We start from the raw sequence: 43,370 nt of genomic DNA, 5'->3' as shown, positions 1-43,370 counted from the left end.
GGCCGCAAGGTGCGCGTGGTCTCCATGCCGTCTACCGATGCGTTCGACAAGCAGGATGCGGCGTACCGTGAATCCGTGCTGCCGGCGGCAGTGAGTGCACGCGTGGCGGTAGAAGCAGGTATCGCGGACTACTGGTACAAGTATGTTGGCCTGAACGGCGCCATCGTGGGCATGACCAGCTTCGGTGAGTCTGCCCCGGCAGAGCAGCTGTTCAAAGAGTTTGGCTTCACCGTGGACAACGTGGTGGCCAAGGCGCAGGCACTGCTGAAATAAGCGGTCCTTCGCAAGCTGATAAAAAAACCGGTCATTGACCGGTTTTTTTTATTTTAGGCCATCGTCCCGGCGCGGCGCGGTGCGCGCAACCGATCGTAAACCGCCGCCAGCAACAGCACTAACAGCGTCGGCTGCAACCAAACCAATCCCTGATCCGCCAACGGCAGTTGATCGAACCAGGCCGGCAGCAGGCCGCTGAAGCTGGAGGCCTTTATTCCGTCGGCGAGGCCAAGCAGCAGACTGGTGGCGATCACCGGTGTGAACACGCGGTTGGCGCTGCGCCAACGGCTCTGGCTAAAGCTGAGCAATACCAGGGCGATGCACGGAGGATAGATGGCCGTCAGCACCGGAATCGATACGCGGATCAGATTGGCCAGCCCGAGATTGGACACCAGCATGGCGAACGCAGCGAGGAGGACCACCAGTGAACGGTAAGACAGCGGCAGATAGCGGGAGAAGAAATCGGCGCAGGCGCAGGTCATGCCCACCGCAGTCACCAGACAGGCGATGAACATCAGGATGGCCATAAAGACGCTGCCCAAATTGCCGAAGGTGTGCTGTACATAGGCATGCAGGATTGCCGCGCCGTCTTGCCCGTCGGCAACCAGGCCGCCGCTGCCGGCGCCCAGCTTGAACATGCAGATATAAACCAGTGTCAGGCCGATGCCGGCAATCAGGCTGGCCCACAGAGTGTAGCGCATCAATAACCCCCGATCGTTGACGCCGCGCGACCGTGCGGCGGTAACGATAATCGAGCCGAACATCAGCGCCGACAGCGTGTCCATAGTCAGATATCCCTGCACAAAACCGGTGGAAAACGCCGCGTCCTGATAGCTGCCGCTGGCGAGGATGGGCGCGCCGGCGGGCCAAATCAACGCGGCGACGCCCAGTGCGGCCAGCGCGAGGATCTTCAGCGGTGCCAGAATATGGCCGACGTTATCCAGCAGTCGCCCGGGGTACAGCGAGATAATCATTGCCAGCGTGAAGAACAGCAGGCTGTAGATAAACTGCTGCAGGGCGCCGTCGCCGGTAAAAGGCGCGATGCCCAAAGCGAAAGAAACGTTGGCGGTGCGCGGTGTGGCGAACAGCGGGCCGAGCGCCAGATAGCAGAGGGTAGCCAGCAGCAGGCCGGCCCTGCGGCCGATTGGTGCGGTCAACAGGCTGATGCTGCCGCCGACACGCGCCAGCGCAATCACCGCGATCACCGGCAGGACGACGGCGGTGACGATAAAGCCTGCGGCGGCCAGCCACAGATGTTCACCGGACTGCAGGCCCACCATTGGCGGGAAAATGATATTGCCGGCGCCGACAAACAGGGCGAAGGTCATAAAGCCCAGGGCGATAATGTCTTTGGGAGATAAGCGTGTTGTCATAACGGTATTGCTTTGCCTGTGTACGATAAAAACAACCTGGCGCCGGTAAACTCAAGGGCAGGCGCGATGGGCAAACGGGCACCCATAAAAATTTTGGCATGCAGGATATGATATTTTGCCGAGAAAAGCCTGAGTTACGCTGCGATGAATCAGCTCAAAGCTGGAAATAAACCGGTTGCCGGGCAGCAGGGAATAAACGGCAACCGGTTGAAATAACAAAGGGCGTTAGCCGGCTTTGGCAAGCATGTCTATGGAGAGCGGTATTTCGGTGTGCGGGTTGAAGGAGTCATATTTAAACGAGACATGACCATCCTCAACCGGTTTTCGGGTGAAGAAAATCAGCATGTCCCTGGTCGAGTCTTTGGCTTTATCCTGCGCGACCACCGGTGACAGGCTGTGCTTCCTTTCATGATCGACGACCAGCAAGGTATCAAGGAACGTCTTATGCTGTATTTCACCGAGAATCAGCGTCTTGTTCGCCTGATGATATTTGATCCCGCTGGTTTCCTGCATGTCATGGATAAACGTTTTGGCGCTGTCAGCGGTCATGTTCTCGCTGCCCAGGAAGGTGGTCATGGTGTGATCGACGCCATCGCTGTGCACACCTTCCAGAGCCGGCTCACCGAGTATCTGCGGGGTTGTGAGGGTGCGCAGGTTGAAAACGGTACAGACAAATTTATTGATGTCCTGATTCAGCCTGGCGCGCGGGGCTACGCTGACGCCATCGATAATGTAGGCCTTAAAGCGCATTATCGCCTGGAATACCGTGTTTAACTGCAGGTCGTCGTTGATGCCGCGGAAGTGGCGAATTTGCCCCGAATCATGACGGATAAAGTCTTCCTCGACCGACAGCACAAAAGGCTGGAATTCCAGTCTCTCTATACGATCATTATCAAAGTTAAAGCAGAAGCGGCCGTTTCTCGATTTGCGAAAGGGCAGCGTGGGATCGTCCGCCAGGTTATTGCTGACCTGTGTCAGTTTGGTAAAGTCTTCGGGCTGAGCGCCAAGAGTCAATAAAATGTCCTTCATGGTATCACCGGGAATAAACACAGAGCGCTTTTCCTGGTATTCCTTCTTTATAGCGTCAAGCTGAGATAGCTGTTGCATTGCTCTATTGCCTCTTGGATTAGGATAAACTGACAGTTATAAAACCTTGCTGCCGATCTCAACGTCGAAATCGGGTTTCAGCAAGACGGTTCCTTTATCCCTGGTGACTGCAGCAAGTACCAATACTTCGGATTTAAATCCGGCGACCCGTTTGGCGGGAAAATTAACTACGGAAATAACTTTCTGGCCAAGCAGTTCATCTTCTTTATAGTTTTCACATAACTGTGCTGAGCTGTTTTTCACGCCGATCTCTTCGCCAAAATCGATCTGCAACTTATACGCCGGCTTTAATGCCTTATCGTTATATTCGACAGAGATGATTTCGCCGATGCGCATATCCAGCTTCATAAAATCGGTTAATTCGGCCATGGTCATTCGCCTGATAAATGAGAGACCACCAGAAGGCTAGCAAAGGGAGGAAAAGTCGACAACTTGCGAACGGTGGTGGAGAATAGAAATTAACCACCCGTGGAGTAACAATAAATTTACATTGGTGTAATGAGTTAAAATGAATTATAAGCCATGTTAATTATATTTTTTCCTATTTTTATTATGATTATCTTGGCTATGCTTTTCGCCAAAACTTTCTGCAATAAGCCCTGTTAAGGCAATGTTAAATTAGTTAGTATGCTTCGTAGTGAACCACCAACAGCATTATTCAGGTATTTTTATGGTAATTACCGGCAAGGAAAGCTTCTATCGGCGCAAATCCATTATTGCGCCGTTTTTCCTGATACTGATCTGGTCGACCGGGTTTATAGCCGCCCGCGCGGTGGCGGATCATGCCGATCCCAATCTTTTTCTGACCTTTCGTTTCCTGATCGCCGCCGCGGTTTTTGCCCTGCTGGCCGCCAACTGCGCCTGGCCTAAAGGGCGGCAGTTCATCATGCACCTGCTTACCGGCATGCTGATGAACGGCGTTTATCTCGCCGCCAGTTGGTGGGCGGTGGCGAACGGCCTTGCGGCCGGCGTCATGTCATTGATCGGCGGCCTGCAACCGCTGTTCACGGCGCTGATTTTTGCTTTGGTGCTGCGCAAGCCGATAGGCCTGCGTTCCTGGACGGGGCTGGCGCTCGGTTTTATCGGCGTGGCGTTGGTGCTGTCACCGCGGCTGACCGGCATCGACGTCGGTAACATGGCGCTGCTGCCCATTCTGCTGGGTTTTGGCAGCATCGTTGCGCTGACGATTGGCATCATGGTGCAGAAGTCTTCGCTGGCGGCGGCGGATCTCCGGGCCGCGGGGGCTATCCAGCATCTTGGCGCGGCATTGGTCACCGGCGTTTTGGCGGCGGTGATGGGATCAGGAGAATGGGATAATTCGCCAACGCTGTGGTTCTCGCTGCTGTGGTCGGCCGGGATATTGTCGCTGGGTGGTACCGCGTTGTTTATCTGGATGGTGCGGCATGGCGATCTGACGCGCATTACCGCGCTGATGCTGCTGGTGCCGCCGGCTGCCGCGTTGCAGGCTTATTTCCTGTTTGGCGAAGCGCTGTCGTTGGTGCAACTGGCGGGGTTTTGCCTGACATTGCTCGGCGTGGCTATCGTACAGAAGATCCGCCTGCTGCGGCGTTCCAAACTGATGCAATAACACCGGTTATTTCGTCCTTGGTTTAAAAACCGGGATGACCGTGGATTTTTTTTTGACTGAAAAACGTCCAACCTCACAAAACCAAAAGATAAAAAATCAACGGCGTTGCTTAAGAACACTTATTAACTATATGTTAATTTTTAGTTTCTTAAATGTAACCAGGAGTTGATTATGTTGACAAGAATCGGCGCGTCGGTAGTGGCGATGGCTGTACTGGGTGCAGTGCCTGCTTACGCTGAATTCCCGGCAGGCTATCCAGCCGACTATCAAAAAATTGTGGATGGCGCGAAGAAAGAGGGCAAGGTGGTGGTGTACTCCACCACGGATACCAAGGCCGCCGGGCCGCTGATCCAGGGGTTCGAAGCGTTGTATCCTGGCGTTAAGGTCGAATACAACGACATGAACAGCACCGAGCTGTACAACCGCTATATCAGCGAACAGGCGGCGGGAGGCACCAGCGGCGACGTGGTGTGGAGCTCGTCGATGGATACCGCGCTGAAACTGGCGACCGACTATGCACAGGAATACGCTTCGCCGGAACAGGGCCAACTGCCCAAGTGGGCGGTCTGGAAAGATAAAGCCTACGGCACCACCTACGAACCGGTGGTCTTCATCTATAACAAACGGTTGATCCCGCAGAGTGATGTACCGGACTCTCATGCCGCGCTGGCCAAGTTGATCGCCAGCCAGACCGACAAGTTCAAAAAGAAAGTTACCACCTATGACATTGAAAAGTCAGGGTTGGGCTTCATGCTGTCGGTGCAGGACTTCAAGGCCGACCCGAACTATTTCGCCACCCTGGCTGACGTCGCCAAAGGGGGGCTGGCGGTGCAATCTTCTACCGGCACCATGATGGAAAGGGTGTCATCCGGGGAGAACCTGATTGGTTTCAACATCCTGGGTTCTTACGCCGAAGCTCGCGCCAAAACCGACCCTTCGCTGGGCATCTCTTATCCGAAGGATTACACCCTGGTGCTGTCGCGCGTGTCCTTTATCAGCAAAGAGGCTGCCAACGGCAATGCGGCAAAACTGTGGCTTAACTACGTGCTGTCGGAAAAGGGTCAGAGCATTCTCGCCAACCAGGCCGATATTCCGTCTATTCGTAACGATATTGAAGGCAAAAACGACATCGACGGCATGACCAAAATGCTCGGCAAAGCGCTCAAACCGATCCCGGTGGATGAAAGCCTGCTGGAGTACCTGCAGCCGGCCAAACGCCTGGATTACATCAAACAGTGGCGTACCGCCGCCGCGAAATAACACAGGATCCGGACGCGCGTCTGCCATTGTGGCGCGCGCCCTTTGGTCGTCGTCGTTTACAACCATCGGGATATATTTATGGAAGCATGGCGCAGAAAGTGGCAAAGCCTGCCGCGCGGCTTGGTGGTGTTGATAACCGCACTGGTTATCTACGTGCCGCTGTCGTTTATCGTGATTCAAAGTTTCCTCTCCGCTCCCTTTTTCTCCCCCTCCAAGGTGTTCAGCCTGGAGGCGTTCCAGTTTATCTTTACCGATCCGGACTTCTACAAGGCGCTGAAAAGCGGATTTATTCTGGCTTTCGGCCTGGTGGTGATCGCCATTCCGCTGGGGGGCATTCTGGCCTTTTTGATGGTCAGAACCGACTTGCCCGGTCGGCGCTTTATTGAACCGCTGATCCTGGTGCCAATCTTTGTCTCGCCGATGGTCTTGGGTTTTGGCTACGTGGTGGCCGCCGGGCCGGTGGGCTTCTTCTCGCTGTGGGCGGAGTCGCTGCTGGGGTTCGTACCCTGGAATATCTATTCGATGGCCAGCATCGTGGTGATTGCCGGGCTGACGCACGTGCCTCACGCCTATCTTTATATTTCCTCGGCCTTGCGCAGCGTCGGTTCCGACGTGGAGGAAGCCGCACGCACGGCGGGTGCCTCGCCTTTGCAGGTGATGACTGCCGTTAGCTTGCCGATGGTGCGACCGTCCATTTTGTACGCTGGGGTACTGCTGTTTTTCCTTGGGCTGGAAGTGTTCGGCCTGATGTTGGTGCTGGGCGATCCGGAAGGCAACCTGGTGCTGGCGACTTACCTGTATCAACTGACCAATAAGCTGGGCACGCCGTCTTACCATCTGATGGCGGCGGTGGCGGTGGTGCTGATCTGCATCACCATTCCGTTGGTGATGTTGCAACGCCGTCTGATGCGCACCGCTAACCGCTTCGTTACCGTCAAGGGCAAGGCGTCGCAGGCGCGGGCGCTGCCGCTGGGGAAATGGCGTTGGGTCGCCGGTGCGGTGGTGGTGTTCTGGCTGACGGTGACCATCGGCGTACCGCTGGTGGGGGTGGTGCTGCGCGCCTTTATTTCCAACTGGGGCGTGGGTGTTTCCATTTGGGACGAACTGTCGCTCAATACTTTCCGCACCATCTGGCAGCAACCCAACCTGCTGCGGGCGATCGTCAACTCGATGGCGATTGGGGTATTCGGCGGCGCGCTGGCGGTGGTTTGCTATCTGTTTATCGGCATTGCCATGCACCGCAAACCCGACGGGGCTACCCGTTTCCTCGATTACAGCGTGCTGGTGCCACGAGCGGTGCCGGGTCTGCTGGCGGGGCTGGCGTTCCTGTGGGTGTTTCTGTTCCTGCCGATGTGGCTGGACAAGTCATTGAAAGAAGGCTGGCTGTCGGCGCTGCCGGTGGCCGAGTGGCTGCGGGAGAACCTGATCGTCTGGCTGCGTTCCTTGCGCAGCACCATCTTCAGCGTCTGGCTGGCGTACACCGTGGTGTGGATGGCCTATGGCCTGCGGCTGATCTCTTCGACGCTGCTGCAGGTCGGCCCAGAGCTGGAGGAGGCGGCGCGCAGTGCCGGCGCGACCCGGGGGCAGATCACCCGTCACGTCACCATTCCGCTGTCGCGCTACGGCCTGATTGGTTCGTGGCTGCTGATGTTCCTGATTTTCGAACGTGAGTATTCCACCGGGGTGTATCTGTTGTCTCCGGGCACCGAAACCATAGGTTCGATGCTGGTTTCCCTGTGGGCGGCGGGCGCCATCGATATCGTTGCGGCACTCTCGTTCATTAACATCCTGCTGGTGGTGTTGGGGCTGGGTATTGCCCTGCGCTTTGGAGTGAAATTACATGATTGAACTTTCGGTAGAAAACCTGCATTTAACCTACGGCGACAACCCGGTGTTGAAGGGCGTCTCGATGGATTTAAAGCGTGGCGAGGTGGTTTCGCTGTTGGGGCCGTCGGGCAGCGGTAAAACCACGCTGCTACGGGCGGTTGCCGGGCTGGAGAAACCGACTCAGGGCCGCATTATCATTGGCAGCAATACCGTGTACAACGGCAGCGCGCGCAGCGAAATTCCGGCGGAGGAACGCAACCTGGGGTTGGTGTTTCAGTCCTATGCCCTGTGGCCACATAAAACGGTGTTTGAAAACGTCGCCTACCCGCTGAAATTACGCAAAGTCGCCGCGGCGGAAATCAACCAGCGGGTGCAGGGCGTGCTTGACCAGCTTGGGCTGGGGCATTTGGGCCAGCGTCATCCGCATCAGTTGTCCGGTGGCCAGCAACAGCGCGTGGCGATTGGGCGGGCGCTGGTGTACAACCCGCCGGTTATCCTGCTCGATGAGCCGTTATCTAACCTCGACGCCAAGCTGCGCGAAGAGGCGCGGGTGTTCCTGCGTGAGCTGATCATCAAACTGGGGCTTTCGGCGCTAATGGTGACTCACGATCAGAACGAGGCAATGGCTATCTCCGATCGCATCCTGTTGCTCAACAACGGAAAAATCGAGCAGCAGGGTACGCCGCAGGAAATGTACGGTTCGCCGTCGACCCTGTTTACCGCCGAGTTTATGGGCAGCAATAATCGCCTGCACGGCAAGATTACCGAAGTGAGTGAGGGCAAAGCACGCATTGAAGGCAAAGACTGGGCGCTATGGGGCATGGCGGGGGCAGGGGTAAAAGCCGGCGAAGAGGCCACGGCGGTGATCCGCGTGGAGCGCGTGCGCCTGGGAGATGATCCGCAGGGCAATCAGCTTGAGCTGCCGTTGCTGACCAGCATGTACCTCGGCGACCGTTGGGAATACCTGTTCCGCACCGTTGCCGAGGATTTCGTGGTGCGGGCTTATGGCACCGAAGTGCGTGGTCAGACACTATGCCGGCTCTCCCTGCCGCCCGAGCACCTGTGGATTTTTCCTAAAGTTTAAGGCGGAAAACGTCGTTTTTGTTAAAAAATCTGGCGCAAGGCCAAGGATTGGCCAGGAAAAAGTGTGCGCTAGATCATCTTATTCCCGCAAAGTGTCGTTCGGTTGTCAGGCAGACTGTTGCATCTGTTCCTTTTGGTAAAACTTTGGTTTATGCTCAGCTGAAGCGTTTCAGTTGTGGTTGTTTTCAACTGAAATGCCGGAGTGAAGCCGGTGAAACCACTGCCGGGTCGAAGGAATAATGCAATGCGACGATTCACAGCGGGTGGTGCGCTAAAGTACTCTATGCGGGTTATCCAGATAACCCAGTCAGCGCCCTCTCGACAACGGTGAGTACGCCCGGTGAGGGAAGGCCCTTTTTCAGGAGCAGCATGACAATCCGCATAGCGATAAACGGCTTTGGCCGCATTGGCCGCAGCGTTTTACGCGCACTGTATGAATCGGGACGAAGAGCGGAGATTTCCGTGGTGGCGATCAACGAATTGGCAAACGCCGAGGGGATGGCCCACCTGCTGAAATACGACTCCAGCCATGGCCGCTTTGCCTGGGATGTTCGCCAGGAATGCGACATGCTGACCGTCGGGGACGACACCATTCGCTTGCTGCATCAGCCGGCGGTGGAACAGCTTCCCTGGGGAGAGTTGGGTGTCGACGTGGTACTGGACTGCAGCGGTGTGTACGGCAGCCGGGCAGATGGCGAAGCCCATCTGGCGGCGGGGGCGAAAAAAGTGTTGTTCGCCCACCCAGGCGGTAACGATCTGGACGCCACCATCGTGTTCGGCGTCAACCATCAGACGCTGCTGGCAGAACACCGCATTGTTTCCAATGCGTCATGCACCACCAACTGCATTATTCCGGTGATCAAGCTGCTGGACGATGCCTACAGCATCGAATCGGGCACCCTGACTACCATTCACTCTTCGATGAACGATCAGCCGGTGATAGATGCCTATCATCAGGATTTGCGGCGTACCCGTGCGGCGAGCCAGTCGATTATTCCGGTCGACACCAAGCTGGCCGCGGGCATCACCCGTATTTTTCCGCAGTTTTGCGATCGTTTCGAAGCGATTTCGGTGCGCGTGCCGACCATCAACGTGACGGCCATCGATCTCAGCGTCAGCGTCAGTTCGGCGGTGAAGGTGACAGAGGTCAACCAGCTGCTGCAAATGGCCGCACGGGGATCATTTCGTGGTATAGTTGACTATACGGAACTACCATTAGTCTCGATCGATTTTAACCATGACCCGCATAGCGCTATCGTCGACGGTACGCAGACCCGGGTCAGCGGTCAGCACCTGATCAAGACCTTGGTCTGGTGTGATAATGAATGGGGCTTTGCCAACCGGATGTTGGATACAACACGGGCAATGGCCGCAAGCGGTTTCTAGTACGGCGGCATCGGCATGACCGATGCGCCGCTCAGGCAACTTTATAGTTTCTAGAGAATCAACCAAGAGGGTTCACCATGTCTGTAATTAACATGTCCGATCTGGATCTGGCCGGTAAACGCGTTCTGATCCGCTCCGATCTGAACGTTCCAGTGAAAGACGGTAAAGTGACTTCCGATGCACGTATCCGTGCCTCCCTGCCGACTATTGAAGCTGCGCTGAAACAAGGCGCCCGCGTGATGGTAACTTCCCACCTGGGTCGTCCTACCGAAGGCGAGTACAACGAAGAATTCTCCCTGCTGCCTGTGGTCAACTATCTGAAAGAACACCTGAAAAACCCGGTTCGTCTGGCTAAAGACTACCTGGAAGGTGTTGACGTTGCAGAAGGTGAACTGGTAGTGCTGGAAAACGTCCGTTTTAACAAGGGCGAGAAAAAAGACGACGAAACCCTGTCCAAAAAATATGCGGCGCTGTGCGACGTGTATGTGATGGACGCCTTCGGTACGGCACACCGTGCGCAGGCTTCCACCCACGGCGTGGGCAAGTTTGCACCTGTCGCCTGTGCTGGCCCGCTGCTGTCTGCAGAACTGGAAGCCCTGGGCAAAGCGTTGAAAAGCCCGGCTCGCCCGATGGTTGCCGTGGTTGGCGGTTCTAAGGTTTCGACTAAATTTGATGTGCTGAACTCGCTGGTGAAAATCGCCGATACGGTGATCGTGGGCGGCGGTATCGCCAACACCTTCGTGGCTATCGATAACAACGTCGGTAAATCTCTGTACGAACCTGACTTCGTCGATGCAGCGAGAAAACTGCGTGACGAGTTTAAAATTCCGGTTCCTACCGATTCTCGCGTAGGTACGGAGTTCTCTGAAACTGCACCTGCCACCTTGAAAAAAGTCAGTGAAGTCAACGATGATGAAGAGATCATGGACTTCGGTGACGAAACCGCGCTGGCTATGGCCAAGTTGCTCAAAGAAGCCAAAACCATTCTGTGGAATGGTCCGGTTGGCGTATTCGAGTTCCCTAACTTCCGTAAGGGTACCGAAATTGTCGCGCGCGCTATCGCAGACAGCGAGGCATTCTCTATCGCTGGTGGTGGTGATACGCTGGCGGCTATCGATCTGTTCGGTATCGAGGATAAGATTTCCTACATCTCTACCGGCGGCGGCGCCTTCCTGGAATTCGTGGAAGGCAAAGCGTTACCGGCAGTTGTGATGCTGGAAGAGCGCGCTAAGCAGTAATTCAGACAACGGGAGGCGAAAGTCGCCCGTTTATTTTATACCGCGCGGCATAGGCGGCGCGGCATGAAAAATCGATTTACATCCATCTACGGCCGACGAAACAGGACAAAGTAACATGTCTAAAATTTTTGATTTCGTAAAACCGGGTGTCATCACTGGTGATGACGTTCAGAAAGTATTCGCAGTAGCTAAAGAGAACAACTTTGCTCTGCCAGCAGTTAACTGTGTGGGTACCGACTCTATCAACGCCGTGCTGGAAACAGCCGCGAAGGTACGCGCTCCGGTTATCGTTCAGTTCTCCAACGGCGGTGCCGCGTTTATCGCCGGCAAAGGCGTGAAGACTGACGTTCCACAGGGTGCAGCAATTCTGGGCGCGATTTCTGGTGCACACCACGTTCATCAGATGGCTGAGCATTACGGCGTGCCGGTTATTCTGCACACCGACCACTGCGCGAAGAAATTGCTGCCATGGCTGGACGGCCTGTTGGACGCTGGCGAGAAGCATTTCGCCGCTACCGGCAAACCATTGTTCTCTTCCCACATGATCGACCTGTCTGAAGAGTCCCTGGAAGAAAACATCGAAATTTGCAGCAAATACCTGACTCGCATGGCGAAAATCGGTATGACCCTGGAAATCGAACTGGGCTGCACCGGCGGTGAAGAAGATGGCGTGGACAACAGCCATATGGACGCATCCTCCCTGTACACTCAGCCAGAAGACGTGGCTTACGCATACGAAAAACTTAATGCGATCAGCCCGCGCTTCACTATCGCGGCGTCCTTCGGTAACGTGCACGGCGTTTATAAGCCAGGCAACGTGAAACTGACCCCGACCATCCTGCGCGATTCTCAGGACTATGTTTCCAAGAAATATAACCTGCCGCACAACAGCCTGAACTTCGTGTTCCACGGCGGTTCCGGTTCTAGCGATGCAGAGATCAAAGAGTCCGTAGGTTACGGCGTGATCAAAATGAACATCGATACCGATACCCAATGGGCAACCTGGGACGGCATCCTGCAGTACTACAAAAAGAACGAAGGCTATCTGCAAGGCCAACTGGGTAACCCAGAAGGTGCTGACAAGCCGAACAAGAAATACTACGACCCACGCGTATGGCTGCGTTCAGCCCAGACTTCGATGATTACTCGTCTGGAACAGGCTTTCAAAGATCTGAACGCAGTAGACGTTCTGTAATCTCGGTTAGCTGTTAGCTCTACATGAAGGCTCCCCTCGGGGAGCCTTTTCTATTTCTAGCTCAGCAGGCTGGCGCCGACGTTGATCGACAACCCGAGGATGATCAGGTTGAAGACAAAGGAAATCACCGATTGCAGCAGGGCGATTTTGCGCACCTCGGCCGCGCCGACCGCCACGTCGGCGGTTTGCGAAGCGACGGCAATGGTGAAAGAGAAATAGGCGAAGTCCCAATAGGTCGGTTCTTTGAGGTCACCGGGAAACAGCAGTGGCAGAGGATCTTGCTGCGCGCCCTGACGATAAAATTGATGGGCATAGTGCATGGTGAACGCGGTGGGCAGCAGCAGCCAGGACACCACCAGCGTGGCACCGGTCAGCGCCAGATGCAGTGTTTTCAGCGAGTCGCTGACCTGCCTGGTGGTACTGAGCTCAAACAGAATCGACAGAATGCTCACCATGCAGCCAATGCTGACCAGCGCCAGCACTTTACTGGCGCTTTCATCCTGCGTGCGCGCGAGTTGGCGGATATGCTTCGGCGTGCTGACCAGCATCAACCGCCACAGAAACAGCAGGTAGCACCAGGCCAGCAGGTTCCAGCCGAGCATCAGGCGTTGCAATTGACCGAGCCTGTCCGGCAGCAGCAGGTAGCACAGGATGCCCGCAGCCACGGAAAGCAGCAGCCTGGGGCGAACCCGCCAATAGTGTTGAATCGACGATGGCATCTGCATGACGAGCGAAGTTCCTTATCGTTAAAAAGGCGATAGCGCTATGTTCAGCATAGAGGAAGTTCGGCGATTTTTACCGCTTACGGTTGGCATGCTGCGGGAATGTTAGTTAACCTAGGGCGGTGGTTTCCGACTGACGCCAGATGTCAGTTTTTTTGCGAGTTTATCCCCTTAGGGAAAAGTTAGGACGACACGAATGAAAGATCTGAATGTAGTAGACGGCATTAATGGTGCCGGTAACTGGCTGGTGCAGAACCAGGATTTATTGATTCAGTATGCGGTGAACATCGTCGCGGCGATTGTTATTTTCATCATTGGTTCGATCATTGCACGGGTAGTCAGCAATGCGGTAAACCGTGTGATGAAGCTGCGCGGCATCGATGCCACGGTAGCCGATTTCCTGTCGGCCATGGCGCGTTACGGCATTTTGGCCTTCACCTTTATTGCAGTACTGGGGCGCGTTGGCGTACAGACTACCTCGGTGATCGCCGTGCTGGGTGCAGCAGGTTTGGCCGTCGGCCTGGCGCTGCAGGGCTCGCTGTCCAACTTCGCCGCAGGCGTGCTGCTGGTGGCCTTCCGTCCACTGCGTGCCGGTGAGTATGTCGACTTGGGCGGCGTAGCCGGTACCGTCGACCAGGTGCAGATTTTCTCCACCACGTTGCGCACCGCAGACAACAAAACCATCGTGGTACCGAACGGTAAAATCATCGCCGGCAACATCATCAACTATTCCCGCGAGCCGAACCGCCGTGTGGATATCGTGGTTGGCGTGGCTTATAACGCCGACATCGATGTGGTGAAAAAGGTACTGGGCGATGTGATCGCCGCTGACAAGCGCATCATGCACGCCAAAGGCGTGACCGTGCGTCTGAACGAGATGGCACCTTCTTCACTGAACTTCGTGACCCGCTCCTGGACCACCAATGCCGAGTATTGGAACGTGTACTTCGATCTGATGGAGAACTTCAAGCGCGCGCTGGATGCCAACAACATCGGTATTCCGTTCCCGCAGATGGATGTTCATCTGTATCGCAACGATGCGACCACCGCGAAAGCGGAATAACGGAAAGGGGCCTTGGCCCCTTTTTTATTGGGTCAGTTGGGTAATGCAGAGTCAGTCGCAGATGCCCGGTGATTCAAACTGAGCCGGTAGAGCAGGAAGATGGCGGCAGAACCCACCAACACCGGTAGCGCCAGCCAGATAAAGAACGTCTCCGGGGAACCGGCAGCGGCAATCATCCAGGCACCGAGCATGGAGCCGACAATGGAGCCGAAGCGGCCACTTGCCATCGCCCAGCTTACCCCGGTGACGCGAGCCGCAGTGGGGTAGATAGTGGCGGAAACCAGATTCAAACCGTTCTGTGCGCCTGCCACACCGAAGCCGACAAGGAATACTGTGGCGGCCAGCGTGTAGACATCCCCCATCAGATAGCCGGTAGCGCCGACAACCAGCGCGGCACCCAGGTAGGACAGGGCCAGCACCCGGTAAGGCCCGGCGCGGTCCATCAGCAGCGCCATCAGGATAGCCCCGAGAGTCCCGCCCAGTGGCACCATCGCGCCAATGCGTGATGCGTGAACGATATCGTAACCGGCGTCCTTGAGAATGCTCGGCAGCCAACTGGTGAGCTGGTAAAACACGAACAGCGAGCAGAAGAACGCGGCCCACAGCAGCAGGGTCCGCACTGCGCGGCCTTCGGTGAACAGATGGGACACTGGCGACCGCGCCTGCGTTGGGCGCTCGTCATCGAGGATCGTTACGCCAGCCCAGCTTTTGCCAGTGATACGCTCAACCACCTGGCGCAGGCCAGCGGCATGTTTCGGGCTGGAGGCCATAAAGCGCACTGACTCGGGCATCTGCCAGGCCAGCAACGGCAGCAGCATTAACGGCGCTATGCCGCCCAACATCAGCACGCCACGCCAGCCGAACACCGGAATAATCTGCCCGGCCAGCAGGCCGCCCAGGGCCAGACCGGCGGTGAAACCGCTCCAGCTCAGGGTGACCATGATCATCCGCCGACGTGCCGGGGAGTACTCTGAACTGAGGGTGATGCAGGTGGGCATCGCGCCCCCCAAACCAATGCCGGTAATTAACCGCAACAGGGTCAGCGACTCAATGGAATGGGTATAGGCCGAGGCTAAAGTCCCCCCGCCAAAAATCAGTATCGAAACCAGCAGCACCCATTTGCGGCCAATGGCATCGGCGACCGGACCGAAGATCAGACTGCCGAGCAGCAGACCGAACAACCCGGCACCAAAGGCGGGGGATAACTGCGCAGGCAGCAGATCCCACTCTTCGCGCAGGGCGGGGGCGATATAGCCAATGATGGCGGTATCAAAACCGTCCAGCAGGACGATCAGAAAACACAGGCTGAGGATCAGGATCTGGTAAGGCGAGACCTTGGCGTTGTCGATAATCTCACTGATACGAGCGGTGTTTTGGCTCATGGTAGTTCCACTAAATTGGGCTGGTGTGGAGCTGGCTGGAGGGCAGAATAGGCGTCAGGTTCCGGCTGAAACGGGCCTGAGCCAAAGCCGCTTTGGCTGGCATGGCGTAGAAACCCGAGTATACACCAGAGCCAAGGGCTTGCAGCGATGTTACGGGGGAAGCCGATGATCTTTTGCGGGTTTCACGCAGGGGAAGCAGGGGGCGCTAATTATAGATACTTTCGCTTTCAGAACGGGCTGGCGTGATGGGCTTTGATCGGCTCTTGGCTGATAGGATGAAAAAAATGCAGCTCACTGGCGTGCAGCATCAGCCGCGGGGTCCGTTCGGTGCCGGGCAGCAGGAGACCGCCATACAGGTCACAGCCCAAAATAGGGTGGCCCAATTGCTGACAGTGGATGCGCAGTTGATGAGTACGCCCGGTTTCCGGGGTTAGCTGCACCCGCGTCAATGGCAGTGACGTTCCGTCTGCCAACTCATGATAAAAGCGCTCAATGACCTGATAGCCGGAGCGAGCGGGCTTGCCGTGGATGGCGCAAATCGACATCAGCGGGAACAACGCCGGATCTTTGGCAATCGCTGCGTCTATCACCCCTTCGTTATCGGCCAGATGCCCGCACAGCAGTGCGCTGTACACTTTGGTCACGGTACGCTGGCTGAACTGCTGGCAGAGGGCGGCATTGATAGCCTTATTGCGGGCAATCACCATCAGCCCGGAAGTGCCGAAATCCAGGCGGTGGATCAACGTGCAGCCGGGGAATTGCTGTACCAGCCGATGATGCACTGAATCGAGATTTTGCGGATTTTTCCCCGACAGGCTGAGCAACCCGCTGGGCTTATTGATCAGCACCAGACTTTCGTCCTGATAGAGGATCTCGATCTGCTCATGGCACGGCGGGGCAATAAAGGTATCGATAATCTTGGACATCAGGCTACCCGGAGGGAGAGTGGGTGCGGATGATAACGAATTTTAAACCGGCTGACGAATTACGATCGCCTGGCAACAGGGCGGGGAAAAAACCGAGAAGGCTGATTTCCATGCCAGCTAACTTTGTTTTCACCAGATGCCTCAAAGCATCCGGTGAAAACTTTTGATACTGGAACTGAGGCCCGCCAACCCTATTTATTGCCCGTAATAAGCATTCTTGCCGTGTTTGCGCAGGTAGTGTTTATCCAGCAGCGCGGGCTGCATGCTGCTGATGCCCGGCGTCAACTGGCGCGAGAAAATCCCCATATAGGCAATTTCTTCCAGCACTACCGCGTTGTGTACCGCGCTGTGCGCGTCCTTGCCCCAGGCGAAGGGGCCGTGTGAATTGACCAGCACCGCCGGAATGGCGTTCGGGCTGATACCGCGTCGGTGGAAGGTGTCGATAATCACCTTGCCGGTCTCCAGTTCGTAATCTTGCGCAATTTCGTCCTCGGTCATCAGCCGGGTGCAGGGAATGGCACCGTAGAAATAATCGGCGTGGGTAGTGCCCCAGGCGGGGATGTCCAGCCCGGCCTGCGCCCAGATGGTGGCGTGGCGCGAATGGGTGTGTACGATGCCGCCGATATCGGCAAATTCACGGTACAGCGCCAGATGGGTGGCGGTGTCCGAGGAGGGCTTTTTGCTGCCCTCGACGGTTTGGCCACTGGCGAGGCTGACCACCACCATGTCCTCGGCCACCATGTGTTCATATTCCACGCCGGAAGGCTTGATCACCACCAGCCCGCGTTCGCGATCCACCGCGCTGACGTTGCCCCAGGTGAAGGTCACCAGGTTATGGCGCGGCAGGTCGAGGTTGGCTTCCAGTACCTGTTGTTTCAGCTGCGACAGCGTTAGCATGTCATACCCCCTTGTTGCATTTTTTGTTCGATCCAGCGGCGTGCCTGTACGATTTCTGCCACCGGCTCTTCGGCTTTCTCGGTCCACATCTCGATCAGGAAAGCGCCGCGATAGTTAAGCTGTTTCAGCGTGCGGAATAGCGCGACGAAGTCGACGCAGCCTTCGCCAAAGGGCACGTCGCGGAACTGCCCTGGCGAGCTTTCGGTGACCGGATAGGTGTCTTTCAGATGGATGGCGGCGATGCGGTCAATGCCCAGCGCCAGCTCCTGCGCCACGTCATTGCCCCAGGCGCTGAGGTTGCCGACGTCCGGATAGACCGTGAACCACGGCGATGCCAGGCAGGTATCCCATGCCTTCCACTTGCTGATTGAGTTCATAAAAGCGGTGTCCATGATTTCCACCGCCAGCATCACCTGGGCGGCGGCGGCGCGTTCGACCGCCCATTGCATGCCCTCGGTGAAGCGGGCGAGGGTGCTTTCGTCCTGCTGTTCGTAATAGACGTCATAACCGGCGAGCTGGATGGTACGGATACCTACGTCCTTCGCCAGTTGGATCGCCTGTTCCATCACCTCGAAGGCGCGTTGGCGCAGCGCATCGTCATGGCTGCCGAACGGAAAGCGGCGGTGGCCGGACAGGCACATTGATGGGATGCTGATGCCGGTTTCCAGCATGGCGCTGACTAGCGACAGCCGCTGTTCTTTGCTCCAGCTCAGGCGTGCCAGCCGTTCGTCACTTTCATCCACCGACATTTCGACAAAATCAAAACCGCAGGCCTTGGCCAGCGCCAGACGCTCGGGCCAGGTCAGGTGTTTCGGCAGGGCTTTTTCATAAATTCCCAATGGGTGCTGGCGCATATCAACTTCTCCAGATGTCATCAATGGCGGTGCGGAACTGACCGGCGGCGGTCAGCGGATCGGCAGCTTCTGCCAACGCCCGGCCGACGATAAAAGCGGTAACGGCGATGTCCTTAAACAGCGGTAAATCGGTCGGGGTGATGCCGCCAGTGACCGACAGCTCAATGCCCAGATCCGACAACGCTTTCATCAGATCCAAATCCTGTCGGCCCCAGGTTTGTCCGCTGGCCTGGGCGTCGCGGCCACGGTGGTAGATCGCCTGGCGGATGCCAAGCTCGCGCCACTGCCGGGCATCGTCCAGCGTCCAGCGGCCGAACAGCTCAATCTGGATCTCGCCCTGGTGCTGTTGCGCCACCTCCAGCGCGCTGGCCATGGTGGCTAACGGCGCGGCGCAGATCACCGTCATCCAGTTGGCACCGTGGCTGAAGGCCTGCTGCGCCAGCGTGCCACCGGCATCGGCCACTTTCAGGTCGGCCACCAGCGTATGTTGTGGGCAGCGTTCACGCAGCGCGCTCACCGCCTGGATACCGGCGCTGATGCATAAAATGGTGCCGGCCTCGATAATGTCGACGTGCGGCTGCAGGCGTTCTGCCGTTTGCAGGGCGGCGTCCAGCCGGGTGTGATCGAGCGCCAGTTGCAGACGCGGTTTGTTGCTCATAGGGCCTCCTTCTGGATGGATTGCAGCGTGGCTACCAGCGCCTGATAACATTGATATTTTTTACCGTAAGCCTCTGCTGCTGCTGCGTCCGGCAGCACCCGTTCGATGCGCGGTGCCAGCGTTCGCTGGGTGGCAGTGAAATCGCTGAATACGCCGCTGCCGACCATTGCCGCCATGGCTGCACCCAGGCAGCCGGTTTCTTCCACCTGCGGCAGTTCCACCGGCAGGCCGCTGACGTCGGCGAACATTTGCATCCAGGGGGCGGATTTGGCCGGACCGCCGGTGACGCGCAGCGCGGTAGCCGCAGGGAAGCGTTGCCGCATGCGGTTGAGGTGGGTCATATGACAGAACACCACGCCTTCATAAATCGCCTGTACCAAATGCTCACGCTGGTGGAAGGCCTGCATGCCATGGAAGCTGGCGCTCAGGCCCAGCCCGGCGTTGGAGCCGTACAGGAAGGGAACGAACAGCAGGCTGCTGTCGGCTTTCGGCAGCGTTGCCACCCAGTCGTTGAGCTGGGCGTAGTCCTGCAGCCCCCATTGTCGGCAGAACCACTCCAGGTTGGCGGCAGAGGTTGGGCTGGCTTCGTGCACAATGTATTTGCCGGCTTCGGCGTGGCGACCATAAACAAACGGGTGGTCGAAACCGTCGGTGATTTTGTCGGTAATGCCGCTGGTAACCGACCAGGTGCCCATCACTGCGTTGAGCCGTGTTTCGTCGTGTAACCCGGCGCACAGCGCGGTGGACACCACATCGAACAGCCCGCCGACCACTGGCGTACCTGCCAATAGCCCGGTTGCCTTTGCAGCGGCGGCGTTGATCCGTCCGGCGATTTCGGCCGAACTGACAATCGGCGGCAGGGTGGGCATGATGTCGCCAATGCCCAGCAGCTGTGCCAGCGCCGGGTCATAGCGACCCTCGGCCATTTGGTAAAGATTGGATTCGGAGATATTGGTTTCTTCACAGGCCAACTCGCCGGTCAGGCAGTAGCGCAGATAATCGTGGGCCATCAGCACGCTGCCGATCTGGCGATAACGTTCCGGCTGATGCTGCCGAACCCAGCGCAGCAGCGACACCGGGTGGCCGGTCCACAGCGTTTGCCGGGTCTGCGGATACAGCGTCTGCGGCACGCCCTGTTTTTGCCATTCCTGCACCAGCGCCAGTGCGCGCTGGTCAGAAGACAGCATGGCATTGCCCAGTGGCTGCCCTTGCTGGTCCAGCAGAAACGCCCCTTTGCCCTGCGCCGAGATGCCGACGGCCTGAATATCACCGACAGCAATCTTGTTGCGGGCCAGCAACTCGCGAATCACCTCGGCAGCGGTGTGCCATAGCGCAGGCATATCCCGCTCCGCCCAACCCGGTTGGGGCGAGATAATTTCCAGGTTGCGGCGAGCGATGCCCAGCTCAGTTCCCTGACGGTCATACAGCCCGGCTTTGATAAAGGTGCCGCCGCAGTCCAACCCCAACCAATAGTCCATTATTCGGCCCTCGCGCTTTGGTCGCATTTGTTCGGCAGCATCAGCGCCAGCACCGAGGCAATGGCCAGTGATACCGCCAGGCTATAAACGCCGACGTCCTTGCTGAACAGGCTGATCAATACGCCGACCATATAAGGGCCGCAGAAACCGCCCAGGTTGCCCAGCGCGTTGATCACGCCGCGTGCCCCACCGGCCACTTCGGCATTGAACAGTTTGGGAGGAATGGTCCAGAACACCCCGGCGGCGGCCTGGATGAATACCCCGCAGCCGACCAGCGCCGCGTAAGACCACCAGATGTGATCTTTCAACAGCACCGACAGCGCCATGCAGATGGCGAAGCAGGCCAGCGGCAGCGCGACGAAGATTTTGCGTTTTCCGGTACGATCGGAGAGTGAGGAAATCACCAGCATGCCGAAGATGGCGCCGATGTAGGGCAGAATAGCCAGTATGCCGACCTGTTCCATGTTGCCGTTGGTCAGCCCCTTGAGGATGGTCGGCAGCCACAGGGTGTAGCCGTAAATCCCGGTCTGGTAGAAGAAGTTTACCAGGATCAGCTGCCACATGATCTTGTCGCCCAACACCCGGCGCAGCGAGGCGTTGCGCACCGTTTTGCCTTTGATCAGCAGTTGTTCGTCATGCAGCGTTTTGATCAGGTAGTCTTTTTCCGCTGCTGAAATCCACTTGGCCTCCTGCGGACGGTTGCTGATGGTGAAGTACCACAGCACCATCACCACCAGCGACAGCGCGCCTTCCACCAGAAACAGCATACGCCAGTCCCAGACGGTGATGATCCAGCCGGACAGCGGGGCGGTGAGAATACCGGCTATCGGCACGAACATAATGACGATGGCGTTGGCACGGCCGCGTTCCTTGTCCGGGAACCAGTTGCTGATCATGGTCAGCACCACCGGCAGCATGCCGCCCTCGGAGACGCCCAGGGCAAAGCGCAGGAACAACAGTTGATACTGGTTACTGACTAGCCCGGTCAGCACCGAAATAATCGCCCAGGCCAGCAGCGACCAACCGATGAATTTCTTGCCGTTGCCGTACACCGCCAACTTGCCGCCGGGCACCTGCAGGAACAGATAACCGATAAAGAAGATGCCGCCGGCCAAACCGGCCATCGAGGCGGTAATACCCAGCTCGGCATCCATACCACCGGGCATGGCGAAGGCGATATTCACCCGGTCCATATAGGAAATGATGCAGGTAATCAGGATCGGCGGTACGATCCGCAGCCAGCGTAATTTGGGGATCGCCTGGTTTTGAGTGACAGAAACAGAGGCAATATTCATATATACACCTGTAGGGTCAGATTTTATTGTTTTGGTGGTTTAAGGCGCAGGGGCGCCCACACCCGCCCGTAGGCTGATGATTTTTATCTTTGATTCCTTTGCTGTCGGTCAGGCGCTAAATAATGCCAGCGGTATTTTCACCACTACTTTGCGAATATCGCAGGGTTGTTGATGAATACAGGCCGGGCGATGAACATCCGGCGGGAAAAATACCGCAAAATTACCGGGCTGCATGGTTAACCAGGATTCATCCGCGACGTCCTGATAAAAAATAATGTCGCGCTGCGCCAGTAATTCCTGATGGATCGGGTTATCGCCACGATCCGCCGCCACGCCGATCAATTCGCTGCCGCTGACCAGAAACTGCACATCAACATTTTGACGGTGCACTTCGGGCCGCAGATCGCTCGGTTGCTGGGTGTGCAGATCCAGCACCTGTACTACATAGCCGGTAGCGGGATCCTGATAACGTCCGGCGGGCAGGGCGCTGAAATCCGTGCCTTGCAAATAGGCGATGGCGTGAGCCACCGGTGCCGGGTAGTGCTCCGGTGAGGTATTGGCGATATGGCCAAAGATCATGGTGTTTCTCCTGTTACAGCGCCTGAATGCGCGCCCAGATGCGCTCATCCACCGGAATGCCGTCACGCATGTTTTCTGCATGAATGCGTGGGAATTTATGGCCCGGCAGGCGGATAGCCACCTCCGGGTTATCGCGTTCGGCGTTGGTGATGTAGTCCATGATGCGCTGCAGTTTTGCATCGCGAGTGGCACCGTTGATCAAGCGTTCGATCTCAATGGCGATAAACACCTGCGACACGCCGTACTCGTCACTGTTGTCCTCGGTGACTTCCGCGACTGAAGATCCGCCGGAAAGCAGGGTGGCGATCATATCCAGCACTACCGACAGCGCCGATCCTTTCCAGTAGCCCATCGGAAGAATGCGACGGTTCTCTTCAATGGTGGCCGGATCGCGCGTCAATTGCCCGTCGTTGTCAAAGCCGCCGTCCACTGGCAGGGTTTTGCCCGCCAGCCGGTTCAGCTCCAGCGCGCCATAGGAGAACATCGACATCGACATATCTACCATGGTGATTGGGTTACCCGGCACCGCGACGATCAATGGATTGGTGCCGATGCGGCACTCTTTGGCTCCCCAGGGCGGCATCACTGCTGCTGAGTTGGTCCAGCAAATGCCGATATAGCCTTTCTCTGCCGCTTGCCAGCCGTAGCCGCCGCCGCGCATCCAGTGGTTGGCATTACGCAGGGCCACCAGCCCGATACCGTGGCCGTCGGCTAACTGCATGGCGCGATCCATCATCTTGCGGGCGGTGAGGTTACCTATGCCCTGATGGGCGTCCCATTGCTCAATTGCACCCAGCGACAGCAGCTTGCTGGGCTCGGCGTCCGGCACAATATCGCCAGCGTCCAACTGCTGAATAAAACGTGGGAAACGGTTAACGCCGTGGGAGTAAACGCCGCTGGCGGAGGTATCGGCGAACATACCGGCACAGTCATCGGCGGTGCCTTCCGCCACGCCCCGCGCCAATAGCACGCGTTTGAATTGCTGCTTTAGATCGGTGTAACTCACTCTCATCCTGATTCTCCGCTACGGCGTATTTGTTTGTTTTATGATCTTTGTATTTCAATATACGGAATTGCATTTCAAATAAATGCTATACCTGCGGTTAAACGAAGTCAAAGCGACGGAGGAGAAAGTTATTTATATAAAACAGTGTGTTAAATTAATCTGATGAATTTGTGATCGACAACACATTTTGGGGTGTTGACGTGCTTCAGACGTGGCAAAGCAGAGCGGAACAGGCCCGCTCTGCCAACATCATTTTTCCCCGTTATCCGCGAGTATTCAGCACCATGCGGTATAACGAGGTGGTGGCGGTAATGTACAACTCATTGCCATCCGGTCCGCCGAAGGTGCAGTTAGAGACGCGTTCCGGCACCTCAATCTTACCTAGCTGTTTTCCCTGGCTGTTGAAGATCAGTACCCCATCGGCACAGCTGCAAAACAGGTTACCGATCTCATCAACACAAAAGCCGTCCGGGAAGCCGGGTGCCACGCTGACGAAACGCCGACCGGCATCCAGTTCACGCCCATTGACCTGATACACCCGCAGTTCACTGCGGCCGAGGGTCGGGAAATCGACGATCGACATGTCCGCCACATATAACAGTGACTCATCCGGTGAAAACGCCAGGCCGTTTGGCCGCTGCAGGTCACTGGCGGCAATGTTCAGCGAGCCGTCGCGCGGATCAAAACAGTAGAGGTAGCAGCCGATGATCTGGCTTTCCGATTTGTAACCTTCTTCATCCCCGGTGATGCCATAGGGCGGGTCGGTAAACCAAAGGGTGCCATCGGAGCGAACCACCAGGTCATTAGGGGAGTTGAAGCGCTTGCCGTCTACCCGATCGACCAGCATTTGCATCTCACCGTTGCTTTCGGTGCGGCTGATGCCGCGCCGCCCGTGTTCGCAGCTGATCACCCGGCCTTCGGCATCGCGCGCATTGCCGTTGGCATAGTGCGACGGGGAGCGCCACAGGCTGAGTTCTCCCTGTCGCGACCAGTGGAACATGCGGTTGCCTTTCACGTCGCTGAACACCACCGCATCCTGCAGCGGCAGCCACACCGGCCCCTCGGCCCAAATGGCCGATGAGCACAGGCGTTCAAGCGGGTGACCTGTCATCAGTGGGTTCATGCTGCCTCCGCTTACTTCACGCCCCAAATGGCTTTGTAGTGGCCCTGATAATCATTTTGCGGGTCATACCGATTGCTGCTGCCACCGTCGGCAGTGATATTGTCGCGGGTCACCAGGTGCGCCGGGGTGACGTAGCCGGAAGGCGGCTGTTTGGCGAAGGCGCGGTTAAACTCATCCAACAGTTGCCAGCCGTGCAGTTTAAGCGGTTCCGGTACCGTAGCCGATTGGCTGCCCCCAGAGCGGATGCGTTGATAGGCGGAAATAGAGCCGTCACCGGCCGAGATGCTGTAGGGCGCATTGTTGCCGCCTTTGCCGGCGGTTTTCAGCGCCGGGGCCATAAAATCAAAATACAGATCGTTAATGGCCAGCGCGTACTGGAACTGGTCACCGTATTTTTGCAGTAGGCTGAAAGTCATGGCCGGCATGCGGTTGGCGGTGTCTGCCAGCGGGGTGTCGATAAACTCGACCACCTTGCAGCCGCTGCATTTGCCGATTTCCTCTTTCATTACGTTGGCCTTGTCCAGCGCGATTTGGTACAGCGAATCGGTAAAGATCAACACGTTGGCCTTGCCGCCGGACTGTACCACCGCATACTGTGCGGCGATGCGTGCCACGTCATTGGAGTCGGAGGTGACATTGTAAAACACGTTGTATTTGGCGATTGGCCCTGGCTCAGGCACCGCATGCCAGGCGGTCAGCACAATGCCTTGCTGGATGGCTTTTTTCAGCGGGATCTTGGCCACGTTCGGGTTCCAGCCGCCGATCACGATACCGTCCGGCTTCTGGGCAATCGCCTGGTTCAGTGACGCCAATTGATCTTTCACCGAGCCGCCGCCATCCAGGGTTTCCAATTTCCAGCCGGCCGCTTTCGCCGCTTCACTCAGCCCTTCCTGCACGCCCTGCACGCCGCCGTTTTTCATGTCCGAAGCGATAAAGATGATTTTCTTGTTGGCCTGTAACTTTGGCCCGCTGGTGGGGCCATCCCACTGGGTCACGCTGGCGGTGGCCTTGGTGACCGCCGCCGTGGCCTGGTCGAGATAGGCATCGGCCCAGGCGGATGATGAGGCGCCGGCCAGCAGCAGGGTGGTGGGCAATATCCAAAGATGTTTCATTCGGTGAACTCCTGGTTAAGGATTGATCGCTTTATGGTTATTTTTATCAGCCGGAATGGCTGGGCTGCGTTGAACCGCTTTTTGATTGAGTAGCCGACGGCGTTGGGCGTAGCCTGCCAGCGTGATTGACAGCAACAGCGTCGCACCGTTAAACAGGGGTTCGACCCAGAACTCGCCGCCGAACTGCTGGATACCGGCGATGCCGATAGCCAGAATGGCGATGCCGACCACGGTGCCCCAGACGTTAACCCGACCGGGACGAATGGTGGTACTGCCGAGGAAGGCGCCCACCAGCGCGGGCAATAGATAGTCCATGCCGACGCTGGCCTGGCCAACACCCTGCTCGGCGGCGATCAGCACCCCGCTAAAGCCGGTCAGCACGCTAGAGGCGATAAAGGCACCGATGGTAAAGCGATTGACCGAAATGCCGTTCAGCCGCGCCGCCGCCGGGTTACCGCCAACGGCATACATACAACGGCCCAGTGGAGTGTGTTCGGTGATCAACCACAGCACCACCGCGACGATCAACACGTAGAACGCCACGATCGGGATCCCGCCGATCTCGGTGTGGTGCAGGGCGATAAAGGCGTCCGGCAGATCGCCGACGATCTGTCGTCCGCCGGAGTGCCACAGCGCAATGGCATACAGCACGGTGCCTGAACCGAGGGTGGCGACGAAACTGTCGATATCCGCCAGCGCCACCAAAATACCGTTCAACAGACCGTACAGCGCGGAGAGTGCCAGCACCGTCAGCACCGCCATCTGCCACGAAAAGCCGTATTCCACCTGTAAGGTAATGGCCAGGATATGCCACAGCACGATGCCGAAGCCGACGTTAAGGTCAATTTTGCCGACGATCATCGGGATGGTCGCCGCCAGCGCCAACAGGGCGATTTTTGCTTTGCTGGAGAGGATCGCCTGCAGCGTCAGCATTGAGGCGAACGTGGGGGAGATCAGTGAAAACAGGATCACCAGCGCAATGCACAGCAACAGCAGGCCGTAGCGGGTAAGGACCTGCATCAGCCACGGGCCGGCGCCGTCCTGCGACAGGCTGACTCTTTGTTCCAGTGCCGTTGATTTAACAGATGTTTTAGACATGACCCACCTCAGATTCTAATCTTGTCTCGAGAGTTTCCCCGGCGCTGGCGGAGGCCAGTTCCAATAAATTGGCGAATGACACCTGCTGATTTTTCAGCTCGCCGACCACTTTTCCCCGGTTAAATACCAGTGCGCGGTTGCAGATATGGGCGATCTCCTCAAAGTCATTGGAGATAACCAATACCGCCACGCCTTCCTCCAGGGATTTATTTAACAGATGGTAGATTTCCGCCCGTGCGCCGACGTCGACGCCGGCGGTGGGATCTTCCAGGATCAGCAGTGGGGCGCCCAGATGCATCCAGCGTGCCATGACCACCTTTTGCTGGTTGCCGCCGGACAGGGCGCTGATATCGATATTGACGTCCTTGGGCCGCACGTCGAACAACTGGACTTTCCACCAACTGGCCCCGATCTCGGCCCGGCGGCTGTAGCGTGACAGCAGTTTGTGGCCGCTGGCCACAGGGTTGATAAACAGGTTTTCACGCACGCTCATCGACATCACCAGGCTTTCGCCGGTGCGATCCCCTGCGACCAATGAGACGCCGCAGGCCATGGCTTGCTGTGGGCTGCTGGCGGTGTAGCCTTGCTCGCGAAAGCGGATTTCGCCTTCATCAGCGTGACGCAGGCCAAACAGCAACCGACCAATTTCTTCCTGTCCGGCACCGCGCAGACCGGCCAGCGCCAGCATTTCCCCAGGCTGCAGATTGAAGCTGACCGGGCCGATATCACCGACCACCACGTTATTGAGCTGCAGCACGGGCGGCCGATTTTCAGGCAGAGGTTCACGCTGATCGTCAGCCATTGCTTCGCCGACGATCATCTGCACCAGATCGCGCAGCGAATAATCGGCGGTATTGCCACCGGCCACATAACGGCCGTCGCGCATAACGCACACCCGGTCGGCAATTTCGATTACTTCATCCAGCCGATGGGTGACGTAAATCATGCCGACCTTTTTGGCACGTAGCCGGTTAATCACCGCGAACAGGTGGCGCACATCGTTGGCGGGCAGCGAGGCGGTGGGTTCATCCAGCACCAGCAGTTCGGCATTGACCGCGACCGCCCGGGCTATCGCCAACAGCGATTTCTCGGTACGCGACAGTTCGAAGACTCTGGCGTCGGGATCCAACTCTATACCGACATCCTGCAGTGCCTGAACGGCACGGCGGCGAATGGCACGCCAGTCGATCAGGCCGAAACGACGTGGGAAACCCATCACCAGCGCCATGTTTTCCGCTACCGTCATCCATTCGATCAGCCCGAGATCCTGATGAATAAAGGCAATAGGCTGGCGGCTGTCACTTTTTATCGCCGCGGCGGAGGCTATGCTGGACCCTTGAAACTGAATATCGCCAGCGTCGCGTGGGTAAACCCCGGCCAGTACTTTGATCAGCGTCGATTTGCCTGCGCCATTTTCGCCCAGCAAGGCCAGGACTTCGCCCGGCATCACCTGCAGGCTGACGTCATTCACCGCGACGTTACCGCCAAAACGTTTGACGATATGGCTGAGGGTGAGAATGGGTTGTTCCGCATTTTCTGGTGTCATGTGATGCGCCCCTGGTCCCTGCATCCGCGATCAGCGTGATGCTAATTGGTGGTTATATCGCCTTTAAATTTCAATATGCGAAATTCAATTTCAAAAATAATATGCCGATTGCCGATCTAAAGCAAAGCAGGAGAGGTTTTAATTGTCTTTTTAAAACAAGTGGTTATTTATATCTTTGCGAAATTGTGACGCACAACTCACTTCGGAAGTTAGCGGAATGTTGCGAGTTTTTAACCCGCTGACGACAATGAAACGGCGTTCCGTCTTCACCTGATGCGGGCCTTGGGGTAACATTCCCGGCAAAGGATCCGTTTGCCACGCCGTGGCGTTGGCTGGCGGCCCGACACTGGAGAAATTGCGCTATGAGCCTGAAAGCTGTCGACGAGAAAGATGACAAGAAAGACAAACCCCTGGGCAGCCAAAGCCTGTTCCGTGGTTTGCAACTGATTGAGATCCTGAGCAACTTCCCTAACGGCTGCCCACTGGCGCACCTGTCTGAGTTGGCCGGTATGAACAAGAGTACCGTCCATCGCCTGCTGCAGGGGCTACATACCAGCGGCTATGTCACTCAGGCGCCTTCGCCCGGTAGCTACCGTCTGACCACCAAGTTTATTTCTGTCGGTCAGAAGGCGCTTTCTTCGCTGAATATTATCCATGTCGCTGCGCCGCATCTGGAACAGCTCAATCTGGAAGTGGGGGAGACGGTCAACTTCTCCAGCCGCGAAGACGACCATGTCATTTTGATCTACAAGCTGGAGCCAACCACCGGCATGATGCGCACTCGCGCCTATATCGGCCAGCATATGCCGCTGTATTGCTCGGCGATGGGCAAGATTTTTATGGCCTACGGCAACAGCGATTATCCCGATCGTTACTGGCAAACCCATCAGCATGAAATTCAGACGTTGACGCGCAATACCATCACCGAGTTGCCGAAGATGTATGAGGAACTGGCCGATATTCGCAAGCAGGGCATGGCGATGGATCGCGAAGAGAATGAGCTGGGGGTGTCCTGCGTGGCGGCACCGGTATTTGATATTCAACAGCGGGTGCCTTATGCGGTGTCGGTCTCTTTGCCGACCGCCAAACTGCAACAGATTGGTGTCAAAGCCCTGATTAAGCCGGTGCTGGCGACCGCACAGCGTATTTCTCAGGAGCTGGGATTTGTTATTCCCGCCTGATTATTAGCATTGCTGATAGTTGATTAGAAATATCAATTTCACCTAATAATTTTTTCCTCCTATGATGCGCGTATTGACCGATACGCGCCGCTGAACGGCGCTCTTTTCTCTGTGAGGAATACCATGCTAGCTGTCTTTTTGCAGGGCTTTGCCCTGAGCGCCGCGATGATCCTGCCGCTTGGCCCACAAAACGTTTTTGTTATGAATCAGGGTATTCGTCGCCAGTATCATCTGATGGTCGCGTCGTTGTGTGCGCTGAGCGACATCGTGCTGATCTGCGGCGGGATTTTCGGTGGCAGCGCCTTACTGAGCCGCTCGCCGCTGCTGCTGGCGCTGGTGACCTGGGGTGGGGTAGCTTTTCTGCTGTGGTACGGCTGGGGGGCCTTTCGTACCGCATTTAGCCGGCAACTGGCGCTGGCGACGGCCGAAGAGCTGAAGCAAAGTCGCTGGCGGCTGGTGGTTACCATGCTGGCGGTGACCTGGTTGAATCCGCATGTCTATCTCGACACCTTTGTGGTTCTGGGAAGTTTGGGAGGGCAACTGACGCCGGATGTACGTTCCTGGTTTGCGCTGGGGGCGGTGAGCGCTTCCGTCGTGTGGTTCTTCGCCCTGGCACTGTTGGCCTCCTGGCTGGCGCCGTGGCTGAAAACCCAAATGGCGCAGCGCATCATTAATACATTGGTCGGGGTGGTGATGTGGGGCATCGCCTTGCAGTTGGCCTGGCAAGGGGCAAGTTTATAAGAATTTGTCACTAATCCGAATTCAAAAACCCGTGCGATATGCTAGCTTTGATGCCAAGGAACTGGCCTTTCAGGCCGGTAATCAGTTAGAGCCTGTCATCAAGGAGACACCGTGAAGCTTAAAGCATTGGCTATGGCCGCAATGATTGGATTAGGGACGTTACCTCTGGCGCTGCAGGCGGCAGAAGTGCCGGAAGGGCCGCACGTAGTGACCTCGGGTACCTCCAGCGTTGACGCGACGCCAGACATCGCCACCCTGGCGATCGAGGTCAGCGTTTCATCCAAAGACGCCGCCCAGGCGAAGAAGCAGGTTGATGAGCGCGTAGCGCAATATTTTGATTTCCTGCAGAAAAACAATATTGAGAAGAAAGACATCAGCGCCGCCAACCTGCGCACCCAGCCGGAATATGATTACCTGAAAACCGGTGAGTCGGTGCTGAAAGGCTACCGTGCCGTTCGTCAGGTACAGGTGACGTTGCGCCAGTTGGACAAGTTGAACGAGCTGCTGGACGGGGCGTTGAAATCCGGTCTCAATGAGATCCGTTCCGTTGAGCTGGGCGTGGCAAAACCAGACGTCTACCGTGAGCAGGCGCGTCAGAAGGCTATCGAGAACGCGACTCAGCAGGCCGCGTCTCTGGCGAAAGGCTTTAACGCCAAGCTGGGGCCGGTATACAGCATTCGTTACCATGTCGCCAACTACCAGCCGATGCCGGTAGCGCGTATGTATAAATCGGCGGGGGCGGCAGCGGAAAGTGATGCGGCGCAAACCTACGAACAGCAAAGCATTCACTTTGACGATCAGGTGGATGTAGTGTTTGAGTTGCAGCGTAACGCGGCACAATAATATACCCGTCATACTTGAAGCTGCATCTGTGTTGGCTGCAGGCAGTCACCCCAGTCACTTACTTGAGTAAGCTCCTGGGGACTCCTGCCCTGGCCGTCTTGATGCAGCTCCAATTATTTAGGGTATAACACTGGTTTTGCAGACTACTTACAAAGCTCGTTATTAGGGAGAGCGTGCCGAAGGGGTCGTAACGGCCTTGGCCGTCGGAGTGCCCCTCGGTGCGCTAGGCCCGTGTATCTCGGGCTTAAAAACAACTTTGTCAGTAACCTCAAAAGGTTCGCCGCGGCGAACCTTTTCTATTTAATCCTGACGCAGAACCTGGCGGCCGTGCTCCAGCAGGGCATCGGTCACTTTACGCATCATGCGGCTCTCCGGCGCGAAGCGGTGCCAGAACAGCATGCGGCGCTGGAACAGACCCGGCGTCAGATCGATCAGTTCGCCCGAAGCCAACTCTTTCTCAATCTGCAGATGCGGGATCATACAGCAGGTGGTGCCCTGGCGTGCCAACTGCACGAAGGCTTCCGACGAGTTCACGATATGGCAGGGCACGCTACCCGGCGACAGATCAAAGTTCTGCTGCAGGAAAGCCTGGTGCATGTCGTCGAGATGATCGAACGCCACCGCCGGCGCTTTTAGCAGCGCGGAGCGCGTAACCCCGTTCGGGAAGTAACGCTCGGCAAAACCCTTCGAGGCGACAAACAAATAGTCCAGCGCGCCCAGTTGATCCACCAGGCAGCTTGGCAGCGGCTGTGGCTGGATACTCACAGCGCCAACCACTTCACCCCGGCGCAGACGTTCCTGAGTGCGGGTTTCGTCTTCTACCTGCAGGTTCAGGCGGATAGGGGAATCTGTCAGCACCGGTTTCAATGCCGGTAGCAGCCAGGTCGCCAGGCTGTCGGCGTTAACCGCCAGCGACAGCAGCAGCGGCGTATCAATGCCGGTATCGTTGCCCAGCCACTCTTCTTCCAGTAATTCCACCTGGTGCAACAGCGCCAGCAGTTTTTGGCCCTGCTCGGTCGGGCGTGGCGGCACGGTACGCACCAACAGCGGTTGGCCAAACAGATTTTCCAACTGCTTGATGCGCTGGGATACTGCCGATTGTGTGATGCAAAGTTTTTGCGCGGCGCGCTCAAAGCCACGCTCACGGATCACCGCGTCCAGCGCTTGCAGCGTTCGATAGTCTGGGCGTTTCATCGGAAAGATATCCCTTAAAGTAAATTGATACAGGCACTATGCCACATCTCTGGTGTATTACAGGTGGAAAATCACCGGGCCATCTTGCCGCACCGCGCCTAAAAATGCGGCCTGGCGTGAAGAAGTGTGATCCTGCCTAAGTGAAAAATAGCGATTTACCCTATAATACGCACACGTTTTCGTACAGAGGCAATGGACATATTATGACGCAGGATGAACTGAAAAAAGCGGTTGGCTGGGCAGCACTGGATTACGTTACCCCGGGCACCATCGTTGGGGTCGGCACTGGCTCGACCGCCGCCCACTTTATTGACGCGCTCGGCTCGATCAAGCACCAGATTGAAGGGGCGGTGTCCAGCTCTGACGCCTCTACCGCCAAGCTGAAAAGCCTCGGTATCCACGTTTTCGACAGCAATGAAGTGGATTCACTGGATATTTATGTCGACGGCGCGGATGAAATCAACCGCCATATGCAGATGATCAAAGGCGGCGGCGCTGCGCTGACGCGTGAAAAAATCATTGCCGCTATCGCGCGCAAATTTATCTGTATTGTCGATTCCAGCAAACAGGTCGATGTGTTGGGTAAATTCCCTCTGCCGGTAGAAGTCATCCCGATGGCACGTTCTTACGTAGCGCGTGAGCTGGTCAAGCTGGGCGGGCTGCCGGAGTATCGTCAGAATGTCCTGACCGATAACGGCAACGTGATCCTCGATGTGCATAACCTGAGTATCATGGACGCCATTGCGCTGGAAAACAAAATCAACGGCATCGCCGGTGTGGTGACCGTGGGTCTGTTCGCCAACCGGGGTGCCGATGTGGCGCTGGTAGGTACGCCTGACGGCGTGAAGGTTGTCGAGTAATGTAGTGCCGCTACAGGTATGCGGTCTTGGATCCCACCAGGCCGCATAATTCACTGGTTAAAATATCTTTTATTAAAAGCGTCAAATTTGGTGACATATGTCACATTGCGAGCGATAGCTCCACGAAGCTTCTGTCTATTTCTTTCCCTATGGCATTTTCTGCCAGAAACCACCAACAACGCTGAGCCTTGTACTGACGGGCGGGCAATCGTTTGTATTGCCGCCCGCGATATTTTTGTTATGTTGGATGCGTGCTGTTTCACAACAGCCGCTTCTGAAGTCTGAACATAGGGTCGGGTAAATGGCAAAAGTATCATTGGAGAAAGACAGGATTAAATTCCTGTTGGTGGAAGGGGTTCATCAGAGCACGGTAGATAATCTGCTGGCAGCCGGATATACCAACATTGAATATCACAAAGGTGCGTTAGACACCGAATCGCTTAAGGCATCGATTCGCGATGCTCACTTCGTCGGTATCCGATCGCGCACAAATCTGACTGAAGAGGTTTTCGCTGCCGCAGAGAAGCTGGTGGCGGTTGGCTGTTTCTGTATCGGCACTAACCAGGTTGATTTGAAGGCGGCGACCAAACGCGGCGTCCCGGTGTTTAACGCACCTTTCTCTAATACCCGATCCGTGGCTGAAATGGTGCTGGGCGAACTGCTGCTGATGTTGCGCGGCATTCCGTCCGCCAACGCCAAAGCGCACCGTGGCGAATGGCAGAAACTGGCCGTCGGCTCGTTTGAAGCGCGCGGCAAGAAGCTGGGGATTATTGGCTACGGCCATATCGGCACCCAACTGGGTATCCTGGCCGAAGGCCTGGGCATGAAAGTGTTCTTCTACGATATCGAGAACAAGCTGCCGTTGGGTAATGCCCAGCAGGTGCGCCACCTGTCCGATCTGCTCAATATGAGCGACGTAGTGACGCTGCACGTGCCGGAAACCCTGTCGACCAAGAATATGATGGGCGCAGAAGAGCTGGCGTTGATGAAGCCAGGCTCGATTCTGATCAACGCCTCGCGCGGTACCGTGGTGGATATTCCAGAATTGTGCAAAGTCCTGGCCAGCAAGCATTTGGCCGGTGCGGCGATCGACGTCTTCCCGGAAGAACCTGCGACCAACAGTGAGCCGTTCATCTCACCGTTGTGCGAGTTCGACAACGTGATCCTGACTCCGCACATTGGCGGTTCTACGCAGGAAGCGCAGGAGAACATCGGTGACGAAGTGGCCGGTAAGCTGGCGAAATACTCCGACAACGGTTCGACCCTGTCGGCGGTTAACTTCCCGGAAGTATCACTGCCGGCGCATGGCCCTAATGCCAGCCGTCTGCTGCACATCCATGAAAACCGTCCTGGTGTACTGACGCAGATTAACCAGATCTTCGCTGAAGAAGGGGTGAACATCGCCGCGCAGTACCTGCAAACCGGTCCGGAAATCGGCTACGTGGTTATCGATATCGAAGCGGAAACCGAACGTGCTGATGCTGCACTGCAACGCATGAAGGCTATTGACGGCACTATCCGTGCTCGCCTGCTGCTCTGATTGAATACGCGGTGACAAAAAGGCCGGATTTTTCCGGCCTTTTCTATTTGGCTATCTGCCATGTCCAATTTTGAGATGGGGTAATGATTTCCGGCAGCGGGATATCCCAATGCTCCACCGGCAACTGTTCCACCTGCTGGCAGTCATGCGCCAACCCGATAGGGTAGGGGCCGAGATGCTGCCAGTTTTGCAGAGTGCGATCGTAAAAACCGCCGCCCATCCCCAAACGCTGGCCCGAGCTGTCAAACGCCACCAATGGCGTCAGCACCACGTCGAGTGATCCGACCGGCAAGACGTTGCGCACATCGAGCTGTGGCTCAAGGATATTGAAACGGTTGTTAACCAGCGGCGTTTCCGGAGTGTAACGCAGGAACAGCAGGTTGCCGGGGCTAAACGGGTGCAACACCGGCAGGTAGACTTGCTTAGCCTGTTGCCATAACCGTTCAATCAGCGGACGGGTATCCAACTCACCGTCAAACGACAAAAATACTGCAATGCTGTGTGCCGCCTGGATGCGCGGATGCGTAGCGATACGTTCGGCAGTTTGCAGAGCAAAGTTATTTTGTTGTTCAGAGGTTAGGGCGCGTCGACGCTGACGGATTTGGTTACGGATGTTCTGCCGCTGCTGGGCATACTGGGCTTGAAAAGACATAGTCAGCACACTTACCGCTGAGGAAGGGGGAATCTCCGAGATGCCGTCGCAGGCTGTAACCCTTGAACCCATGGTTCAAGGTGAACGTGCTGTCGCAATCTTAAGGCTTCTCGGCGGGCCGAGCATGCACACCGATCGCGGATCATCACATTCTGTTGGTACTAAATATCGGCTCAGGGGACTGGCCCGCTGGCGAACATCTCAGAGAAATTTTTTACTCATTGCCGAAACCTTGAATTTCAGCAACTTAAGTTATTCGAATTGTGCATCCTGACGTTCAGAGATGCGACCCTGTTCAAGCAAAGCCTGTTCAATGGTCTGTTGTAGCATGCGAATGCGTTGTTCCATATTGGACGCATAATCACGGGTTTTCAACCGTTCTTGAGCAAGTTCGTGACAAACATTTAATGCCGCGATGAAAACGAGCTGCTCAGTATTTGTGACTCTAGTGCGAACTTTAAGATCTTGCAACCGTTCGTTAAGATCGACCGCTGCCATGTTCAACGCATCTTGTTGTTCTGGCGGGCAATTGACTCTTAAAGAGCGACCAAAAATTTGAATATCTACTGGTTGTGCAGACATGCCACCTTCCTGCCTAAATTTCGCGCCAGCCTCAACCTGCCCTTACCGGGCTGTCCAAAGCGGGCGCCACTATATATACCTCGGTACCAAGATACAACCCCTTTTTCAGTACCTGGTTGTAATCTACTGCGACAGACATTACCAGTCAAAAAAGGGTTTCAAAATGCGTATTTAGCTTCATTTTGTTCCCTGCCGGCAGTGTGTGAGATCTGGCACATCACGATTATAACTAGCCACTGAGGTGTCGTGCTTATCTGGTACAGCGACGGACCTTGGTGGTAGCATAACACGAACTTATCCTGCCAACGATGACGAATACGCATGTCTATACAGAATACATTTCCAAGTTACCAATCTTTGACCCTTGCCCTCAACCAGCAAGCGGTGGCGTTGACCGCTGCAGAAATGCACGGCCTGATCAGTGGCCTGTTGTGCGGTGGCAGCCGCGACGCCGGCTGGCAATCGCTGGTCTATGATCTGACTAACGAAGGCGTGGCCTTCCCGCAGGCGCTAAGCTTGCCACTTCAGCAACTTCATGAAATTACGCGTGAAACGCTGGAAGACGACGATTTCATGTTCCAACTGATGATGCCGGAAGGCGAGACGGTCAGCGTGTTTGATCGCGCCGACGCGCTGAGCGGTTGGGTGAACCATTTCCTGCTCGGGCTCGGCATGATGCAGCCGAAACTGGCTCAGGTGAAAGACGAGGTGGGTGAGGCGATCGACGATCTGCGCAATATCGCCCAACTCGGTTATGAAGAAGACGAAGACCAGGAAGAGCTTGAGCACTCTCTGGAGGAAGTGGTGGAGTATGTGCGGATGGCGGCCATTTTGTGCCACACCGAATTTACCCGCCGCAAGCCGACGGCACCGGAAAATGCCAAACCGACCTTGCACTAAATACCCGATTTCACGTCCTTAAGGCCGTGAGCACAGGCAGATTGATTTCAGGAGAAGGTGATGACTCAGCAGGAATTCAACAGCCGCCGTCAGGCGCTGTTGGCTAAAATGGCTCCGGCCAGCGCGGCGATTATTTTCTCTGCGCCGGAAGCGACGCGCAGTGCCGATACTGAATATCCTTACCGTCAGAACAGCGATTTCTGGTACCTGACCGGTTTTAACGAGCCGGAAGCGGTGCTGATTCTGGTGAAAAGTGACGAGACGCATAACCACAGCGTGCTGTTCAACCGGGTGCGCGATCTGGCGGCGGAAACCTGGTTTGGCCGCCGTCTGGGCCAGGATGCCGCTCCGGCGAAGCTGAGTGTGGACCGCGCTCTGCCGTTCAATGAAATCAATGATCAATTGCCTCTGTTGCTTAATGGCCTGGACGTGGTTTACCACGCACAGGGCCAGTACACCTATGCCGATAAAATAGTGTTCGACGCGCTGGACAAGCTACGTAAAGGCTTCCGTCAGAACCTTCAGGCACCGGCGACCCTGACCGATTGGCGTCCGTGGCTGCATGAAATGCGCCTGTTCAAGTCGTCCGAAGAGATGGTTATCATGCGCCGCGCAGGTGAAATTAGTGCGCTGGCCCATACCCGCGCGATGGAGAAATGCCGTCCCGGGATGTTCGAATATCAGCTCGAGGCGGAAATTCATCATGAGTTTACCCGCCTGGGTGCCCGCTCCCCGTCCTACAACACCATCGTCGGTGGTGGAGACAACGCCTGCATCCTGCATTACACCGAAAACGAAAGCGAATTGCGCGATGGCGATCTGGTGTTGATCGACGCCGGCTGTGAGTTTAAAGGCTATGCCGGTGACATCACCCGTACCTTCCCGGTCAACGGCAAATTCAGCCGACCGCAGCGCGCGGTGTATGACATCGTGCTGGCGTCACTGACGCGGGCGCTGGAGATGTTCAAGCCGGGCATCAGCATCCGTGTGGTGAATGATGAGGTGGTGCGCATTATGATTACCGGGATGGTAGAGCTGGGGATCCTGAAAGGCGAAGTAGAGCAGTTGATTGCCGAGCAGGCCCACCGTCCGTTCTATATGCATGGCCTTGGCCACTGGTTGGGGCTGGATGTACATGATGTCGGCCATTACGGCACGCCGGATCGCGACCGTACGCTGGAGCCGGGTATGGTGCTGACGGTTGAACCGGGGCTGTACATTGCGCCGGATGCCGACGTGCCGGAAGAATATCGCGGCATGGGCATTCGTATTGAAGACGACATCCTGATCACCGCGACCGGTATTGAGAACCTGACTGCCGGCGTAGTGAAAGACGCTGACGCCATCGAAGCACTGATGGCGGCGGCAAGGTAATAGCATGAGTGTAATCATCGTTGGCGGCGGTATGGCGGGCGCGACTTTGGCGTTGGCCATTTCATCGCTTACTCAGGGACGATTGGCGGTTGATCTGGTCGAAGCGACCCGACCGGACGACCGCAGCCATCCGGGATTTGACGCCCGCGCCATTGCCCTGGCGCAGGGCACCTGTCAGCAGTTGACGCGCATCGGCGTTTGGCCGGCGCTGCGTGACTGTGCGACGGCCATCACCCAGGTGCACGTTAGCGATCGCGGCCACGCCGGGTTCGTTAATTTGCACGCGCAGGATTATCAGGTTGACGCGTTGGGGCAGGTGATTGAGCTGCACGACGCAGGGCAACGGCTGTTTGCGCTGCTGGCCAAGGCCCCCGGCGTTACGCTGCACTGTCCGGCCCGAGTGGTCGATGTGGTGCGCACCGCGGAGCAGGCCGAAGTGCTGCTGGATAACGGTCAACGCATCAGCGGGAAACTGCTGGTGGCGGCAGACGGCTCGCGTTCGGCGCTGGCACAGGCTTGCAATGTGCAGTGGCAGCAAAGCGACTATCCGCAGTTTGCTACCATCGCCAACGTCACCACCGCCGAGCATCCGCAGGGGCGCGCTTTTGAACGCTTCACCCGGTACGGGCCGCTGGCATTATTGCCGATGTCTCAGGGACGCAGCTCACTGGTGTGGTGCCATGCGCGTGAAGATCGCGAGCAGGTTGACGTCTGGGACGACGAACGTTTTATCAGTGAGTTGCAGCAGGCATTTGGCTGGCGTCTGGGGCGCATCCTTCGCGCCGGGAAACGTCACAGCTATCCGCTCAGCCTATTGACCGCCAATCAGCATGTCAGCCATCGCCTGGCACTGGTGGGCAATGCCGCGCAAACGCTGCACCCGATCGCCGGGCAGGGGTTCAATCTCGGCCTGCGTGACGTGATGTCGCTGGCGGAAACCCTGGCCGAGGCGCAGCAGGCCGGAGAAGATCCCGGTGGCTATGCGCTGTTGGGGCGTTACCAACAACGGCGGCAGCAAGATCAGCAGGCGACCATCGGCGTGACCGACGGCCTGATCCGGCTGTTCGCCAATCGCTATGGCCCCCTGGTGGTCGGTCGCAATCTGGGCCTGATGGCGATGGCCCGGTTACCGGCGGTGCGAGACGCCTTTGCCAAGCGCACTTTGGGCTGGGTCGATCGCTAAGCGGTGTATGAGCAGGGGCGTAGCGTGCTGCGCCCAAAACGCTGGGCAATGGCACAGCGAGTCATTTAAGGAAATTAAGCAGCATGCAATCATTTGACGTGGTTATCGCCGGCGGCGGTATGGTGGGGCTGGCTCTGGCCTGTGGTTTGCAGGGCAGCGGTCTGCGCGTTGCGGTGCTGGAACATCAGCAACCGGATATGACGCCGCCGCAACCACAACCGGAACTGCGCGTTTCCGCTATCAATGCCGCCAGCGAGCGCCTGCTGCAGCATATTGGCGTGTGGGACGAGATCCTCAACCTGCGCGCCAGCGCCTATAACGCGATGGAAGTTTGGGATCGCGACAGCTTCGGTAAAATAGCCTTTCGTGGTGACGAGTGCGGCTTCAGTCATCTCGGTCATATCATCGAGAACTCGGTGATCCAGCAGGCATTGTGGAAACGGGCGGAAAGCCTGAGCGACGTCACGCTGATGACTCCGGCGGCGCTCAAGCAGGTGGCCTGGGGCGAAAACGACGCTTTTATCACCCTGGAAGATGGCCGCATGCTGACCGCCCGGTTGGTCATTGGTGCCGATGGCGCCCATTCCTGGCTGCGTCAGCATGCCGATATTCCGCTAACCTTCTGGGATTATCGCCACCATGCACTGGTGGCCACCATTCGCACCGAAGAACCGCATTTGGCGACGGCGCGGCAGGTGTTCCACGGCGATGGCATTCTGGCGTTTCTGCCGTTCAGCGATCCGCATTTAAGCTCGATCGTTTGGTCGGTGGCGCCGGAGGAGGCAGAACGGCTGAAGCAACTGGAGCCGGAACAGTTTAACCGTGAGCTGGCGATGGCTTTTGACCTGCGCCTCGGTGCCTGCACGGTGGAAAGTGAACGTCAGACCTTCCCCCTGACCGGGCGTTACGCCCGCAGCTTTGCCGCGCACCGGCTGGCGCTGGTAGGTGATGCAGCGCATACCGTGCATCCGCTGGCAGGGCAAGGGGTGAACCTGGGCTTTATGGACGCCGCCGAGTTGATTGCCGAACTGCGTCGTCTGCAACGTCAGGGCAAGGATATTGGCCAACATCTGTATCTACGTCGTTACGAGCGCCGCCGCAAACACGGCGCGGCGGTCATGCTGGCCAGCATGCAGGGGTTCCGAGAACTGTTTGACGGCAACCATCCGGCGAAGAAGCTGCTGCGTGATGTCGGGCTACGCCTGGCCGATAGCCTGCCGGGCGTGAAGCCCAGGTTGGTGCGTCAGGCGATGGGCCTCAATGATCTGCCAGAATGGCTGGCCTGACCGCTGTCTGAGGGAGGTCGCCAGACCTCTCTGCCTTATTTTCCTCGCATTATCATCGCTCCCGAAGGCGCAGCCCTGCGCCTTATACCCATAGATTTTTCTTATATAACCCTTCATTTGAAATAATCTAATTCCAGGCTGGTTTTGCCATTAGTTTTTCTAATTCCATGTTCGGTTATCAAAAGTCGAAATTCCGTATACGGCCGTGGGTTTGTTATATAACTTCGGATTTTTGGTGCTTTAATTGTTGGTTTTGTGCCTTAAAGCGCATTTTTCCAGTCAAAAACTCTGCACACTAGCCCGGCATTTTACTGGCCCTGAACGACGCCAAGCCTATTTTATCTTATGGTTAATGGGGTCGTTCGGTGATAACGTCAGGACAAAGGTATCGTTTGCGTCGCGGCGGTTAGCCGCAGTTTTTGCACGTTTCGGCGCAGCGTTTCTGTTGGGCAGTCAGTGCGCCACGCAATCCGGCCGCGAGCCATTATCTGATGTATTGCGTAGCAGCACCCTATCTTCAGCTTCTGAGTGAAATGAGGGAAAAGATGGCAAAGCAAACCCCACTGTACGACCAGCACGTGGCGTGCGGTGCGCGCATGGTAGATTTTCATGGCTGGATGATGCCGCTGCATTACGGCTCCCAGATCGATGAGCACCACGCCGTGCGTCAGGATGCCGGTATGTTCGACGTCTCCCACATGACCATTGTGGATCTGCGCGGTGCCCGCACCCGCGAGTTCCTGCGTTACCTGCTGGCGAACGACGTCGCCAAGCTCACTCAACCTGGCAAAGCGTTATACACCGGTATGCTGAATGCGTCCGGCGGTGTGATCGACGACCTGATTGTTTACTTCCTTACTGAAGACTATTTCCGCCTGGTGGTGAACTCCGCCACACGCGAAAAAGACCTGGCCTGGATCGAAGAGCACGCAGCCCCTTACGGCGTAGCCCTGACGGTGCGTGACGATCTGGCGCTGGTTGCGGTGCAGGGCCCACAGGCCAAAGAGCGCGCCGCCACCTTATTTACCCCGGAACAAAAAAGCGCGGTTGAAGGCATGAAGCCATTCTTCGGCGTACAGGCCGGGGATCTGTTTATTGCCACCACCGGTTATACCGGCGAAGCGGGCTATGAAATCGCCCTGCCGAAAGAGCAGGTGGTCGATTTCTGGCAAAAACTGCTGGCAGCAGGTGTGAAGCCTGCCGGCCTGGGCGCACGCGACACGCTGCGTCTGGAGGCCGGCATGAACCTGTACGGGCAAGAAATGGACGAAGGCGTTTCGCCGCTGGCCGCCAACATGGGCTGGACCATTGCCTGGCTGCCGGAAGACCGTCAGTTTATTGGCCGTGAGGCGCTGGAAAAACAGCGTGAAATGGGTACCGAGCAACTGGTCGGCTTGATCATGACGGAAAAAGGCGTATTACGTAATGAGCTGCCGGTGCGATTCACCGATGAAGCAGGTCAGACGCATGAAGGGATTATCACCAGCGGTTCATTCTCACCGACCCTGGGCTTCAGTATTGCCCTGGCCCGCGTGCCCGCCGGTATCGGTGAGCAGGCCATCGTGCAGATCCGCAACCGTGAAATGCCGGTCAAGGTCACCAAACCTGGATTCGTGCGTGCCGGTAAGCCACTGACTAATTAATTTTTTGTTTATTGATTCTTTATTTCTTCGAAGGAGTAGCTGGCGATGAGCAATGTGCCAACAGAATTGAAGTATGCATCTTCCCATGAGTGGGTTCGTTCAGAAGGTAACGGCGTTTACACCGTGGGCATCACCGAACACGCGCAGGAACTGCTGGGCGATATGGTATTTGTCGATCTGCCGGAAGTAGGCCGTACCGTTGCCGCCGGTGAAGACTGCGCCGTGGCGGAGTCCGTCAAGGCGGCCTCTGACATTTACGCGCCAATCAGCGGCGAAATCGTTGCGGTAAACGGCGAACTGGAAAGTTCTCCGGAGCTGGTCAACAGCGGACCATACGCTGAAGGCTTCCTGTTCCAGATTAAAGCCTCAGACGAAGGCGAACTGGCGAAGCTGCTGGACGCCGCGGCTTATCAGGCTTCTATCGACGAGTAACCGTTGCAACGCCCCAGGCCTATTGGTCGGGGCGTTTTAGTTACAGAACAGGCTATGTCCCGTACCCCGTAAGCATTCAGGAATTTGTAGCAATGACTCAGACACTCAGCCAACTTGAACACAGCGAAGCGTTCATCGAACGTCATATCGGCTCTTCTGCGCAGCAACAGCAGCAGTTGCTGGAAGCGGTGGGCGCACGTTCGCTCAACGCGCTGATCCAACAGATTGTGCCGGCAGATATTCAACTGCCTGCGCCGCCGCCGGTGGGTGATGCGGCCACTGAACATCAGGCGCTGGCCGAACTGAAGGCGATTGCCTCGCAGAATCAGCGCTACAAATCCTATATCGGTATGGGCTACAGCGCAGTGCTGACGCCGCCGGTGATCCTGCGTAACATGCTGGAAAACCCGGGCTGGTATACCGCTTATACTCCTTATCAGCCGGAAGTGTCACAGGGCCGTCTTGAGGCGCTGTTGAACTTCCAGACCGTAACTCTTGATCTGACCGGTCTGGATCTGGCATCCGCTTCATTGCTGGACGAAGCAACCGCAGCAGCCGAAGCGATGGCGTTGGCCAAACGCGCCAGCAAGCTGAAAGACGCTAACCGCTTCTTCGTGGCTGACGACGTACATCCGCAGACGCTGGACGTAGTACGTACCCGCGCCGCCACCTTCGGTTTTGAAGTCATTGTAGATAAAGCCGAGAAGGTGCTGGAACTGCAGGGCGTGTTTGGCGTGCTGCTGCAACAGGTTGGCACGACCGGTGAATTGCACGATTACAGCGCACTGCTGGCGGAACTGAAAAACCGTAAAATCGGCACCAGCGTGGCTGCCGACATTATGGCGCTGGTGCTGTTGACCGCACCGGGCAAACAGGGCGCCGACGTGGTG

The 43,370-nt window shown here is 56.8% G+C and carries 41 protein-coding genes and 1 other RNA gene (1 of these 42 cut by a window edge); 21 read left to right on the top strand and 21 right to left on the bottom strand.

What is annotated here, in order from left to right; translation table 11 throughout:
• Positions 1-273, top strand: a 273-nt coding sequence (locus M2406_RS23895; RefSeq protein WP_310473642.1) for a transketolase-like TK C-terminal-containing protein, incomplete at its 5' end; no start/stop codon positions are given.
• A 53-nt stretch (positions 274-326) separates the two neighbouring features.
• On the opposite strand, the gene brnQ is transcribed toward M2406_RS23895, so the two are convergent.
• From brnQ to M2406_RS23880, 3 genes are all read right to left on the bottom strand, one after another.
• Positions 327-1,646 (bottom strand): branched-chain amino acid transport system II carrier protein, encoded by a 1,320-nt coding sequence (brnQ, locus tag M2406_RS23890; protein WP_129937815.1) that lies wholly within the window; start codon positions 1,644-1,646, stop codon positions 327-329.
• A gap of 225 nt (positions 1,647-1,871) precedes the next feature.
• Positions 1,872-2,753 (bottom strand): 2OG-Fe dioxygenase family protein, encoded by an 882-nt coding sequence (locus tag M2406_RS23885; RefSeq protein ID WP_012146654.1) that lies wholly within the window; start codon positions 2,751-2,753, stop codon positions 1,872-1,874.
• Positions 2,754-2,789: 36 nt separating this feature from the next.
• Positions 2,790-3,122 carry a tRNA-binding protein gene (locus M2406_RS23880; protein WP_129937816.1) on the bottom strand — a complete coding sequence of 111 codons (333 nt, stop codon included), beginning with the start codon at positions 3,120-3,122 and terminating at the stop codon, positions 2,790-2,792.
• A 301-nt stretch (positions 3,123-3,423) separates the two neighbouring features.
• On the opposite strand from M2406_RS23880, the gene M2406_RS23875 reads away from it, so the two are divergent.
• The 7 genes from M2406_RS23875 to fbaA all read left to right on the top strand — a co-directional run bounded on the left by M2406_RS23875 (position 3,424) and on the right by fbaA (position 12,330).
• The gene (locus M2406_RS23875; RefSeq protein ID WP_129937817.1) at positions 3,424-4,341 is read left to right on the top strand and encodes a DMT family transporter; all 918 of its coding nucleotides are present in this window, start codon (positions 3,424-3,426) and stop codon (positions 4,339-4,341) included.
• Positions 4,342-4,545: 204 nt separating this feature from the next.
• The gene (locus M2406_RS23870; protein WP_405050632.1) at positions 4,546-5,601 is read left to right on the top strand and encodes an ABC transporter substrate-binding protein; all 1,056 of its coding nucleotides are present in this window, start codon (positions 4,546-4,548) and stop codon (positions 5,599-5,601) included.
• A 78-nt stretch (positions 5,602-5,679) separates the two neighbouring features.
• Positions 5,680-7,449 (top strand): iron ABC transporter permease, encoded by a 1,770-nt coding sequence (locus M2406_RS23865; RefSeq protein ID WP_017893897.1) that lies wholly within the window; start codon positions 5,680-5,682, stop codon positions 7,447-7,449.
• Complete coding sequence (locus M2406_RS23860) at positions 7,442-8,512, top strand: ABC transporter ATP-binding protein (RefSeq protein WP_115183866.1); 1,071 nt, start codon at positions 7,442-7,444, stop codon at positions 8,510-8,512. Before M2406_RS23865 ends, M2406_RS23860 begins: the two co-directional genes overlap by 8 nt.
• 368 nt (positions 8,513-8,880) lie before the next feature.
• Entirely contained in the window at positions 8,881-9,897 is a 1,017-nt protein-coding gene (epd, locus tag M2406_RS23855) for an erythrose-4-phosphate dehydrogenase (protein ID WP_012146648.1), read from the top strand.
• 77 nt (positions 9,898-9,974) lie between these two features.
• The gene (gene pgk / locus M2406_RS23850) at positions 9,975-11,135 is read left to right on the top strand and encodes a phosphoglycerate kinase (protein WP_012146647.1); all 1,161 of its coding nucleotides are present in this window, start codon (positions 9,975-9,977) and stop codon (positions 11,133-11,135) included.
• 115 nt (positions 11,136-11,250) lie between these two features.
• A complete protein-coding gene (fbaA, locus tag M2406_RS23845) occupies positions 11,251-12,330 on the top strand; it encodes a class II fructose-bisphosphate aldolase (protein WP_012146646.1) in 1,080 nt (359 codons plus the stop codon).
• 56 nt (positions 12,331-12,386) lie between these two features.
• Here fbaA and M2406_RS23840 read toward each other — a convergent pair whose 3' ends face one another.
• Entirely contained in the window at positions 12,387-13,055 is a 669-nt protein-coding gene (locus M2406_RS23840) for a DUF1345 domain-containing protein (RefSeq protein WP_012146645.1), read from the bottom strand.
• 193 nt (positions 13,056-13,248) lie between these two features.
• On the opposite strand from M2406_RS23840, the gene mscS reads away from it, so the two are divergent.
• On the top strand, positions 13,249-14,115 hold the full coding sequence (gene mscS, locus M2406_RS23835; protein ID WP_017893892.1) for a small-conductance mechanosensitive channel MscS: 867 nt from the start codon (positions 13,249-13,251) through the stop codon (positions 14,113-14,115).
• Between the two features lie 32 nt (positions 14,116-14,147).
• Here mscS and M2406_RS23830 read toward each other — a convergent pair whose 3' ends face one another.
• The 13 genes from M2406_RS23830 to M2406_RS23770 all read right to left on the bottom strand — a co-directional run bounded on the left by M2406_RS23830 (position 14,148) and on the right by M2406_RS23770 (position 28,069).
• Positions 14,148-15,497, bottom strand: a complete 1,350-nt coding sequence (locus M2406_RS23830; protein WP_259191637.1) for an aromatic acid/H+ symport family MFS transporter — start codon at positions 15,495-15,497, stop codon at positions 14,148-14,150.
• 227 nt (positions 15,498-15,724) lie between these two features.
• Complete coding sequence (locus M2406_RS23825; protein WP_259191636.1) at positions 15,725-16,423, bottom strand: RluA family pseudouridine synthase; 699 nt, start codon at positions 16,421-16,423, stop codon at positions 15,725-15,727.
• 195 nt (positions 16,424-16,618) lie between these two features.
• Positions 16,619-17,320, bottom strand: coding sequence for an L-ribulose-5-phosphate 4-epimerase (gene araD, locus M2406_RS23820; RefSeq protein ID WP_012146641.1), 702 nt, complete (start codon positions 17,318-17,320; stop codon positions 16,619-16,621).
• Positions 17,314-18,174, bottom strand: coding sequence for an L-ribulose-5-phosphate 3-epimerase (locus M2406_RS23815; protein WP_012146640.1), 861 nt, complete (start codon positions 18,172-18,174; stop codon positions 17,314-17,316). The genes araD and M2406_RS23815 overlap by 7 nt, the downstream gene beginning before the upstream one ends.
• 1 nt (position 18,175) lies before the next feature.
• Complete coding sequence (ulaD, locus tag M2406_RS23810) at positions 18,176-18,832, bottom strand: 3-keto-L-gulonate-6-phosphate decarboxylase UlaD (RefSeq protein WP_012146639.1); 657 nt, start codon at positions 18,830-18,832, stop codon at positions 18,176-18,178.
• Positions 18,829-20,310, bottom strand: a complete 1,482-nt coding sequence (locus tag M2406_RS23805; protein ID WP_310473641.1) for an FGGY-family carbohydrate kinase — start codon at positions 20,308-20,310, stop codon at positions 18,829-18,831. Before M2406_RS23805 ends, ulaD begins: the two co-directional genes overlap by 4 nt.
• A complete protein-coding gene (locus tag M2406_RS23800; RefSeq protein WP_012146637.1) occupies positions 20,310-21,605 on the bottom strand; it encodes an MFS transporter in 1,296 nt (431 codons plus the stop codon). The genes M2406_RS23805 and M2406_RS23800 overlap by 1 nt, the downstream gene beginning before the upstream one ends.
• 108 nt (positions 21,606-21,713) lie before the next feature.
• A complete protein-coding gene (locus M2406_RS23795; protein ID WP_259191632.1) occupies positions 21,714-22,184 on the bottom strand; it encodes a YhcH/YjgK/YiaL family protein in 471 nt (156 codons plus the stop codon).
• A 13-nt stretch (positions 22,185-22,197) separates the two neighbouring features.
• Entirely contained in the window at positions 22,198-23,196 is a 999-nt protein-coding gene (yiaK, locus tag M2406_RS23790; RefSeq protein WP_259191631.1) for a 3-dehydro-L-gulonate 2-dehydrogenase, read from the bottom strand.
• A gap of 256 nt (positions 23,197-23,452) precedes the next feature.
• Complete coding sequence (locus M2406_RS23785; RefSeq protein WP_259191630.1) at positions 23,453-24,313, bottom strand: SMP-30/gluconolactonase/LRE family protein; 861 nt, start codon at positions 24,311-24,313, stop codon at positions 23,453-23,455.
• Positions 24,314-24,324: 11 nt separating this feature from the next.
• Positions 24,325-25,425: a substrate-binding domain-containing protein gene (locus M2406_RS23780; protein ID WP_115183872.1), complete on the bottom strand. Its 1,101-nt coding sequence runs from the start codon at positions 25,423-25,425 to the stop codon at positions 24,325-24,327.
• Between the two features lie 15 nt (positions 25,426-25,440).
• The gene (locus M2406_RS23775) at positions 25,441-26,523 is read right to left on the bottom strand and encodes an ABC transporter permease (RefSeq protein ID WP_012146632.1); all 1,083 of its coding nucleotides are present in this window, start codon (positions 26,521-26,523) and stop codon (positions 25,441-25,443) included.
• Positions 26,516-28,069, bottom strand: a complete 1,554-nt coding sequence (locus M2406_RS23770) for a sugar ABC transporter ATP-binding protein (protein WP_259191629.1) — start codon at positions 28,067-28,069, stop codon at positions 26,516-26,518. The genes M2406_RS23775 and M2406_RS23770 overlap by 8 nt, the downstream gene beginning before the upstream one ends.
• A 362-nt stretch (positions 28,070-28,431) precedes the next feature.
• On the opposite strand from M2406_RS23770, the gene M2406_RS23765 reads away from it, so the two are divergent.
• From M2406_RS23765 to M2406_RS23755, 3 genes are all read left to right on the top strand, one after another.
• On the top strand, positions 28,432-29,250 hold the full coding sequence (locus tag M2406_RS23765) for an IclR family transcriptional regulator (RefSeq protein ID WP_012146630.1): 819 nt from the start codon (positions 28,432-28,434) through the stop codon (positions 29,248-29,250).
• 123 nt (positions 29,251-29,373) lie between these two features.
• Entirely contained in the window at positions 29,374-29,991 is a 618-nt protein-coding gene (gene argO / locus M2406_RS23760) for an arginine exporter ArgO (RefSeq protein ID WP_012146629.1), read from the top strand.
• 111 nt (positions 29,992-30,102) lie between these two features.
• Positions 30,103-30,834, top strand: coding sequence for an oxidative stress defense protein (locus tag M2406_RS23755; RefSeq protein ID WP_012146628.1), 732 nt, complete (start codon positions 30,103-30,105; stop codon positions 30,832-30,834).
• 300 nt (positions 30,835-31,134) lie between these two features.
• Here the strand turns inward: M2406_RS23755 and M2406_RS23750 are convergent, their stop codons facing one another.
• On the bottom strand, positions 31,135-32,028 hold the full coding sequence (locus M2406_RS23750; protein WP_012146627.1) for a LysR family transcriptional regulator ArgP: 894 nt from the start codon (positions 32,026-32,028) through the stop codon (positions 31,135-31,137).
• 203 nt (positions 32,029-32,231) lie between these two features.
• Here M2406_RS23750 and rpiA point away from each other — a divergent pair, with 203 nt between their 5' ends.
• Positions 32,232-32,888 (top strand): ribose-5-phosphate isomerase RpiA, encoded by a 657-nt coding sequence (gene rpiA / locus M2406_RS23745; RefSeq protein ID WP_017893879.1) that lies wholly within the window; start codon positions 32,232-32,234, stop codon positions 32,886-32,888.
• Positions 32,889-33,189: 301 nt separating this feature from the next.
• The gene (gene serA, locus M2406_RS23740; protein WP_012146625.1) at positions 33,190-34,428 is read left to right on the top strand and encodes a phosphoglycerate dehydrogenase; all 1,239 of its coding nucleotides are present in this window, start codon (positions 33,190-33,192) and stop codon (positions 34,426-34,428) included.
• 43 nt (positions 34,429-34,471) lie between these two features.
• On the opposite strand, the gene M2406_RS23735 is transcribed toward serA, so the two are convergent.
• The 3 genes from M2406_RS23735 to zapA all read right to left on the bottom strand — a co-directional run bounded on the left by M2406_RS23735 (position 34,472) and on the right by zapA (position 35,662).
• On the bottom strand, positions 34,472-35,080 hold the full coding sequence (locus tag M2406_RS23735) for a 5-formyltetrahydrofolate cyclo-ligase (RefSeq protein ID WP_041418696.1): 609 nt from the start codon (positions 35,078-35,080) through the stop codon (positions 34,472-34,474).
• A gap of 28 nt (positions 35,081-35,108) precedes the next feature.
• Positions 35,109-35,291, bottom strand: a non-coding RNA gene (gene ssrS, locus M2406_RS23730) — 6S RNA.
• A 41-nt stretch (positions 35,292-35,332) separates the two neighbouring features.
• Entirely contained in the window at positions 35,333-35,662 is a 330-nt protein-coding gene (gene zapA, locus M2406_RS23725; protein WP_012146623.1) for a cell division protein ZapA, read from the bottom strand.
• A 321-nt stretch (positions 35,663-35,983) separates the two neighbouring features.
• Here zapA and M2406_RS23720 point away from each other — a divergent pair, with 321 nt between their 5' ends.
• The 7 genes from M2406_RS23720 to gcvP form a co-directional block, all read left to right on the top strand.
• Positions 35,984-36,562, top strand: coding sequence for a YecA family protein (locus tag M2406_RS23720; protein WP_012146622.1), 579 nt, complete (start codon positions 35,984-35,986; stop codon positions 36,560-36,562).
• A 60-nt stretch (positions 36,563-36,622) separates the two neighbouring features.
• Positions 36,623-37,936, top strand: a complete 1,314-nt coding sequence (gene pepP / locus M2406_RS23715) for a Xaa-Pro aminopeptidase (protein ID WP_259191626.1) — start codon at positions 36,623-36,625, stop codon at positions 37,934-37,936.
• Positions 37,937-37,940: 4 nt separating this feature from the next.
• A complete protein-coding gene (gene ubiH, locus M2406_RS23710; RefSeq protein WP_259191625.1) occupies positions 37,941-39,119 on the top strand; it encodes a 2-octaprenyl-6-methoxyphenyl hydroxylase in 1,179 nt (392 codons plus the stop codon).
• An 83-nt stretch (positions 39,120-39,202) separates the two neighbouring features.
• Positions 39,203-40,405: an FAD-dependent 2-octaprenylphenol hydroxylase gene (gene ubiI, locus M2406_RS23705; protein ID WP_012146619.1), complete on the top strand. Its 1,203-nt coding sequence runs from the start codon at positions 39,203-39,205 to the stop codon at positions 40,403-40,405.
• Between the two features lie 545 nt (positions 40,406-40,950).
• Positions 40,951-42,048 (top strand): glycine cleavage system aminomethyltransferase GcvT, encoded by a 1,098-nt coding sequence (gene gcvT / locus M2406_RS23700; RefSeq protein ID WP_012146618.1) that lies wholly within the window; start codon positions 40,951-40,953, stop codon positions 42,046-42,048.
• Between the two features lie 45 nt (positions 42,049-42,093).
• Entirely contained in the window at positions 42,094-42,480 is a 387-nt protein-coding gene (gene gcvH / locus M2406_RS23695; protein ID WP_115183879.1) for a glycine cleavage system protein GcvH, read from the top strand.
• Between the two features lie 92 nt (positions 42,481-42,572).
• On the top strand, positions 42,573-43,370 hold the beginning of the coding sequence (gene gcvP / locus M2406_RS23690; protein ID WP_259191622.1) for an aminomethyl-transferring glycine dehydrogenase. The gene runs 2,082 nt beyond the window's last position; only the first 798 of its 2,880 coding nucleotides appear in the window; the start codon lies at positions 42,573-42,575; the stop codon falls past the right edge of the window.

Origin of the sequence: Serratia sp. BIGb0163, from assembly GCF_024809935.1 — a bacterium.
Lineage (GTDB): Bacteria > Pseudomonadota > Gammaproteobacteria > Enterobacterales > Enterobacteriaceae > Serratia > Serratia quinivorans.
The sequence above is the reverse complement of the archived record's forward strand: the minus strand, read 5'-3'. Positions and strand labels throughout refer to the sequence as shown.

Bases quoted from the DNA above. Each gene is read 5' to 3' on its own strand.
- pepP (WP_259191626.1), top strand. From the start codon at position 36,623: ATGACTCAGCAGGAATTCAACAGCCGCCGTCAGGCGCTGTTGGCTAAA.
- M2406_RS23770 (WP_259191629.1), bottom strand. From the start codon at position 28,069: ATGACACCAGAAAATGCGGAACAACCCATTCTCACCCTCAGCCATATC.
- M2406_RS23765 (WP_012146630.1), top strand. From the start codon at position 28,432: ATGAGCCTGAAAGCTGTCGACGAGAAAGATGACAAGAAAGACAAACCC.
- argO (WP_012146629.1), top strand. From the start codon at position 29,374: ATGCTAGCTGTCTTTTTGCAGGGCTTTGCCCTGAGCGCCGCGATGATC.
- pgk (WP_012146647.1), top strand. From the start codon at position 9,975: ATGTCTGTAATTAACATGTCCGATCTGGATCTGGCCGGTAAACGCGTT.
- M2406_RS23860 (WP_115183866.1), top strand. From the start codon at position 7,442: ATGATTGAACTTTCGGTAGAAAACCTGCATTTAACCTACGGCGACAAC.
- M2406_RS23780 (WP_115183872.1), bottom strand. From the start codon at position 25,425: ATGAAACATCTTTGGATATTGCCCACCACCCTGCTGCTGGCCGGCGCC.
- M2406_RS23865 (WP_017893897.1), top strand. From the start codon at position 5,680: ATGGAAGCATGGCGCAGAAAGTGGCAAAGCCTGCCGCGCGGCTTGGTG.
- M2406_RS23875 (WP_129937817.1), top strand. From the start codon at position 3,424: ATGGTAATTACCGGCAAGGAAAGCTTCTATCGGCGCAAATCCATTATT.
- M2406_RS23795 (WP_259191632.1), bottom strand. From the start codon at position 22,184: ATGATCTTTGGCCATATCGCCAATACCTCACCGGAGCACTACCCGGCA.
- gcvT (WP_012146618.1), top strand. From the start codon at position 40,951: ATGGCAAAGCAAACCCCACTGTACGACCAGCACGTGGCGTGCGGTGCG.
- M2406_RS23785 (WP_259191630.1), bottom strand. From the start codon at position 24,313: ATGAACCCACTGATGACAGGTCACCCGCTTGAACGCCTGTGCTCATCG.
- M2406_RS23830 (WP_259191637.1), bottom strand. From the start codon at position 15,497: ATGAGCCAAAACACCGCTCGTATCAGTGAGATTATCGACAACGCCAAG.
- M2406_RS23800 (WP_012146637.1), bottom strand. From the start codon at position 21,605: ATGAATATTGCCTCTGTTTCTGTCACTCAAAACCAGGCGATCCCCAAA.
- M2406_RS23750 (WP_012146627.1), bottom strand. From the start codon at position 32,028: ATGAAACGCCCAGACTATCGAACGCTGCAAGCGCTGGACGCGGTGATC.
- M2406_RS23885 (WP_012146654.1), bottom strand. From the start codon at position 2,753: ATGCAACAGCTATCTCAGCTTGACGCTATAAAGAAGGAATACCAGGAA.
- M2406_RS23805 (WP_310473641.1), bottom strand. From the start codon at position 20,310: ATGGACTATTGGTTGGGGTTGGACTGCGGCGGCACCTTTATCAAAGCC.
- zapA (WP_012146623.1), bottom strand. From the start codon at position 35,662: ATGTCTGCACAACCAGTAGATATTCAAATTTTTGGTCGCTCTTTAAGA.
- M2406_RS23775 (WP_012146632.1), bottom strand. From the start codon at position 26,523: ATGTCTAAAACATCTGTTAAATCAACGGCACTGGAACAAAGAGTCAGC.
- M2406_RS23825 (WP_259191636.1), bottom strand. From the start codon at position 16,423: ATGTCCAAGATTATCGATACCTTTATTGCCCCGCCGTGCCATGAGCAG.
- M2406_RS23720 (WP_012146622.1), top strand. From the start codon at position 35,984: ATGTCTATACAGAATACATTTCCAAGTTACCAATCTTTGACCCTTGCC.
- ubiI (WP_012146619.1), top strand. From the start codon at position 39,203: ATGCAATCATTTGACGTGGTTATCGCCGGCGGCGGTATGGTGGGGCTG.
- M2406_RS23815 (WP_012146640.1), bottom strand. From the start codon at position 18,174: ATGCGCCAGCACCCATTGGGAATTTATGAAAAAGCCCTGCCGAAACAC.
- brnQ (WP_129937815.1), bottom strand. From the start codon at position 1,646: ATGACAACACGCTTATCTCCCAAAGACATTATCGCCCTGGGCTTTATG.
- serA (WP_012146625.1), top strand. From the start codon at position 33,190: ATGGCAAAAGTATCATTGGAGAAAGACAGGATTAAATTCCTGTTGGTG.
- gcvH (WP_115183879.1), top strand. From the start codon at position 42,094: ATGAGCAATGTGCCAACAGAATTGAAGTATGCATCTTCCCATGAGTGG.
- M2406_RS23840 (WP_012146645.1), bottom strand. From the start codon at position 13,055: ATGCAGATGCCATCGTCGATTCAACACTATTGGCGGGTTCGCCCCAGG.
- M2406_RS23880 (WP_129937816.1), bottom strand. From the start codon at position 3,122: ATGGCCGAATTAACCGATTTTATGAAGCTGGATATGCGCATCGGCGAA.
- fbaA (WP_012146646.1), top strand. From the start codon at position 11,251: ATGTCTAAAATTTTTGATTTCGTAAAACCGGGTGTCATCACTGGTGAT.
- ubiH (WP_259191625.1), top strand. From the start codon at position 37,941: ATGAGTGTAATCATCGTTGGCGGCGGTATGGCGGGCGCGACTTTGGCG.
- araD (WP_012146641.1), bottom strand. From the start codon at position 17,320: ATGCTAACGCTGTCGCAGCTGAAACAACAGGTACTGGAAGCCAACCTC.
- yiaK (WP_259191631.1), bottom strand. From the start codon at position 23,196: ATGAGAGTGAGTTACACCGATCTAAAGCAGCAATTCAAACGCGTGCTA.
- mscS (WP_017893892.1), top strand. From the start codon at position 13,249: ATGAAAGATCTGAATGTAGTAGACGGCATTAATGGTGCCGGTAACTGG.
- epd (WP_012146648.1), top strand. From the start codon at position 8,881: ATGACAATCCGCATAGCGATAAACGGCTTTGGCCGCATTGGCCGCAGC.
- M2406_RS23735 (WP_041418696.1), bottom strand. From the start codon at position 35,080: ATGTCTTTTCAAGCCCAGTATGCCCAGCAGCGGCAGAACATCCGTAAC.
- M2406_RS23870 (WP_405050632.1), top strand. From the start codon at position 4,546: ATGGCTGTACTGGGTGCAGTGCCTGCTTACGCTGAATTCCCGGCAGGC.
- rpiA (WP_017893879.1), top strand. From the start codon at position 32,232: ATGACGCAGGATGAACTGAAAAAAGCGGTTGGCTGGGCAGCACTGGAT.
- ulaD (WP_012146639.1), bottom strand. From the start codon at position 18,832: ATGAGCAACAAACCGCGTCTGCAACTGGCGCTCGATCACACCCGGCTG.